Genomic DNA, 57,671 nt, shown 5'->3' with positions numbered 1-57,671 from the left:
AGTTTGACCAACAATTAGTCCACGAATAAGTTGATAGACTGGCCAAGTTGGGCGTTGATTTTCATTTGAATACGGGTGTTCAAGAAATTACCCAAGTGGGCGAGCAGTTTGTTTTATCCGGAGACAATTTTAAGCTGCCGACTGACATGGTCTTCTGCACGGCGGGGCGGATTCCCAACGTTGATACGATTGGAATCCAAAATGTTGGTGTCAAAACCGACCAACACGGTGTGATCGTGGACGACCACCTGCAGACGTCAAATCCAAAGATTTTTGCCATGGGAGATGTCGTCAGCACCAAACGTCCCAAGCTAACACCGGTTGCCGGTTTTGAAGCTGGCTACTTGGCCGGCTACTTTAACGGGTCAACGGATCCGATTCAATTCAAATCTATTCCCACAATTGTCTTTGGCCAACCCTCACTCGGTCAAGTGGGACTGCCATCGAATATCGCGACGGATGATAGTCGCTATATGCTGATTACCAATGACATGACCAAGTGGTACAGTTATCATCGACTCAATGAGCCACTCGCCAAGGCCAAAGTGGTCATCAATCGCGATACGGAAACTGTCGTTGGGGCCACCGTGTTGAGTAATCACGCTGATTATTTGATCAATATTTTGACGATGATGATTGATCAGCACATGAAAATCGGCGACTTCAACCGGGAAATTCTCGCTTATCCAACTCTGGCGAGTGATGTGCAGTATTTGATCTAGAGTGCGATTGAGCCGTTTAGCTTCTGAGCATTAGTGTAATCAAGAGAAAGCTGGCTCAAGGGGCACGTTTTTGCGAGATAAAAGTGAACAGTGTCTATCCCCATACAATCTAAGTGAAACTAAAAAACCCGGAGCGTGATCAATGACCACAGCTCCGGGTTTGCTTATAATCAGATGTTTTCACACCAATTACTTCCGAATCTTTTTTTCGATTTTAATCTTGCGATCAGTTAAACTCTCATCGGAAATCAGCGGGGTTACGTCGCCCAGACTGATCAAGGTTAAGTGGTGCATAGCCCGGGTGATAATCGTGTAGAGGGTTCCAAGCAAACTTTCATCGGAATAGTTCTTCTCAGAGGTATCCCAAGCGATCACGGAATCAAATTCCAAGCCCTTTGCCAAATAGATTGGCAGCACCAAAATGCCCTTTGGAAGTGTTCTGTCCGCATCCTGCAATAACGTAACATCTCCTAAGGCATGCAGTCGTTCATAGACCTGCTGGGCCTCGGTCATGTTTTTGGTTAAAACAGCAACGGTGGCGTATTGCTTGCGTTGGTCAGCGATTACTTTTTCAAGCTGCTTGATGCCGTCATTGAAGTCGGATGTCAAAACCAATTCCGGAATGTCGCCGGGGCGGGTGAAGGCCTCAATGTCATCTCCGTTAGGCAAAATGGATTTGGCAAAGTTGGTAATCGGCAGCGTTGAGCGATACGACCGCATCAAACTGATTAGTCGGGACCGGCGCACATGGAAAGCGGCGTTTAATTTATCAAGAATTTCTTTTGGCTGTTCAACGTCTTTGAACAGGGCCTGCTCACTGTCGCCCAATAGTGTCCACTTTGTCTTTGGAAAGGCGTAGCGCAGGTATTTGAGTTGAGCCACTGAATAATCCTGCATTTCATCGACAAACAGGTATTTCATAGTGTTGTTCTGTCCGCTGTTAGACATATAGTCGCGCATGTAAAGCAACGGCGCACAATCGTCCAATTTGATGGCATGAAATTCAATTGAATGATTAAACTCGTCAACGGACTGCAGCCACTGCGGCGTTTCAATGTTTTGCGGCAGATCGACTTTTTTCAAGAAGTCGGCGTACTGCAGGTAGGCATCGAAGAAGTTGTCGTTAAAGATCGCATCGTAGACCACCCGCAGGCGGGCACTGACAATTTTTCGGGCAATGAAGAAGCGCTCGGCATCTTCATTTTGGAACTCACCCAGCTCTTTGCCGGCCAAGAGATCGTGGTACTTCTCATTACTCATTTGATCGATTTCGTCGTTGACCCAATCAGCCTTGGTTTCGTCGTCGATCCGGCGTTTGAGTCGCTTGATCAATTCATTCTTGGTGTGTAAGAAGCGATCATAAACTTTGGCTGCTTTGGGAAAACTGTCGAAAATGTCTTGAATTTCCTGTTTGCTAAAGAAGGTTGATTCGTTAAAAATGATGTCACTGAAGAAGATTTGGGCTGGCTGGAGATTATCACAGTATTCCTGGAGTTCGTCCATAAATTTGGCAGATTCTTTGAAGCCGCGAACCAATCGCTGCTGTTCGGTCAAGTTACCATCAGTTTCGTATCGTTCAAATAAACTTTGAACGTTGAGGCCCTTTAGTCGGTTATCAATAAATTCATCAAAGGTGACTTGGCGCATATTGCGTTCACCCAAGCTGGGGAGCACTTCGGAAATATAGTGGCTGAATAATTTATTTGGAGAGAACAAAATAATTTGGTCGGCTTCAAGCGTATCGCGGCTATGATACAGCAAAAAGGCAATTCGCTGTAAAATGGCGGAGGTTTTCCCCGATCCGGCAACCCCTTGAACCACCAGCAGATTACTGGTGGTATCTCTAATAATATCGTTTTGTTCGTGCTGAATGGTGGCGACGATATTTTGCATGTATTCGTCGTTTTGTTCACCCAAAGCACTTTGAAGCATTTCATCGCCAACCGTTTCGTTGGTGTCAAACATGTTGCGGATTTGACCGTCGACAATTTGGAACTGACGCTTCTTTTTTAAATTGGTTTGCTGTCGGCCCATTGGGGTATCATAAGCGACTTCACCCAGGGTGCCGTTGTAGTAAACACTGGAGATAGGTGCCCGCCAGTCGTACACCAGAAACTCACCGTCTTCATTTTCAAATGAAGCAATGCCGATATACAATTTTTCGGTTTCGTCCTCGTCCTCGTCTTGGATATCGATCCGGCCAAAGTACGGGGATTTTTTGAGATCTTTCAAAGTTGAAAGCTGATTTTTTAAGATGCTTTCATTTTCGGTTAAACGAGAAACCAAACCCCGCTGCTGCTGGAGTTCGGCACTGGTTTCAATTCGATCATCCACCTCAAAATAGTTAACCGAGGTATTGTCGGAATAAGTCTGCTGAACCTTTTTGGTTTCTGCGTGGGCACGGTTAAGTTCGTCATCCGTGCTGATGATTTTCTGGTCAATTTTGGTCACCACTTTGTCCACACGTGACTGTTCGATTTGCTTTTCATTATTTTCCAAAAGGGTTCCTCCATTCGGATTCGACTCGACTGTGAATTAAGAATGCTTCGACAATTTTAGTTGGTATTAACCCCGTTGTCAATTGTGTTGCCCTTCAATGTGGGGTGGGGATTTTGCTTTGTTTGAACCAATTTCAAGCGTATACTTTTTATTGAGATCAAGACGAATGAAAGGGATGGGACCATGAAGATTCTGGATTTATTCAATTTAACGGCCGAACAGCAGGCCAAACTCACAGCGCTTGGCGATGTGCAGGTCATCGAACCGGCTGATTTGAATACCAGCAATGTCAAAAGTGTCGATGCAATCTATGGTTGGAATCAGCAAGCCCGCACCGTGCTGGGTGAATCGCCGAAGCTGAAATTTGTGCAGTCAAATTCTGCCGGGGTCGACTACATGCCATTGAACGACTTCGCGGATAAAGAAATTACCTTGGCCAACGTCAGCGGCATCCACGCCGAACCCATCAGTGAAATGGTGATCGCCTACGTTTTGGCATTTGCCAGGGGCATCGTCACCACTCAAGCGGCCCGCCGTGATCAAAAGTGGCTCGGTGACCAAGTTCGAATGCAGAACTACACAATCAAAAATCGAACCGCGGTGATTTTTGGAACGGGCCATATTGGTCGGGCAATCGCCGAAAAGCTCCAAGCTTTCGGTACCAAAACGGTTGGCGTCAGCCGGCATGGCAAACCCACGGCTCATTTTGACCAAGTGGTTGGAGACGATCAAGGAGTAGTGCAAGCTGCCAAGGCAGATTTTGTGATCAATATCATGCCATTAACCCCGGCAACTCATCATTTCTTCGACCAGGCGTTCTTTGATCAAATGCGCAACCAGCCAATCTTTATTAACGTCGGTCGGGGTCCATCGGTGGACACCGAGGCGTTGATTGCAGCACTGAACCAACACCAACTGGCTGGTGCCGGGCTGGACGTTTTTGAATCAGAGCCGTTACCGAGTGATTCACCACTCTGGGGGATGGATAACGTCATTTTAACGCCACATATTTCCGGTGGCTTTCAAGAATATGGTGATGAGGCATTTGGCATTTTGTATCAAAACCTGACCAGCTTCATCCAAACCGGCAAAGTTGCTGTGAACAAGGTTGATTTATCTGCAGGATACTAAGCCAAAACTTCCCGTATTTTACCCGCAAACGGGGTTTACTTTTTAGCGGTTTATCAGTAAAATTAGATTGTTATTAAAAACTGAGTAGAATCGTCAGCAACAGAGAGGTCGACTTGCTGAAAACGGCCACGACGAAACGAATTGGAGTATGTAAAGGGTGACGCCCATATCGTCTCGAGAGGTAACTTGATATAAGTTACAATTTAGGTGGTACCACGTATAAGCGTCCTATTGTTAAAGCAATAGGGCGTTTTTTGAAAGGATGGTTACAATGACGAAGAAAATTATTTTGACAGGTGACAGACCCACAGGCAAACTACATATTGGTCATTATGTGGGCTCATTAAAGAACCGAGTTGAGCTCCAAAACTCTGGGGACTACGAAACATTTATTATGATCGCCGATATGCAGGCATTAACAGACAATGCCCGTGATCCTGAAAAGATCCGCCACAGTTTGATTCAAGTGGCATTGGATTATTTGGCCGTTGGAATTGACCCCCAAAAATCAACTATCCTGGTTCAATCCCAGATTCCGGCTTTACCGGAATTGACGCAGCATTATTCTAATTTGGTGACCGTTTCCCGCCTGAATCGGAACCCAACCGTTAAGAATGAAATTAAACAAAAGAAGTTCGGCCAAAGTGTGCCGGTTGGCTTTGCCATGTATCCAATCAGCCAAGCCGCTGATATTACCGCTTTTAAGGCCACAACTGTTCCGGTCGGTGACGATCAAGAACCAATGTTGGAGCAAACCCGTGAAATCGTCAGAACTTTCAACTCCGTTTATAATGATGACATTTTAGTCGAGCCAGAGGGTTATTTCCCACCAAAGGGAATGGGCCGAATTCCCGGCTTGGACGGGAATGCCAAAATGAGCAAATCTTTGGGCAACGCGATTTATTTGGCCGACGATGAAGACACCATCCAAAAAAAGGTCATGTCCATGTACACCGATCCAAATCACATTCACGTTGAAGATCCCGGCCAAGTCGAGGGCAACACGGTCTTCACCTACTTGGATATTTTCGATCCTGACAAACGAAAAGTTCAGGAACTAAAAGATCAATACAGCCATGGTGGCCTTGGGGATGTTAAAATTAAACGTTACTTAAACGATGTCTTGCAAGCCGAACTCAAACCAATTCGTGAGCGCCGTCAGCGTTACGCTGAAGATGAGCAGGGTGTCTATCAAATTCTCAAAAAGGGCAGTGAACACGCTAACGAGGTTGCCAATCAAACCCTTAAAGAAGTTCGCGATGCCATTGGCATTAACTATTTTGACTAATATGTCCAGAAAGGGTGGCAGGGATGGAAAACCTTGTAATTTTGGATATTGGCTCAAATTCGGTCAGAATGGCAATCAATCAAATTTCTGATGATGGCAGTTATCGTGAAATCAAACGCATCAAAAGTGACAGTCGCCTTTCCGAAGGCATGGGCAGGGGCAAGATCCTCCAGCCGGCAGCCATGGAACGGACGATTAAGTCACTGTTAGATTTTAAACAAATCTATTCTCAATATGAAGCCAAACGGGTCATTGGAATTGCCACGGCCGCCGTTCGCCAAGCCAAAAACCAGGCGAAGTTTTTAAAGGCCGTTTCTGAGCGCATTGGTATTTCGCTTCAGGTCCTTTCGGGCAATCAAGAGGCCTATTACGATTATCTGGGCGTGATTAATCGATTAGGAATCAGGAATTGTCTGATCCTAGACATTGGCGGCGCCAGTTGTGAACTCATTCGGGTCAATGAGGGCAAAAGCTCAAATCTCACCAGCATTCCAATTGGTGCAGTGAATATCACTGAAAGATATCATTTAAATGATAATATTACCGGTGCGAATTTATTTAACGCCCAATTTAATATCAGGAAGATTTATTCAAGAATTGATTGGTTGAATCGTGCGGCCCATCAGCCGTTAGTTCTCTTGGGCGGTGCCAATCGGACCTTGGCGAGAATCAATCGCCGTCGCCAAAATATGGTTCGAATTGATGCAATTCACGGTTATCATTTAACTGCTGAACAAGTTAATCGAACCTATCTGAATTTATTGAAGGGCAACGTCAATCGGCGCCGGAAAATTCAGGGGCTTGAGCACGACCGGGCCGACATTATTGTCGGCGGCCTGTTGCCGTTGATTGTTTTAATGGACAAAATTGATGCCAAAAAAGTCTTATTTTCAGAAAGTGGTGTCAGAGAAGGCATCATTACCGAGTACATTCAAAAAGAATACGGCATCGAGTAAAGCTGGCAATTGTACCAGCTTTTTGTGCCTCTAACAGATGATGGTGATATCATGGAAAATAAACGGGATCATTTCTATAAAAAGTCTTACGAGCAGCGTCTTTCGCTGATCGCTGAAGCTGCCAATTTATCAAAGGCTCAACTCGATTTGCTTGGACGGTCCTTGAACCCAAGGTCCGGAGAATTAATTGAAAACAATCTGACGGATTATCCACTCCCTGAGGGAATCGCAGTTGGCCTGGTTGTCAACGGCCACGAACATTTGGTACCAATGGTGACTGAAGAACCGTCAGTGATTGCGGCTGCCAGCAATGGTGCCAAACTGTTATCGGCAGGAGCAGGCATTCATTGCAGTGTTCCTGATAACCTGGTGAGCGGCCAGATCATCGTCAAAGACGCAGATCCTCATCAGGTGACAAAGTTTGTTCATGATTATCAGCAGCAGCTGATTCAAATTGCAGACCAGAGTCATCCAAGCGTTTTAAAGTATGGTGGAGGTGCCAAAGGCCTAGATGTCCGGATTCTCTCTAAGCAGTTCCTGTCGGTCGACCTACTGGTTGATACCGGTGAGGCAATGGGCGCCAACATCATCAATACGATGTTGGAAGCTGTGTCGAATTGGCTTTCTGAGCAGTTGACGGTTGAAACCACGATGGCAATCTTAACGAATTTCGTTGATCAAGCGATCGTTGAAGTTTCCGGTAAGGTGGCGATGGCCAAACTAGGAACCAAGTCGTTATCTGGCCCTCAGGTGGCCCAAAAAATTGCCGATGCCAGTCAGGTCGCCCAGTTGGATATTCGGCGGGCGACGACGCATAACAAAGGAATTATGAATGGTGTTGACGCCGCCGTGATGGCCTTTGGTAATGATTGGCGGGCAGTTGAAAGCGCAGCTCATGCGTTTGCGGCTCGAAGTGGGTCGTATCAAGGCTTGAGTACATGGGAGATTGACGAAGATCAACTGGTGGGACGCATGTCGCTGCCAGTCCCAATCGGATTTGTCGGCGGTGCCAGCAAGGTTTTGCCGTTGGCCGGCATTAACAAGCAGATCGCTCAGATCGGCAATTCCCGTGAGGAAATGCAGGTGGTCGCCGCACTGGGGTTGGCTCAAAACTTGGCTGCCCTAAAAGCTTTGGTGACCGATGGTATTCAAAAGGGCCATATGAATCTTCAATTAAGGTCCTTAGCGCTTTCAAATGGAACCACAATGCAGGAGTTGCCAGTTGTTGTTCGAAAGCTTCAGGGGATGGATCATCCCAGTTCACAAACAGTTAAAGAAATTTTAAAAACACTTCGCAGATAGGAGAACATGATGGATAACAATATTGATATCGAGTTAAACAAAGACGTTCACGGCTTAATTGACGCCGTTAATAACTTCTTTCCCGGGACGGTAACGGTGACTTTTATCGGCAAGCTGCAATCAGGATATGTACGTCACGATCAGGCCCAAACGGTTCAGGACGGAAAAAATATCATCGTCCAAATCGCAGACTTAAGTGCTCCCGACTACACGGCTTCACATGAACTGCTGCACCTATTGATGGTCCTCCGCGGCTTTCCGCAGGTCTTTTATTCACTGACCACTGGCGATGATACCCTGGATGAACAATTAAAAATGATGGGAACGGAACTCTACGACATTGTCTCTCATTTTGTGGTTGTGTCCGAGCAGCGAAAGCACAATTTGATCAATGACGACATCGAAGAGATGTATCTCAAAGGCGTATATGCGACCATCAAACCTGAACCGGATCCACTGGACGATCAGATGATGTTACGGTTAACCACGTTATTGGATGCGCTGGTCTTTTACGGCGAGGGAATTGACAAGGTGGCTGACAAATTCAAACAGGATTTCCCGGTTTCCTTTGAGGCTGCCCAAAAGTTGTATCAAGTGATCACCGATAAGCCGACCGATTCACCATTTGGATTGCGGCGCAACGTCGTCAAGCTCTTTAAAGCCTTTGATGAACAGTTAAAGGACTGGGAACTGCCGGCTCTGCACAACACGGAGTTCACCACCCTTACCAGTGTTTTGTCTGAACGGCAACTGGGATTGAAAGTTAAACAGCTATTTGAAATTTATCATTCCGACTTGACCGAGGTTACCAGCAACACCAAGGGTTACGTCGGCTTTAACCGGGTAGATGATCAGAACTCATTTGTGCTGGCCAACCCCAAGGGCAACCAGGACGATCCGGAATTTTTCAAAGGGGTCTATGATAAAAGCGTCAAGCAGTTGTTCGACGATCTTAAAATGCCTTATATCGTTCGCAAGTAATGAACTTTTGAAGGAGGAATACGATGATTGATTCTAAGCTGCAAGCTGAATTTGATAACGCAAAAAGAATTGTCTTTTTGACTGGTGCCGGTGTCTCCACGGCATCAGGGATTCCTGACTATCGATCAAAGAACGGGCTGTACACCAATGACAAATCTGATAAACCCGCTGAGTATTATTTAAGTACCGATTGTCTTCGTGATGAACCCAAAGTTTTCTGGGAGTACGAAAAATCAAATATGTATTACCCGGATGCCAAGCCAAACGTGATTCATGAGCGCCAGGCTGAGTTTACCCAGAAACGCAATGCCGTTGTGGTGACCCAAAATATTGACAGCCTATACCGCAAGGCCAACACGCAGAATTTAGTCGAGTTTCACGGCAATCTGTACAAAGTGTATTGTCAGAAGTGCCACAAGACAGTCAATTACAAGGATTATTTAAAGAGTATGTATCACGAAAACTGTGGCGGCATTTTACGACCAGACATTGTGTTATATGGTGAAGGGCTTGATCCAGTTGCCATTTCCAAGAGTGTTGAGGCAGTGTCCCAAGCTGATCTGATCGTGATTGTCGGCACATCAATGCGGGTCTACCCGTTTGCCGGCTTGATTGATTATCGTTCTCAAAATGCCAAAGTTCTGGCGGTTAATGAAGAGCCGCTTCAATTTGGTTTTCCGTTTACGATGGTCAAAGAAAATGCCGTTGACTTCTTCAAAGATTTGACGGTGAATGTCTAAACAGCCGGGAGGTGGGCTGATTGATTACCATTGGGTTAATGACGTTTTCCGAGCATCCTTCACTGATCGACGGTGCTAAACGTAAAGTCCGCTTAACTGAATACAGTGGGTATTTTCCGGTCGTCGAACTGGACACGCCGTTTTATGCGATTCCCAAAGTTGAAGTGATCACCAACTGGCAAAAACAGGTACCGGATAACTTTCAATTTATTTTGAAGGCCAACCGGGTGATGACCATGCACGATCAGGGCAGCGCCGACCCGGTTGATAATGAGCAGCGGTTTGTGGCTTTCAACGAATACAAGCGGGCGGTTGCCCCATTAATGGACACCGGTCAGCTCAAGGCGATCCTGTTTCAGTTTCCGCCATACTTTGCCAGAAAGATTGCGACGATTCAGTACCTGCGTCGAATTAGCCAGTTGATGGCCGGATATCCTGTTGCAGTGGAGTTTCGCAACTCAACTTGGTATGGTGACGAGATTACCGATGACGTCGCCGGCTATCTCAGCGAACTGGGAATGACGTTGGTGGCGGTTGACGAACCGCATACCACCAATGCCGGCGTGCCTTTCGAACCGCTGGTGACAACGGAGAATCTGACGTTGTTGCGGCTTCACGGTCGAAACGTCAAAGGCTGGACGGAGCAGTCAGCAGATTGGCGCGGGAAAAGGACGTTGTACCGGTATTCGGAAGAAGAACTGGCAGCTTTTCGAAAAGTGGTCCTGGATCTGGACAAGCAGGCCAAAGAAGTTTGTGTCATCTTCAATAATAATAGCGGCGGGGACGCAGCAGACAACGCCCTGCAGTTAAAGAAGATGTTGGGGATTGAATTTGGCGGCTTGTCGCCGGTGCAGATGGATTTGTTTTAAATGACTGCGATCCGGAGCGCATAGCAACCGGAGCCTAAGTGTGGTTGGATGAAAATCATTTTGATTTTTGTCCGACCATACTTAGGTGCAGGTTGCTGCTCCGTTGAGCACGTTATCACTAGGTAAAAGCAAATCACCACCGATTCAAAGCGATATTGAACTTCGACTACGACCATCTCACCCAAATCCAATTCTCATCGCCATTCCAAAAAATATTTGCTATACTGGATTGTAATATCCTAAAGAATAATTAAGCATGAAAAGAGGTACTTTCATGGCAGAAAGTAAGCCAACATTTTATATCACAACACCAATTTATTATCCATCCGGGAAGTTACATATCGGCAATTCCTACACAACAATTGCCTGTGATGCCGAAGCACGTTTCAAGCGGGCAATGGGCTATGACGTCTTCTTCCTGACAGGGACGGATGAACACGGATTAAAGATTGAACAAAAAGCAGAACAGTTGGGGATGTCGCCTAAGGACTATGTTGATCAGATGGCTGCATCAATCAAACAACTTTGGAAAAAGCTGGAAATTTCCAACACCAAATTCATTCGAACAACCGATGATTACCATGAAAAAGCGGTCGCCGATATCTTCCAGAAACTACTGGACAATGGCGACATTTATTTGGGTGAATATACCGGCTGGTATTCGGTATCGGACGAAGAGTACTTTACTGAGAGTCAACTCGCCGAGGTTTACCGCGATAAAAACGGCAAGGTAACCGGTGGTAAAGCACCCAGCGGCCACGAAGTTCAATTGGTTCACGAGCAGTCATACTTCTTCAAAATGAGTAAGTATGCTGATTGGCTGCTGCGATATTACAAAGACAATCCTAACTTCATCCAGCCGGCAACCCGGATGAATGAAATGATCAAAAACTTCATCGAACCCGGTTTGGAAGACTTAGCGGTTTCGCGGACGACCTTTACTTGGGGTGTCCCGGTCAAGTCGGATCCAAAGCACGTGGTTTACGTTTGGATCGATGCTTTGACCAACTATATTACTGCTCTTGGCTATGACGGCAAAGATGACAGCAACTTTAAGAAATATTGGCCAGCCAATGTGCAAATGGTCGGTAAGGAAATTGTCCGGTTCCATACGATTTATTGGCCCATCATTTTACACGCCTTGGGACTGCCGCTTCCTAAAACGGTTTATGGGCATGGCTGGCTGCTGATGAAGGACGGTAAAATGTCCAAGTCTAAGGGAAATGTCATTTACCCGGAAACTTTAGTTGACCGTTATGGTTTGGATGCATTGCGGTATTACTTGCTCCGCGCAATGCCTTACGCCAATGATGGTCTGTTTACGCCAGAGGACTTCATTGACCGGTTGAACTTTGATTTGGCGAATGATCTCGGCAACTTGTTGAACCGAACAGTTTCTATGATCAACAAGTATGACGGCGGCATCTTACCTGCATACAAGGCCGGCGTTAACGAAGCTGACAAAGAATTGGAAGAGACTGCCGCCACCGTGATTGCCAATTACAAGCAATTAATGAATGATTTGCACTTCTCCGATGCCTTGGCGGAAACTTGGAAACTCGTTTCCCAAACCAACAAGTACATCGACCAGACCGAACCATGGAATCTGGCTAAAAATCCTGATGACAAAGATAAGCTTGACGCTGTCATGGCTCATCTCGCAGCCGGTCTTCGGGTCATCGCTGAATTAATCAGTCCGGTTATGACTCACGCCCCTAAAGAAATCTTTGCTCAATTAGGGATTACAGAAGACATTGACCTCGAAGATTTGAAGTTTGAAGACGTTCCTGCCGGTGTGAAAGCCGTTGCCAAGGGGACCCCAATCTTCCCAAGAGTCGAAGTTGACGATGAGGTGGATTACATCAAACAGCAAATGACCAAGACAGATAAGGCTAAGGGGCGTGCAGCCATGAAAGAAGCTGCCGAAGCTGATTTTAATCCTGAAGAAACCAATTTGAATTTAACCAAAAAAGAAGTTCGTTTTGAAGCCTTTGAAAAGATTGAACTCAAAGTAGCCGAAATCAAAGACGTTAACAAGGTTGAAGGCGCCGACAAGCTGCTTCAATTCCGCTTGGATGCCGGTGATGACGGCGATCGACAAATTTTGTCGGGAATTGCTGAATGGTATCCGGATTATAAGCAGTTAATTGGTAAAAAAGTGATTATCGTGTCGAACCTGAAACCAAGAAAGATGCGCGGTCAAGTCAGCCAAGGAATGTTACTGTCCGTGGAACATAAAGATGGCAACGTTGAGTTGGTAACCGTCGGATCTCACTTGGAAAATGGTGTCACACTGGAATAAATTGCCGATTTGTGGCAAAGTTAACATCGTGAAAGACTAGGGATTGGCAACAAGACGCGAGTTTTGTCACAATCCCTATTTCTATCTAAATAGTTTGGGAGCAAATAATGAAAATTTTTGATTCACATACCCATTTGAATGACGAACACCTTTATCCTGAAGCGGCTAAATATTTCAAGCACGCACAGAACTTGGGGGTCGTTAAGTTGGCCAACGTTGGTTCTAATCAACAGCTGAACGATCGATCATTGGAATTGGCAGCCCAATACCCTGACATGTATTCAATCATCGGTTGGCACCCGGAAGATTCTATCCATTATCATGAACAACAAGAACAGCTGTTGATTGAACAGCTCCAGAGCAAAAAGGTGGTTGCAGTTGGTGAAATTGGCTTGGACTACCATCAAACAACTTCTCCCAGAGACGTGCAAAAGCGGGTCTTTAAACGCCAAATTGATATTGCCAAACAACTGCATCTACCGATTTCGGTTCATAATCGGGATGCCTTTGAGGATACCTATGCCATTTTGAAGGAAATGGATGTCTCCGATATCCGCGGGGTGATGCACAGCTTTAATGGCGATCCGGAATGGCTCAAGAAGTTTCTTGACTTGGGGATGCTGGTCTCATACAGTGGCGTTGCCAGTTTTAAGAAAACCCATGAAGTCCATGACGCCGTCCGTCAAACACCGTTTGACAGTATGCTGGTTGAGACCGATGCGCCGTACCTATCACCCGAACCATTGCGGGGCAAGCAAAACGAGCCGGCTTATTCGCTTTACACGGTAGAGGCACTGGCAAGAATTTGTGATGTCAACCCGGATGTCATTGCGGCGCATACCTATGAAAATACGCTGCGTTTATTTGGAATCGAGGAATCATGAAAAAAATTAAAGAAGTCATTGTTGTCGAAGGCAAAGACGATACCAAACGCGTTCAAAGAGCAGTCGATGCCGACACCATTGAAACCCGCGGCTCGGCGATCCCGGAAGAGACCTTGGACCTGATCAAAAAGGTGGCCCAAACTCGGGGGATTATTGTGTTCACGGATCCTGATTTTTCTGGTGAAAAAATTCGGAAAACCATTTCTGCGGAAGTTCCCAACGCTAAGCATGCCTTTATCACCAAGAAGCAGGGAGTTCCGAATCGATCCGATGGGTCGTTAGGTGTCGAGCACGCCAGCGTTGAATCGATCCGCGAAGCCTTGAGTCAGGTTTATACTGAGGATGAATCAGCTGGTGAACTCATTTCAAAGGCTGAATTAATGAAGTACGGCCTCATGGGGAATCCCAGTGCTAAAAAACGGCGGGAGCGCCTCGGCGAAATTTTGCGAATCGGCTATGTTAACGGTAAACAGCTGCAGCATCGCCTTAGAATGTTTGGCATCAAACACGATGAATTTTTAGCCGCTGTTGAACAGATTAATCAGGAGGAAGCTCATGACTGAATATCCACAGATTGCCAGTCCCACACGAACTCAGGCAATCCTGAATCGTTACCACTTATCCGCCAAGAAAAGCTTGGGGCAGAATTTTTTAGTCGATCTCGGTGTGTTGGACAATATTGTTGCTGCCGCAAAGATTACCAAAGCCGACAACGTGATTGAAATTGGTCCCGGAATCGGTGGGTTGACGGAACAGTTGGCCAAGGCCGCCAATAAAGTCGTGGCCTTTGAAATTGACGCCAACCTACTGCCGGTTTTGGATGAAACTTTGGCGCCATACGATAATATCGAGATTATTAATCAGGATATTCTCAAGGCCAATTTGCCCAAAATCATTGATGACGTCTTTGACACTGAAAAGCCACTCAAGGTAGTGGCAAATTTGCCTTATTACATCACGACGCCAATTGTCATGGACTTGATTACCGGCGAAACCCAGTTTGATGCGATTGTTGTCATGATGCAAAAAGAGGTTGCTGAGCGGCTTAACGCTGAACCGTCAACAAAGCCCTATGGGTCGTTGTCTGTCATTGTTCAGGAATTAAATCAGGTCGAGATTTCATTCGTTGTTCCCAAAACCGCTTTTATTCCACAGCCCAAAGTTGATTCGGCCATTGTTAAATTGACACCGCGGGTTAAAAGGGCCGTTGAACCCTTTGATCAAAAGGCTTTTATCAGTTTCGTCCGTGGCTGTTTTATGCATCAGCGAAAAACCCTGTGGAATAATTTACAGGGGATATTTGGCAAAACACCGGAAGTGAAGGCCAACATTAAAGAAGTTTTAGCCAGTGTCAATATCGACGCGGGCGTTCGGCCCGAAAATTTGACTGTTGATCAGTTTGTGACCTTGGCGAATGCCTTTCACACTTTGAAAAATTTAATCTAAATCTTAGTGTTTTATTATTGCCAGATAGTGTGATTTGTGGTAAAAATTGCATTTCTATTACTTTTATGGTATAATTAAATATCGTGAGGTGAGTAGAATGCCAGTGACTTTATCTGTTATCAAGCATAAGATGGACGATCATATCGGCCAGCACGTCCTAGTAACTTCTCAAATTGGGCGAAGAAAGACAACCAAGCGCCGGGGAATTTTGAGGGAAACGTTTCCGGCTGTTTTTGTTGTCGAATTGGATCCGGGCAACGCGAATTTTGAACGGGTTTCGTACAGCTATACGGATATTTTGACCAAAAATATTGAGGTCGATTTTGATGCATCCCAAGCAGTTTAACTGCAGGGAGTCAAAGTCAGCGTGGGGCCATTGAGGCCTTTTTATTTTGGCCATTTTTTGCTCCGACTGCCTTTTATCAGCCAATAACTGACATTTTATTAATAATTTAGTATAATTTTGTTATTAATAAATGAAGGGGGTCGATCCAAGTGAAGCGAATAGTCAGAGCACCAGCAAAATTGAACCTGGGCTTGGATGCCCCCTTTGTCCATCCGGATGGCTCAATTGAATGGCGGATGGTCATGACCTCAATTGGGTTAAGTGATCATATCCAAATTGAAACCAAGAGCAGTCACTCGGCGATTCGGATTTTTTCGGATAGCAGTTTTCTGCCCAATGACCGGCGAAATTTGGCCTACCAGGCGGCCCGGTTATTCTTTGACAAGGTTGGCTTTAAGGTTGGCCTGGAGATTTCCATTGAGAAGAATATTCCGGTCGCTGCCGGACTGGGCGGGGGATCATCCGATGCTGCCGCCGTTTTACGTGCACTCAACGAAATGTTTGAGACCGGGCTGTCATTTGAAGAATTAGCCCAAATCGGCGTTCAGGTTGATTCTGACGTGCCTTATTGTGTCTACAGTCGCACAGCCTTGGTCAGCGGCCGGGGAGAAATTGTGACCCCGCTTCCCAAACTGCCTAAAATGTGGTTTGTCCTGGCCAAACCCCACGTGAGTGTGTCAACACCCAAAATTCTCAAACAGCTTGCGACAACGTCTGTCAGTCATCCGCCAATTGACGAATTATTAGCAGGCATTGAAAATCAGGATTATGACCGCATTGTGGCAAACATTGGCAACTCATTGGAAGAGATTACAACTGCTGGTCATCCCCAAATTAAAACGCTCAAATCGCGGTTGATTGAATATGGTGCCGACGGCTCCCAAATGAGCGGCAGCGGACCGACCGTTTTTGGCATCTGCCGAACTGAATCCCGCGCTCGCCGCGTTTACAATAGTATTTCCGGCTTCTGTAATGAAGCCTACATTTCCCAACCGGAATGCGATTCACATCCGGTCATTTAAAGAAATCAGAACGGGCTGCCGACAAAGCTTAAGTTTTGTTCAAGCAGTCCTTTTAATTTGCCAACAGCGATTGACAAAAATTCAATTTAATCTAAACTAAAATAGTAATAATTACTTTTTACAAAGTTGTGGAGGGATTTCCATTTGAGTGAAACATTAATTTCGGTTGAAGATTTATCATTAAGTTTCCCCAATCACCAAGTGCTTTCTGACTTAACCTTTGCGGTTCATCGGGGTGAGTTTCTTGGCGTGATTGGTGAAAATGGGGTGGGCAAGACCACCTTGGTCAGGGTTATCTTGAATCAGTTGAAGCCTTCAGCAGGCCGGATCAAGCTAAAAGCCGGTTTAAAAATTGGCTACGTGCCACAATTTCGTAACGTTGATGTCGAGTATCCATTGTCCATTGAAGACTTTATCTCGCTTAATTTCACCGGTATTAAATTGCCCTGGCTGTCGCGAAAAGAAAAGCAAAAAATTCAAATCGTTATCAAGCAGGTTAATCTTGAGCACATTTCCAAACGGCCATTAGGATTGGCGTCCGGGGGAGAAAAGCAGAAAGCTTATCTGGCACAGGCACTGATTAATGATCCCGACCTGTTGATTTTGGATGAATCTACGGCCAGCCTTGATCCCAACACTAAGCGGGAGTTACTTGATGTGGTTAAGCGGCTCAATCAAACTTTGGGACTGACGATTATCTTCGTCTCTCATGACATGCAGGTCATTCATGAATATCCGGATCATTTCCTGTGGCTGACTAAGAACGGATACACTGCTGGGCCAATCAGTGAGCTGCATAATGATTCTAAGGAGGGCGAATATGTTTAGTTTTGAATTTATGCGTAACGCGTACCTGGCCGGCACTTTAATCGCGATTGTCAGCGGGATTATGGGTGTCTTCGTTGTTGCCCGCAACATGCCCTTTATGACCCATACGCTGTCGGAGATTGGATTTGCCGGGGCAGCCTTTGGAATCTTCATTGGCTGGACACCATTAAACGGCATGCTAGCGTTTACCACAGTCAGTTCGATTTTGGTTGGCGAACTCAGCGGCGCGGTGGAATCCCGTCGAGAGTCGGTGATCAGTGCCATTTCGGGACTTTTCATTGGGCTGGGGATCTTGTTTTTATCGTTATCCAACAAAAATTCCAGTTACGCGACCAACATTTTATTTGGGAGTGTGATCGGCATCAGTCACCAAGAGGTTGTTCAAATGGCGGCCCTGTCTGTTATAGTACTGGTTGTGCTCTTTTTTATTTTTAGAAATCTTAAGGATGACTCTTTTGATGCGGTTGGTGCCAAAACCAACCACATTCACAGCTCTTTGATTTCAATTATTTTTCTGGTCTTATTGGCATTCAGCGTGAGTGTTGCCGCACAGATTGTCGGTTCGCTTTTGATCTTTGTTCTGTTGACATTACCGGCTGCCAGTTCGAAGTACTTTGCCCACACCGTAATCCAGATGATGCTTTTGGCAATTGGCTTTGCAATCTTTGGCGTTTGGTTTGGCCTTTATCTGGGTTACGTCACGAATTGGCCGGTCACGTTCTTTATTGCCAGCATCGAAGCGGCCATCTATGGATCGGCGTTGATTTATAATTCAATTGCCAACAAAAGCCGCTAAGTTTAAACTGTGATTATATTTTGCTATATCTTCCCCGAAAGACGAACATTTATGATAAAATCAAATAGATATTACATAAACTCGAGGTGGAATTTTTGAAAGTAAGAAGAAGTGATCGACTGATCGATATGACCCGTTATTTATTGGAGCGGCCACACACACTTGTGCCGTTGACCTTTTTTGCGGATCGTTACGATTCAGCCAAGTCCTCGATTAGTGAAGACTTAACAATTTTAAAACGAACATTTCAGAACCGGGGGACCGGTCTGCTTGAAACGATTCCTGGTGCCGCTGGTGGGACCAGGTTTTTGCCGTATATTCTTAAAGAAGAGGCCCAAGAGGTCGTCAACAAATTAATTGCGGAGATGTCTTCTGACACCCGTTATCTTCCGGGTGGGTATGTCTACATGTCCGACCTGCTGGGAAGTCCAGCGACTCTAAGAGAAATCGGTCGAATTTTTGCGACTCAGTACCTGAACCAAAATGTTGATGCCGTTATGACCATCGCCACTAAAGGGGTGCCAATCGCCCAGAGTGTTGCGGATTTTCTAAACGTGCCGTTTGTCATTGTCAGACACGATACTGAAATCACCGAAGGCTCAACCGTCAACGTCAACTATGTGTCCGGATCATCCACCCGAATTGAAAAGATGTCGCTATCCAAGCGAAGTCTGAAACCCGATTCAAACGTTTTAATCGTTGATGATTACATGCGTGGCGGCGGAACGGTCGGTGGCATGATTTCGATGGTCGAAGAGTTTGACGCCAATCTGATCGGTGTCGGCGTTGTGGCAGAAAGTACGGCACCAAACGGCCGGACGATCGGCGACTACACGTCATTGATGCGAGTTGACGCTGAGAATAACACGGTTGTTTCACAACCTGGAAACTATATCGAAAAAATATTTAATTAAGCATTGGGGAGAAATAGATAATGGCAACAAAAAACACAATCATATTGGCAGCCGGTAAGGGGACCCGGATGAAATCCAAACTTTACAAGGTCCTTCACCGCCTCTGCGGCAAAACGATGGTTGATCACGTTTTAACCGCCGTCGAAAAAGCTGATATGGATAACGTTGTAACGGTAGTTGGCTTTGGTGCCGACGCCGTCCGGGAAAACCTTGGTAAGCGAACGCAATATGTCGTTCAGGAAAAACAACTCGGGACCGGGCACGCCGTTTTGCAGGCGGAAAAACTATTAGGCAACTTGGATGGGATGACGATGGTCGTCAGTGGTGACACCCCGTTATTGACAACCAAGACTTTTGAAGATTTATTTACCTACCACCAAAACAAAAAAGCCAAAGCGACAATTTTGACGTCTCAAGCCCCTGATCCAACCGGGTATGGCCGGATTGTCCGCAATGATTTGGGGATTGTTGAAAAAATTGTCGAGCAAAAAGACGCTACTAGAGAAGAACAAGCAATTGATGAGATTAATACCGGTGTGTATGTTTTTGACAATCAGGCATTATTCGAGGCACTACATAAGCTCACCAATGACAATGCTCAGGGTGAATATTACCTCACCGATGTCATTGAAATTTTGAAGTCTGAGGGCGAAACCATCGCTGCCTACAAGATGGATGATTTTGACGAGTCAATGGGCGTTAATGACCGGATTGCCTTAGCCAGAGCTACCGAGATCATGCGGACACGGATTAACCGTCAACATATGATGGACGGCATTTCAATGATTGATCCGGAACACACGTATATTGATGCCGATGTCAAAATCGGTTCGGATACAATCATCGAACCCGGCGTCCAATTAAAGGGCCACACCGTCATTGGCAATGACTGCTACATTGGCGCCAACTCCGAAATTCGCGACTCAATCCTGCATGATCACGTCACGGTGACATCTTCACTAATTGAAGAATCTGAAATGATGGATCACTCAGACATCGGGCCAAACAGTCATTTACGTCCAGAAGCCAAAATCGGCAAGCACGTTCATTTGGGTAACTTTGTTGAAATCAAGAAGTCATCGATTGGCGAGGGAACCAAAGTCGGCCACTTAACCTACGTTGGTAATGCCAAACTTGGCAAGAATATCAATGTCGGCTGCGGGGTCATCTTCGCCAACTACGATGGTGCTCACAAACATGAAACAACCGTTGGTGACGACTCCTTCATCGGCAGCAACTCGAATTTGATTGCGCCGCTGGAAGTCGCTGACCATTCATTTATCGCTGCCGGATCCACCATTAATAAGACAGTTAATCAATACGACATGGCGATTGCCCGTGCCCGCCAGACAAATAAAGCCGGCTATTTCAAAAAATTGCCTTATCAGAAAGATTAACTCTGAATTTTAATTAAAACATTGTATAATTAAGTTATTGAGATGTGAGTTAACAAAAAACATATTGGAGGATCATATGGCTCAGCAATATTTTGATTCGAAACTAAAGATCTTTGCTTTGAATTCCAATCGGCCTTTGGCTGAGAAAATCGCGGAAACGGTTGGTGTTCCATTAGGCAAGACCTCGGTTGACCGATTTAGTGATGGTGAAATCCGCATCAATATTGACGAAAGTATCCGTGGCGACAATATTTTCATTATCCAGTCAACGTCCGCACCGGTGAATGACAATCTGATGGAATTGCTCATCATGGTGGATGCCTTGCGGCGAGCAAGTGCCGGCACGATTAACGTTGTCATTCCATACTATGGTTACGCTCGTCAAGATCGCAAAGCCCGTTCACGAGAACCAATTACCGCTAAATTAGTGGCAAACATGTTACAGACCGATGGTGTGGATCGGGTAGTTGCCCTTGATTTGCATGCTGCTCAGATTCAAGGTTTCTTCGATATTCCCGTTGATCATTTAATGGGTGCTCCATTACTAGCTGATCACTTTATTAAGCAAGGCTTTGGCAGTGATGATGTCGTAGTATCGCCTGACCATGGTGGTGTATCAAGAGCCAGAGCTCTGGCGGAATTCTTGAAGGCACCAATTGCCATTATTGACAAACGCCGTCCACGGGCCAACGTTGCCGAGATCATGAATATTATCGGGGATGTCAAAGGCAAGCGTTGTTTGATGATTGATGACATGATCGATACTGCCGGCACAATTACCTTAGGTGCTCAGGCATTAATGGATGCCGGTGCCAGCGAGGTTTACGCCTGCTGTACCCACCCGGTGCTTTCAGGCCCAGCCATTCAGCGGATTCAAGATTCTGCAATCAAACAACTGGTTGTGACTGATACGATTCAGTTACCCAAAGAAAAACAAATCGATAAGATTGAACAGGTCTCAGTTGGACCGTTAATTGGGGATGCAATTAAACGCATCAATGAAAACAAACCGGTTAGTCCGCTGTTCAACAATCGATTTCGTGGTGAAGAGAATTAATGGTCGATTTGGTTAAAAAATCGCCGGTTTGGTCTTCGATTATTGTTGTTGTGATCATCAATTTTTTGCTGATTCTTTTCCGAATGCCGGAAATGGTGCTTGGTAACCTTGATTTTTTGGTTGGATTGTTCCTGATTGTTTTGGGATCGGTCTTTATCGTCGGCTCGGGGCACCTATTTACCGGTTGGCGATTCCATATTCGCAAGAAAAGCGACTTGGAAGCTGAAAATGATCCCAAGCATCCCAAGGCAAAGGATGTCGGTTCAATTAAAAATCAGCCAATCAAAGTTAATAAATACGCCCGCTATTGCCTGGGCGTGGGTGGCTTTTTGATTGTGTTAGGGGTCATCCTCACCAGTTTGCCCCAATAAGCGGTGAACAATTTGATGCTGAGTTGTTGATTGTACTTGGCAAGGATAATAACAGATATTGATACAAATAAAGAGGCTATGGACAAAACCAACGTTTTGTTCATAGCCTCTATTCGTATACTCAGCCATTAATGGTTGATGTATTTGTTGATGGCAAATGCAACGCCATCTTCTGTATTTGGTTTGGTAATAAATTGGGCTGCATCTTTGACTTCATCAATTGCGTTTCCCATTGCAACTCCCAAGCCGGCAGCTTTTACCATGGTTAAATCATTCCCCTGATCGCCAATCGCCATCAGGTTATCTTTGGTTAAATGTAGCTGATCAGCTAATTCACCTAAGGTTTTTCCTTTGCTAGCCTGCTTATTCATCATTTCAATGAAGAACGGTTCCGTTTGAACCACGTACATCTCATCACGCAGCTTGGCGGGAATGAGGTCATTGGCTTTAGTGATATTTTCCGGGTAGTCCACAAACATTGCCTTTGACATCACCAGGTCACGCGGAATTTCTTCTGGTGATCTGAATTTGATGGGCAGGCGAACCAGGAAGCTTTCGGCGATTCCATAGGGGTTGGTGTCGCGGTTGGTGGTATAGATGCTGTCGGTTGTCTCAATTTGATAATTGACGTTCAATTTGCGGCTGAGCATCTCGGTCTCCAAGAAGTTATCATAGCTGATCGTGTGATTGACCATGACTTGACCGTCAAGCGATTGTGCCATTGCGCCGTTAAAGGTAATCGCAAATTCACTGGCACCCTTGATGGCTAGCTTATCTAAATAGGGCTGTACTCCGCTGAGCGGTCGGCCGGTACACAAGACGATTTTAACGCCGTTATTGCGGGCTTCAGTGATCGCGTCAATCGTTGGTTGCGCCAGTTCGTTTTTTTCGTTCAAAAGGGTGCCGTCAATATCGATGGCAATGAGTTTGATATCCATGGGAGAATCTCCTTTAGCTATTTAATTAATTTGTCGTTTCGAATATGGCGATTAAATTCATCGTATTCTGGCTGGAACAAATCGACGTTTTCATCCGGCTTCAAAATCTCTCTGGGGAAGAAGAAGCGGTTATCGCCGGTCTGTCGATCAGAAATTGCCCGAACCAATGGGCTAACGGATGACAAGGATACCAAGGTACCGTCATCCTGCATTAAATGAATTTGTTTTTTGTCCGCCTGATAGGCATCATAAGGCAAGTCAAAACTGTTGTCGGTCGCCGTGTAGTAGTCCGGGTTAAATCCAGATTGTTCGATAATCTCTCTGAGTCTTGGCAACAAGTCGGCGGTCGACTTGTCAAATTTGACTGACTTGAGTGGCTTTCGGTCGATAAAACGGCTGGCCAGGTTGCTTAAAATATCATCCGGGTACCGTTTCCAATGGATGAAGTAGGTGTTTAACACCCCGTCATCCAATTGGAGATAGTCGTCCAGGTTAAAATCACCCTTGAAAAACGGCAGTAATAGGTAGGGGGTCTGTGGATCGTGATGAACCTCCCCGCTAAAGATAACTTTTGCCCGTTGCAACAACCGGTTCAAAACCACTTCCATTGCCCGGGAAACCGGATGGAAATACACCTGTTGGTACATTTGAAAGCGACTGACAATGTAATCTTCAACGGCGTGCATCCCGCTCATTTCAAAGCAAATTCCATCTTTGTACGGCCGCATCACTTCCAGAATTCTGGAAAGGTCAAACGTGCCATATTTAACGCCGGTGTTATAAGCGTCTCGAAGCAGGTAATCCATCCGATCGGCATCCAATTGGCTGGAGATCATTTCGACGACTTGTTTGTTGGGATAGGTCTTGTTAATCACACTGGCGACTTTTTCGGGGAAGTCAGGAGAGACCCTTCGTAAAACCTGGTTAATTTCCGTTGTGGGCGATGTTATGATGGCTTGGGTAATCTGTTCATGATTGGTGCCAAAGATGTGCTCAAAGGTGTGTGAATAGGCACCATGGCCAACGTCGTGCAACAGGGCAGCACAGAGGGCGACTAATTTTTCTGAATCATCCCAGAGACCATCGCCAGGTTGTTGTGACATAAAGTTCTTTTGAAAAGATTCAATGATTCTTCGAGCAATTTCATAAACTCCCACCGAATGCGAAAAACGGGAATGCTCCGCACCATGGAAAATCAGTGACGTGGTTCCCAATTGATGTACCCGACGTAAGCGCTGGAATTCGGTGGTGTTAATCAAGTCTAAGATGACTTGATATTTGACGTAAACGTAATTATGAACCGGATCTCGAAAGACCTTTTCTCTTTTTAACTGTTGATGTGCGTAATCCAAAAAATTGCCTCCTTAGACAATTGGTAATTGGTCATTTCTCAGCTGAATTTTGCGTAACTGTTTGGCCCGCTCTTGAGTGAAAGCCGGTGAAAGCATAAAATCAGGACCGCTGGTTACGTCAACTTCGATATTTTGCTGGTTAACGCTCGCTAAAAATTTATGTTCGACGTCCTCGAGCGTGATATTTGGGAAGCCGAGATCTTGAACCGTGGTCATCGTGGCCTTGTCGACTTTTGGAAAGGTCCAACGAGACTGCGAATAAGCATCGGCAGTTTCATAAAATTCAGCAACCGTTTGGCTTCTGGCATCTTGATCGCCATTAACACTCAGATAAAGCATCAAAACCAGCGCATTGGTTGTCCGTCGTTGCGCGATGCCGGCAATCTTTTGCCCGTTGACCGACAAATCGTATTTCCCGGGACAATAGGAGTTTGTGACTTCAAAACTCTTGATGTCCAGTTGTGGAAACGACATACTGATCAACCCTTTAATGAGTTCATATGCCTGATCGATTGTGTAGACGGTATCCGGTTGGGGAATGAACAGGGAAATATTGAGGATTCCCGGATCACTGACGACAGCTAGGCCACCGGAATTGCGCAGAAAATAATCATAGTGGTTGGCCAGCAGACTTTTGAGCCCGTCGGCCAGCTTCGGCAGGTGGCGGTCATTGATCCCCAAGATCAAAGTTGCTTCGGAAGTCGTCCAAAAATGGATGAACGGCTTCAACGTTTGGTCACAGATTTCCAATAAGGCATTGGTGTCTGCAAAGGCATCCAGCTTGGTGCTTTTAGAATAAATTTGATTGATGACGGTAATCGGAACGTTTGTAAAAGACATATGCCAACTCTCCGTTTCATAAAATAAACAATCTTCTTAATTATAACAGACACTACCAAATAAATAGGTAAAGTTGCCGGAAATCGTCAGGGTAACATGAGTGCAAAATGTTGCCGTGGGATATATAATAAATTAGTTAGAACGAGATTTAAAAGAAGGTGTATTATGGACAATTTAACAACTGGCGTTCCAGTTCAAATTCATTTGGAAACCAACATTTTACAGGAAGGCCAGAAATCAAACTTTGTTTTTGATGTCACCGGCCAATTAGTTCGTGTAGGCAGCAGCCTGTATATTCGGTATGAAGAGGAAACTGAGGATGGCGGGGTTCCGGTCACCATTAAAATTTCAGATAACGGTAATGTCAAACTGACCCGCTCAGGTGAGAATCGACTGCAATTATTGTTTAGCGACGGCAAACGGATTGCTGCCCGCTATCGAACCCCATATGGCTTGATGGATATTCAAACCGTTACTTCTGCTTTGGACATGGAAATTTTAGATGCACCGCTTCGGGGCAACATCGGAATTGATTATTTGCTGTATGCCGGCGATGCATTATTAGGGAAATACAATATTCGATTGCAATTTACAATTTAATCGAGTATAGTAATTTTTAGACTGTTGTTAGACTGTTGAAAGGACGTGTACCAGTTTGGAGTTAGAAGTCTTTAAAGGCCAAAACAAAAATGAACTATCGATGATTGAGGTCGCACACGCAATCTTGGCACAACGTGGAGACACAATGCCATTTGCCGATTTAGCCAATGCGGTGCAGGCTTATTTAGGTGATAGTAACAAAGAAATTCGTGATCGTTTATCACAATTTTATACCGATTTGAACATTGATGGCAGCTTTATCTCACTTGGTGACAATCTTTGGGGCTTACGAACATGGTACCCTTATGAATCAATTGATGAAGCAACTGTCCATACAGAAGAAGACGAGGATCGTCCCAAGCGAAAGAAGCGTCGTAAGGTGAATGCCTTTCTTGCCGACGCTTCAGATGATGACGACGTGATCGATTACGATGACGATGATCCTGAAGATCAGGACGACGATGACTTTGATGACGATACCGACGATGACGACGATTCAGATGATGAATCAGAAGATCTTGGCAAGTACAACAAGGACTTGCAGGATATTGACGATGACTCAGACGATGAGGACTTGCCAGATGGTATCGAAGGTCAACTTAACGAATTGAATGATGATGACGATTCATTGGATGATGACGATGATGATTTCAATTCAAAAGACGACCATTAATTCTTGACTAATATTTAAAAAGTATGTATTATGTTTTTTGGGCTCCTTGAGTTTCAAGGACATCTGAACGATGATTGAATTGTTCCCTATTCACTTTTTTTGGATAGGGATTTTTTTATTTTTGAATTCCCCGGCTAACTATCAAGAGGAGAGGATTATATAATGACCAAATATATTTTTGTTACTGGTGGCGTTGTTTCTTCCTTAGGAAAAGGAATTGTTGCGGCATCACTAGGCCGATTGTTGAAAAATCGCGGGTTGAATGTGACTATCCAAAAGTTTGATCCCTATATCAACGTTGACCCAGGCACGATGAATCCCTACCAACACGGAGAGGTTTTCGTAACCAACGATGGCACGGAAACCGACCTGGATCTTGGCCATTATGAACGGTTTATTGACAACAACCTCAATAAATACTCCAACGTGACGACTGGTAAGATTTATGATGAAGTCCTAAGAAAAGAGCGTCATGGTGATTATCTTGGAGCAACCGTTCAGGTTATTCCTCACATTACCGGGATGATTAAAGAAAAGATTATGCGGGCTGCCAAGGTTTCGGATGCTGAAATTGTCATCACCGAAATTGGTGGGACGGTTGGTGATATTGAATCACTGCCATTCCTGGAAGCAATTCGCCAAATGAAGACTGAAGTTGGCGACGAAAACGTGTTCTACGTTCATACAACTTTGATTCCTTATCTGAGAGCGGCTGGTGAAATGAAGACCAAGCCGACACAACACAGTGTCAAGGAACTTCGTGGTTTGGGCATTCAACCTAATCTGTTGGTTGTTCGTTCCGAAAAGCCAATTACCGACTCAATGCGCAAAAAGATTTCACTGTTCTGTGATGTTAAGCCGCAGGCGGTGGTTGAATCACTTGATGTGCCAACCTTGTACACGATTCCGTTGAACCTGCAAAAGCAGGGGATGGATCAACAGATCCTCGATCACTTTGGCATTGATAAGCCAGCTGCTGACATGACTGAATGGAAGCAGCTTGAGCATCACGTTCAACATCTCAAACGGACGATTCATATCACCCTGGTTGGGAAGTATGTTGGCCTCCAAGATGCTTACATTTCTGTTGCCGAAGCACTGAAACATGCCGGCTACGTTGTCGACGCCGACATTGATTTGGAGATGCTTGATTCTGAAAAGATTACGCCGGATAACGTTGCCGACTTGCTGTCAGATGCCGATGGGGTGATTGTTCCCGGCGGGTTTGGCGATCGCGGAATTGAAGGCATGATTACGGCCATCAAATATGTGCGTGAACAAGACATTCCATATCTGGGTGTTTGCCTGGGGATGCAGATGGCCTGTGTTGAATTCGCCCGTGACGTTCTGTCCTACCCAGATGCCAACTCGACTGAAATGAATCCGCGGACCAAACACAATGTGATTGATCTGATGGCTGACCAGGAAGATGTTCACGATATGGGCGGCACTCAACGTTTAGGCGCTTATCCATGTAAATTAAAGCCGGGAACGGTTGCTGCCAAGGCTTACGATAATGCCGACGTCATCTCAGAACGTCACCGTCACCGTTACGAATTTAATAACGCCTACCGGGACGCAATGGAGAAAAATGGCATGGTCATTTCTGGGACTTCACCTGACAATCACTTGGTTGAAGTGGTGGAAATTCCAAAGAACCGGTTCTTTGTTGGTTCACAGTACCATCCAGAGTTTATTTCCCGTCCCAACCGTCCAGAAGGGCTCTTCAAGGACTTCGTTGCTGCGGCAAATGATCTGTATCTTGAAAAAAATAACTAAACCGTCTGTAACTGACGATGCACTTTTAGGGTGAATCTGATTGACGGTTAACAATTCAAGTGAAGCTCTGATCCCATGGTGGGTCGGGGCTTTTTTGTTGGCAGCAAATTTGTGAAAGTTGTCATTGGTTTCTTTAAGAATAGTTGGTTATGATGTATGCTTAATTTTATAATCTAAATTTTGAAAGGACTTTGATTATGGCCGACACCCAATCTCAACAGCGCACCAAGCGAGATATTTTGCAGGCAATGATGACGCTTCTTAGAAAAAAGAAATTTGATGATATTACGATCGGAGAAATCTGTGATGAAGCGATGATCCACCGCAGCACGTTCTACCGATATTTCCAAGATAAGGTTGATCTGGCAAATACAATTATCTATAACCTGTCTGAAGAATTGCTGGGGACCGACTTCAGGGAAACCGTTGTTTTAACCCAAGTTACCCATTTTATTTCCGACAACATTGATTTAATTCGTCACCTGATTCCCGAAAGCCAAAGTAAGTTCTATGATGAATTTCGGAACATTTTGGAGAACTTGTTTAACGAGCGGGCCAACAATCCAGCCTATCAAAATGATCCTGTCGTAACGTTAATTAAGCAATCGTCTTCACAACCGCTGATGATCAGTTTTTTAGCGAATACAATAATGGGCTTTTTAGAAGAGCAGCTTCTCAAGGCGAATATTGATTGGCCGCAGTTGGAGTCGTTTCTCATTTCGATCATCAATAAACTAAATGCCCAGTAATTAAGGCGGCTGATTGATGGCGCAAAGATGCCAAGAAACAGCGCAAAACACAAAAATGGCTTCCACAAATGAATCAATTTCATTTATGGAAGCCATTTTTTAGTTAGAAAAGGGTATTTCAATCGGTCAATTAATCCTTACTTTCAGTTGCCTGTTCGGATGAGGATTGAGTGGCTGCCGGCTTTCTTTTTCGCAGCAGATAAATGACTGCCGGCAAAATCGTCAATGCACAGATGAGTGAATAACCTGTGTCCAGCACAGTAATCAGCCCAAATGACTTCAGAACTGGGAAGCTGGAGAACATGATGGCCGAAAATCCGCCCATGACCGTGAAGCCGGAAACTGTAATTGCCTGACCGACAGACGCGGTTGCTGAAACAATCGCGTCCCGGGTACTAATTCCCCGTTGTAATTCCTCGCGGTAGCGTTCCAGAATTAAGATGGTAAATTCGGTTCCAATTCCAAGAACCAGCGAACTGAGGGCAATTGTGACCGGGTTATAGGAAATTCCCAACAGTTTTAAGGTTAATGGAGAAAGTCCTAATACAAGTAAAATTGGAATGACTGGGTACAGTGCGAGTCGCCAGTCCCGATAAATAAGGAATAGGACAATGAAAATGATCGAAAGACCGGCAATAATAATCAGATCATGATTAGCGGACATATTATTAATCCCCAATAGCATCATGACTTGGGCTCCTGCAGGAGAAATTTTTAAGCCATGATGGGTTCCTTTAATGTCATGATTAATCCGATTCATCAACTTAAGTTGTTCTTTTGAGGACAGACCGTTTCTAATTTTGAATTGGATTGTTGCATCGTGATGGTTGCTGCTAATCAAAGTTTGTTTTAAAGACGTTGCCAAATTGTCAACACCCACAGTTAACTGCTTTTGAGAAGTGTTCAATGAGCCGTTCGTCTGTTGATAGGCGGTCGATAAGCTGGTGACATCGGTGACGTCATGGTACTTATGGTCCACTTTTTGACCAACTTGATCGATTGTCTTCAAATTGTCCTGATCCCTGATATCTCGACCATTGCCCTCTACCAAATAGGTAAGGTAGGTTGTCGACCCAATTTTGCTCTGAAGATATTTGGTATTCTTCAGGGCCGTCATATTTTGGGGAATCATTTTGGTGAAGTCAGTTTCAATATTGATGGATTTTTCAAATGAAAAACCTAGTCCAGCCAACACCACGCCAATTGTCAGCAGAATACCTGCATGATGGGTTACCCATTCAGCATAGTGACTTAGGAACAGTGATAAACGCGACGGCTGAGATAGCTTCTTGGGTGCCAACTTAGCTGTTGAAGCGTGTTTATCCAAGAGTGAGAGGCTTGAAAACATCAGTCCAAACTCAACGACGTAGCTGCAGGCAACACCAATGGCCAACGTGAGGCCAAATTGCTGCATCAATGGCGCCTTTGAGAGATACATCGTCAAAAAGCTGAAGACCATGACGATTAAAGACACGCCAACTGCCGGTCCCATGCTCGAAATGGCAACTGAAATGGCCTCCTGGGAATTTTGTCGTTTCCTGACTTCTTCTTCATATCGGTTTTGAAATTGAACACCAAAGTCAGTCCCCAAACCAATGATAATCGGCAACGTTGCCATGGTTGCCAAGGTCAACGGAATGTGAAGCCAACCCATCAAACCAAATGTCCATACGAGGCAGGCCAGGACAAATATGAGTGGCAACAAACGCTTTCGTACCGGGAATATCAATAGGAGGATGATCACCATTAAGACTACTGCGAATGCCAACATGGTTGCCATACTGGTAATGACTTTACTGCGGACCTGACCAAGAACTGCAGGTTGGCCGCCCAATCGGGTCTTAATGCTTGAGGAAAAGTTGGTTTGCTTAATTGCCTGATTAGCGTCGTGATTAATCTGAACCGCGGTGTTCATATCCGACGATTTCTTATTGGTGTTGATAATGATTAATAGATGCTTGCCGTCCTTAGGTAATAATTGCTTCATCGCACTTGGAACATGACCGTTATCGCTGAGAAAAATATCCCGCAGCAGTTTGGTTGACATGTCTTGAACTTTCGGCAGCATCGGGATGACCGTGTCAGCCAATTGTGATTGCTGCTGATGGTTAAGCAGCGACATGGTGTAGGACTGGACTGCAGCTTGCTGTTTGGTGGTCAATTGCTTTTGAAGCATTGCTTGCTGCTGTTGCTTGGAACCCTGCGCCTGGGCACCAGCTGCTGCCATCAGCTTCTTTTGGGCGGGCGTGAGTTGTTTCAGCAAATATGTTTGAACCTGATTTTGTTGCGTACTTGTTAACGAGTGTTGCATTTTCGACTGAATGTTTTGTTTTTGTTTGGAACTCAGTTCAGCCATCAGATCTTGTTGAAGCTTTTTGCTATTGAAGTTGAACTGGGCACTGGAGTTTCCAGTTCCGGCATGGGATAGCTGATCATTTAAACTACTGACGATGTCGGTCGTATTTCTGACGTTATCAACTTGGCTGACTTTACTGTCAAATTTGGCCACCTGCTGCATTGTCTTGTGGGATAACAATGTCGACTGGTTACCGTCGAGCAACAGATAAAGGGAGTCACCACCAAACTTTTTCTGATAGGTTTGGGAATCCTGATAGGTTTTTGAACTGGAACTAACGAAGACGTCGTTGCCCATTTTCATTTGAATCTTTGGCAATCCAAATGCAAAACCGATGGTCATGATCAAGATGACCGTGATCCAAAGTTTGTGGTGCCGATGAATATTTTCGCCAATTGTCGTAAATAGTCGTTTCATTTCTAACCGCTCCTTTTTTCTGTATGCCTGAATAGTCTAAGGACTTTCAGGGATAGTTAAAGAAGTAGATCTGACCATTTGTTGAGTGATGAAACAAACCGACTGAATTGTTGGATTTTAAAAGCGCTTTCGGGTTCGCTGGTTATCGATTACTGCAAACAGGTGCTCATTTTGTCTTGTAATAATTCGCTGAAAACGGCGTCAAATTAGCCCGACTAGCACTCATTAAATGAAAACGTTTGTACGGAACAATTGTTTTAATTGTTACAGATTGTATAATTCAAGTATAGGTATTGTTTTTTGTGTGGATATTGGATAATATATTTCTTGACATGAAAAATGTGCGAATACAAAAAGTGAGGAATTTTTGATGAGTAAACTAATCATAAATGGAGGGAAACGGCTGTCCGGAGAGATATCGATCGGCGGTGCTAAAAACAGCACGGTTGCGCTTATCCCTGCTGCCATATTAGCGGATACCCCCGTTAGGTTCGACTCGGTCCCAGACATTTTAGATGTTCACAACTTAATGTTAATTTTAAAATCGATGAACGTTTCGTCTGAGTTCAAAGGCGATGTCCTAACAATTGATCCGACCAATATTGTCGAGGCACCACTGCCAAGCAAGGCGATTAAAAGCTTGCGGGCCTCCTACTACTTTATGGGCGCTCTGTTAGGTCGTTTTCAGCGTGCTACCGTTAGTTTTCCCGGTGGCGATAATATCGGGCCGCGGCCAATTGACCAGCATATCAAGGCATTTAAGGCTTTAGGAGCTGAAGTCAGTGAACACGATGGGACAGTGACCATTAAGACCGGCCCGGATGGCCTGCATGGTGCCCAGATTTTCTTAGACATCGTTTCTGTGGGTGCGACTATCAATACAATTTTGGCGTCGGTCAAGGCGCCTGGAACCACCGTTATTGGCAACGCGGCTAAGGAACCTGAAATTATTGACATTGCGACATTCTTGAACAACATGGGTGCCAATATTCGTGGTGCCGGGACCGATGTCATTCGAATTGAAGGCGTGCCAACCCTTCAGGCTCGTAATACTCATACAATTATTCCTGATCGAATCGAAGCCGGCACTTATTTGTCACTCGCTGCAGCTGTGGGGGATGGGATTTTAATCACCAACATCATCCCCGAACATTTGGAAGCTTTTGTCGCCAAATTAGAAGAGATGGGCTGCGACTTAACGGTTTATGAGGACAGCATTTATGTCGGACCATCACATGACTTGAAGCCAATCCGAATTAAGGTGATGCCTTATCCTGGGTTTGCCACTGATCTTCAGCAGCCATTGACGCCGCTATTATTTAAGGCAAAGGGGCGCAGTGTGATCATTGACACCATTTATCCCAAACGGATTAAGCACATTACAGAACTGAATAAATTGGGCGGTAAAGTCAAATCAGAGGATACCGATGAAGGCATCATTGTAGTTGATAACTCCCCCAAGCTAATGGGTGCCAAAGTTCAGGCAGGTGAAATCCGTGCCGGCGCGTCGTTAGTGATTGCCGGGCTGATGGCGGATGGCACCACGGAAATCTGCCATGCCGACAACATCCTCCGCGGCTATGGAAACATCGTTGATAAGCTGCGGGGTGTGGGTGCCGACGTTAAATTAGAAGTTGAAGAAAGAGTCAATTGATGATTGATTGACGATTTTATTTATGGTACACTAACAAAGTTGACTAATCGATAATCTCTGGGTCATCGGATTGATTCAGGGCAAAGGAGCGATATATAATGAAAAAAGGAATTCATCCAGCATATCAACAAGTTGTATTTCAAGATTCATCTACAGGTTTCAAGTTCATCTCAGGATCAACTAAAACCTCTGACGAAACGATCAAGATGGACGATGGCAAGACTTACCCATTGATCCGTGTTGAAATTTCATCAGATTCACACCCATTCTACACTGGTAAGCAAAAGTTCAATCAAGTAGATGGTGCCGTAGATCGTTTCAACAAGAAATACGGTCTTACAGACAACAAATAAGCATGACGAAGACGAGGAGCTTAACGGTTCCCCGTTTTTTATGCAAACAAATAGGGGTTGGACAAGCGATACTGACTGTCCAACTCCTATTTTTCGTTCTCATACTAATTGGTAAACGGGTTTATTCAATCCGTTGTTTGCGTGCTCGGCGCATTCCCCGCGTATTGTTGAATACTAAGGTGAGGTTAATGACTACCAGGACGGCAGTTGAAATGAAAACACCTGCGTAATCAAATGAGGTCGAGACGACTGATCCAATCATTGGACCAGCCACGTTGCCCATCGCTTGGAAAGACTGGTTCCAGCTAAACACACGGCCGGTAACGTGAGGTGGGGTGTTCTTAGCCAGAATCGACTGGACAGCGGGTAACATTGACGCGTTGGCGACGCCGATCAGGAACCGAAGACCAATCAATTGCCAGACGTTAGTGACAAATGCCATTGGAACGTAGACAACGATTGCCAGCAGAAAACCGACCAGCAAGACGCGATCAGCACCAATCCGATCGCCCAGCCGTCCCAACATCGGAGCAGCTGCCAAGGTGGCAATGCCGGGGACCGCAGCGACAATTCCGCTATAGAAGGTGGTCGCCGGGCTATTATTCATGATTTGGCGGACATATAATGCTAAAATTGGAACGATGGAGTTGTTAGCCGCTTGAATAATCATGGTGGTAACAAACATCCCAAGTACCAGCTTTGAATTGGCCAGTTCACCAATTACGCCACGCGTGTTGAGCATTTTCGACTTGGCGACTGGTTTGAAATCTTCGTGGACCATCAACGTCGTTACCAGGAAGACACCGACAAACAGGGCGCCGGTAATAAAGAATGTGACCCGATAGCTGAAGAATGAGGCCAAAGTTCCGCCTAACAGCGGGCCGAGCAGGGCACCGGACACGTTACCGGTTACCAAAGTGCCGAGGGCCTGGCCGCTTTTGCGTTTCGGCACCTGGGTGGCAATCAGGGCGTTGGCATTGCTGATGTATCCGGAAAAGACACCCTGCAGGAGCCGAAGGCCAATTAATTGCCAGACGTTGGTGACCAATCCCATCAAAATGAAGACAATGGCCATTCCGGCGGATGCTCGGACCAACATCAATTTTCGGCCGGTTCGATCAGCCAATTTTCCCCACAGTGGCGAAGCAATCGCGGTCACTAGGTAACTGGCCGCAAAGGCCAATCCACTGTAGAGGCTCAATTCGTTATGGGTGAAATGCCCCAGCGAATCAACGTATAGAGACAGAAATGGCATCACTTCGCTGAAGCCGATTCCGGCCATGAAGGTTCCAAACCAGAGAACGGCTAAATTGCGCCGCCAGGAGTTTGGACCAACTTGTTTTGTTAACAATGAGGTTCCTCCTTTATTATTTTGTACATATTATAATTCGTTGTTGAGTGGAGGTAGTTATGAGAAAAGGACTTCTCAAGAAAATATTGATTAACGTGGTTTTTGTGTTGTTGATAATTGTCGCTTTGGGGATGATTTTTAATCGGCCAATCAAAAATGAATTGATCAAATCTTATCAGCCAAAAATCACCCGCCAGACCGTTGCCAAAACTGAACGGCGGCAAAAAGCACAAACTAAGCGTCACAAGCAAAATGTCAGTTATGATTTTAAAAAAGTCAAATCCCTTGATTTTCAAACTGCTGCTCGGGCGCGGATGAACACCAACGCCATTGAAGTTATCGGCGAAATTCTCCTGCCCAAATCACATATTCATTTGCCAATTGGGTTGGGAGTGGCTAATAATACCTTGGCGCTAGCTGCCGGGACCATGCGGCCTGACCAGCAGATGGGCAAGGGCAACTATCCGTTGGCAGGGCACCACATGGTTAACCGCCACGTTTTATTTGGCCCGCTGTACTTCAAAACCCAAGTTGGTGATCGGATCTATCTCAGTAATATGACCAAAGTCTATCAATACAAGGTTTACCAGCGCAAGTTTATCGCAGCGACCCGGGTTGACGTTGTCCGCCAAACCAAGCGGCCGATTGTCACGTTGATCACCTGTGACGCGACCGGCGCGGGACGCTTGATGATTCGCGGTAAACTCCAAAAAAGTTATCGAATCAGTCATGCGACACCAAAATTAAAACGAGCCTTATTGGGACCCGTCAATAATTAAGCCAATTGGCTTTTCATTTTATCCAACCATTCGTGCAGGGTTTCTGATAACTGACGGTAAGTTCGGCCAAATTTGTGGTCAAACCAGGGGTCCGGGATATCTTTTCCCTGCTTGTCGGGAATAATGTTGTAGCAAAGGAAAATCTTTTTCCGATCAGCAATTGGGGCCATTTGATTGAGATAAAAGATATTTTGATTATCCATGGCAATAATGTAATCAGCCTGATCAAAGTCTTCTTTGGTGATGGGCGTCGACGTTTTATTGCCGACGGACAAGCCGTGTTTGGCTAATTCGGCAATCGCACCTGGATGAGGCGGATTGCCATGCTCTTCGGTACTAATCGCTGCAGAAGCAACGGTAATTTGATTTTCCAAATGGGCATCCTTCACCATTTGACGGAACATGACCTCAGCCATGGGCGAACGGCAGATATTTCCCAGACAAACAAATAATACGTTAGTCATATTAATAACCTCACACTAATATTGCGTTAACCACCATGTTACCAATGAATTAAGAAAAGGGCAAATTACGACATTTCTGTCTTAATTATAAGACAACTAAACGTGAGGGTAGTACAATTAGTTTAGATATAAATACGGGGTAATGAAACGATGAAGGGCAATTTGATTTTTATAAATACGAATCCAATCTCCAACATGATTTTATCATCAGGGATCACTGCGGCCGATTTTATTAATGGACTGGATGAATTGCCTCAAAATATCATTTTGTTAAATAATGATGATCAGGCTGCTAACGGGTACAACTCTCATTCCAAGTTCAATCTGATCAATGGCACAGGTGAAATTCGGACCTATCTCCTCCGTAATCCCGACCAAAAGAAGAAGTTTATTGATTTTGACGTGGAAGACAGTGTTAACAACTTGTCACCATTTGAAATTGCGGAACTGTTGTATCTGGCCCACATGGGAACGCCAATGGGTCGGCCTTTTTCTTCCAAATTGAACAATCATTACATTTATTTGAGTCAAGACAACGGAACGATTCGTTCATATTACCGGCGTTTCTCAGACTTTAACCACGTCTTGGAAATCGCCATTAAGCGCAATTTGCGAGAGACCCATAACACTTTGAGAGTCTTCCTGCGTCCATTGGCGATCAAAGACATTGACCGCTCGATTCTCTTGGATTTGATTACCAAAGCTAACGACGGCCTGTTTATTTCCTTTGATTCCTTGCGGGAACGTTCCCGGACTTATCATATTCCATTACGGATTTTGAAGGACCCGGATCAGGTTTCAATTATTTTGCCAACCGGTAAAGTCGATGAAAATACCGTCTATGCCGGGGACTTGACCTATAATTTACAAACATCAAAATGGCATTTAGAATGGCAGGATCAAACGGTGGGTGTTTAGCCGTTTGATTTTTTGTTATAATTGAACATAACTATTTAACAATTGGAGCGTTCAATAATGAAAATGACGATTGGCGAAGTTGCTCAAGCAATTAATGCCAACACTGAAAATTTTGACAAAGCAATGCTGGACGAATCTTTGACCGGGGTGTGCTTTGACAGCCGGAAGATTCAAGCTGGTCAACTGTTTGTTCCGCTGGTTGCAGAACATGACGGCCACGATTACATCGACAATGCAATTGCGGGCGGCGCCTCAGCTACCCTTTGGGCCAGTGACCACGCGGATCGCTTACCACTAACAATTCCGGCACTGGTTGTTGACGATCCACTGACAGCATTTCAACAGCTCAGCAAATATTATCTTGATAAGATTAATCCACGCGTCATTGCCGTCACCGGAAGCAACGGCAAGACGACCACCAAAGATATGATCGCCGCAATTTTATCCAGTACGTTTAATGTCACCAAAACCCAGGACAATTTTAATAATGAGATTGGCCTGCCTTATACGATTCTGCAGATGGAATCCAATACCGAGTTTTTAGTGGCGGAAATGGGGATGGATCGACCCGGGCAACTAGATTTTCTATCCAAACTGGCTCGGCCCGATGTAGCCGTTATTACCATGATTGGTGAAGCCCATATTGAGTTCTTTGGCACCCGTGATAAGATTGCCGACGCCAAAATGGAGATCACTCATGGTCTGAAAGCTGACGGCTTCTTCGTCTATGACGGCGACGAGCCGCTGCTCACAGAGCGTGCCCAACAAGTGGATGAGAGTGTGATCAAAGCGACTTTTGGCAGAAAAGACAGCAATGATGTTTTTGCCATCGACTCCAAAGATGGTCAGTATCAGACGCAATTTCACGTCAATTTGTGGCCGGAGATTGATTTTACGATTCCGATGATCGGTGATTATAACGTCAACAATGCCCTGGCGGCCATTTCGGTTGGCCGAATTTTCCGAATCCATCCGCAGATGATGGCTGACAAGTTGGCTAAATTTGATCTGACTAAGAATCGGACCCAGTGGTTGAGTGGTTCAAAGGGCGAGCGAATTTTAAGTGACGTCTATAATTCTAACCCCACCGCCGCTAAAGAAGTGTTGACCGCTTTTAAGAACACGACAACCAAGGGGCGACGGATTGCTGTTTTAGGCGACATGTTGGAGCTTGGGACTCAATCAAAAGCGATGCACGCTTCGCTAGCGGATGCCCTGGATCCGGCCTCCATTCCGGTGGTGTACCTGATTGGCGCCGATATGGACGCCTTATATGAGAAACTCAAGCCGGTCTATGCCCCAGAGAATCTCCACTATTACCAAGCTGATCAGCTTGATGAATTGACCTCTGATCTTCAAGCCGAATTGAGCGCTGACGATGAGGTCTTGTTGAAGGCCAGTCACGGTCTGCATTTGGAAAATGTTGTTGCCAAACTGGTTAAATAAGCACGGTCAACAGACGAGTTGGCCTGTATTGCTTGCTTAATGTTATGTGACGGTGTAAACTAAAAAGGTTATTTTGTAATAAATGATTGTAGGTCAAGTGGTCAACGCATTCCGGGAAACGGATTTTTCCCCAGTCGGCCGCGGAACCTTGATTGTTTCAATATTAGGAGGAAACATATTTGAAGTTTAGTGAATTAGGATTATCAGACCACTTATTAACTGCGATTAATAACAGTGGGTTTGAAGAAGCTACGCCAATCCAGGGCGAAACCATCCCAATGGTTCTTAAAGGTGAGGATGTTATCGGTCAAGCTCAAACTGGAACTGGAAAAACTGCCGCATTTGGTTTACCAATCTTACAGAAGATTGATTTTGACAATCCAAATGTCCAAGCTCTGATCATTTCACCAACTCGGGAGCTGGCAATCCAGACACAAGAAGAAATCTATCGATTAGGAAAAGATGAAAAAGCTAAGGTTCAAGTTGTTTATGGTGGTGCAGATATTCGCCGTCAAATCAACGCCTTAAAGGGTCATCCACAGATTGTGGTTGGAACTCCGGGCCGAATTCTTGATCATATTAGACGCCATACTTTAAAGTTAGAGCACGTTAAGACATTAGTGTTGGATGAAGCTGATGAGATGTTGAACATGGGATTTTTAGACGATATTGAAGATATCATCACACAAACCCCAAAGGAACGTCAAACTTTGCTTTTCTCAGCAACGATGCCTGCCCAAATCAAACGGGTTGGGGTTCAGTTTATGCGTGACCCTCATCAAGTAACGATTAAGGCTAAAGAATTAACCACTGATTTAATTGATCAGTACTATGTTCGGGTAAAAGAATACGAAAAATTTGACACCATGACCCGTTTCTTTGACGTTCAGGATCCAGAAGTCACCATTGTCTTCTGTCGGACTAAGCGTCGGGTTGATGAAGTCTCCAAAGGACTCCAGGCCCGTGGCTACAAGGCTGCCGGTCTTCACGGAGATCTGACTCAGGCTCGTCGGACTCAGATCATGCAGGAATTCAAAGCTGCCAAGATTGATATCTTAGTTGCCACTGATGTTGCTGCCCGTGGAATTGATATTTCAGGTGTGACCCACGTTTATAACTACGATATTCCTCAAGATCCTGATGGCTACGTCCATCGTGTTGGTCGTACCGGCCGTGCCGGTAAGCATGGGGTTTCAATTACCTTTGCAACGCCTAATGAAATGGATTATCTTCGAGAAATCGAAAAGTTGACCAAGGTGCGTATGCTGCCTTTGAAGCCACCAACAATTCAAGAAGCCTTTGTTGGTCAATTGAATTCTGCTGAATCAGATATTGCCGACTTAATTAAGAAGACGAATACTGACAAGTATGAGAAGATGGCTGACAAGCTGCTCGACGAGTATGAAGCAACTGATTTGGTTGCTGCTCTGCTCAACGACGTTACTCGCGACAACGTTAAGGTTAAGATTACCCCTGAACGCCCATTACCACATCATGGTCATGGACACGGTGGTCATCGCAACGATCGTCGTGGTGGCGGTCATGGTGGTCATTACAAGGGCTCAAAGAGTCATCGTAATGGCGACCGGAATAATGGCAGCCGAAATCGGGGCCATTATGAAGGCAGTAACGACCGTAAGCATTCTGACAGACGGTCATCAAGCAATAAGAAACGCCGTTTTACCATTAAAAATAGTTAATTAAGATTTTTAACGAAGTGATCATTCGATGATGAATGGTCACTTTTTTGATTGAGTTGATGAGGGTTCTTGTATGCACCAACTTGTAATGCAAGCATGTCGTTAATCGTCATTGACTTCGTGACAAGTCTTTCAAATCTGCCCCGACGAGGCCGTTTTTATGTTAAACTTATCCTATCTTTTTGGTTTGCGAGGGATTTAGAAAATGATTGCAGGAATTGGGATTGATGTTACCGATATTAGAAGAATTGTCGCTGCCGTGGAACGGAATCAGCATTTCACAGAGCGTATTTTAACAGCAGATGAAATGAAACAATTGGCTGAATTGTCTGATAAGCGCCGTTATGAATATATCTCCGGTCGTTTTTCGGCCAAAGAAGCCTATTCGAAGGCCTTTGGTTCCGGCCTTGGATCGAAAGTGAGATTTCAGGATCTTTGTATTGTTAATAACGAGGAGGGCAAACCCTTCTTTTCGAAACAACCATTTGATGGGAACGCCTTTGTGTCGATTTCTCACACCGATGACATTGTCGTTACTCAAGTTATTTTAGAGAATCGGGGTTAGGTAATGACAGTTGGAAATTTACGAAATGCCCAGGTAACTGTTGACCTGGCGGCAATTTATTCAAATATTCACCATGCCAAGCAGCGTTTGGATGACGGAGACGACTTGTTCCAAGTGGTTAAAGCTGACGGTTATGGGCATGGGGCAGTTCAAGTGGCCGAGATTGCTGAAAAAGCGGGCGCCACTGGTTTTTGTGTCGCTATTTTAGATGAAGCTCTCCAACTTCGCCAGGCAGGAATTAGGCTGCCGGTACTGGTATTAGGGATTACTGATCCTGAATGTGCCCAATTAGCGGCTTCCGAAAACATTTCCCTGACTGTCGGTTCGATCGACTGGCTTAATCAAGCTGCCAAATTACTCGACACCAGCGCATTTAAAGGCCGGCTAAACATTCATTTGGCACTGGATACCGGCATGGGTCGAATTGGCTTTCAAACTGCGGATGAGCTTAAAGCTGCCGTTGGGGTTCTCAACGCCCATTCCGATCGGATGAGTTTTGAAGGAATCTTTACCCATTTTGCCACTGCTGACAGTCCTGACGATACCTATTTCAAATTCCAGTACCAGAATTTTCAGGACTTTATGGCAGTTCTTGATAAACGCCCGAAGTATGTTCACGTGGCCAATTCCGCTACCAGCTTGTGGCACAAAGTTTGCGGCGGCAACATGATTCGCTTTGGGATTGCGGCTTATGGCTTGAACCCGTCCGGAAGAGATATTACCCAGCTTCCATATCAGTTGAAACCAGGTTTATCAGTAACCTCCGAAATTGATTTTTCAAAATTAGTTAAAAAGGGCCGCTCAATCGGGTATGGTGCAACCTACACCACTGATAGCGACCAATGGATTGGGACCGTTCCGGTTGGCTATGCCGACGGAATTCCCCGGGCAATGCAGGGCTTTTCAGTCTTGGTTGATGGCCACAAGTGTCCGATCGTTGGTCGAGTTTGCATGGATCAGTTTATGATTCGATTGCCTCATGATTATCCTTACGGCACGACAGTCACCATCATCGGTCAATCGGGTGATGCTCAGATTACTGCCGATGATGTTGCGGATTATCTGCATACCATCAGTTATGAGGTTATTTGTGGCTTGAGTCCGCGATTGCGTCGAAAATATGTATGATTTTTCTGTAATTTCATGGTATATTAGACAGTACAGTAATCTGGAACATATAGGGGAAAATACCAATGGAAAAAGCAACTAATTCAAAGCATTTTTCAGTTATGATCAATGATCAAATTGCAGACCGTTTGGAACAGTTTAGCGCAACGGTTGGAATATCCGAAAGTGCAGCGGTTGAGATTGCAATCAACTACTTTTTTGATGACCCGAAAGTCATTGATGGCTTAATGAGGGGATATCGCGAAATGGGTAGTTTGAACCGTGAGATCAGTAAGGACTTTTCCTGCTGTGAAGAAGACGCTGATATCCATTTAACTCAGTATCGTCAAAGATTACGGAATTTACAGTAATGTAAGTTACGATGATGGGAGGTATGAGGGTGACTGACGTTATTTTTAAACGTGGAGACATTTTTTATGCTGATCTATCACCAGTTATCGGTTCCGAGCAGGGCGGGATGCGACCGGTCTTGATTGTCCAAAATGATATTGGCAATCATTACAGTCCCACCGTCATTGTTGCCGCAATTACCGCCAGAATTTCCAAACCCAAAATGCCCACACACGTGGGGATCTTGGCTGGAAATGGGATAGAAAGAGATTCAGTTATTTTACTCGAGCAGATCAGAACCATTGATAAGCAGCGATTGAAGGATAAAGTAACCCATCTCGATCCGCCTATTATGAGTAAGGTCGATAAAGCGATAAAGATAAGCTTGGGATTAGCTAAAGGCTAGTGACGGACCGCAATACATAAAACATCACACAACGCTTAGATCAATTGAATACAATTATAATCAAAAGGGAGTGCGACGCGAGGCGTCTTGATCCCAGAATTTAAGCCAAGAAGCGAGTTATTCCTGTCATGGAATGACTCGCTTCTTGGCTTAAACGGCCGGGATCAGCCGATAGTTCCATGTTTGAACTAGATAACATTGGAACGCAAGCGAGGCCAAGACACAACCTCCAATTAGTTGTGTCCCAGCCTCTTCTTTTGATATGCACGTACAATGTGCCTAATTTTTTTCTTCTTGCAGATTTTCAACTTCAGGCACTCTGAATTCCTTGCGTTCCAAAGCAGCAATAATTCTGTTTAAACGATCCTGATCCACTTCGGCAGGCAGGGTGAACATAATGCGATGAACCAATTCACCTTCTTGAGCGTCCAAGGAAATGACGCTGGCAATGTTGGTGTACTTGGTGATAATTTTGGCAATTTCTTCAAGATCACCACGCTCGCCGCTTGCAACGACGGTTAACACGTAACTGCCAATATTCACGTTCCAAGACTGTGACAGCATGTCCAAGAGACGGGTATGGGTTAAGATCCCATAAAAGTTATTTCGTTCGTCCAAAACCGCGATGTAGGGGAGATCCTTAATTGAAAAGAATACTTGAAAGAACGCAGAATTCACGTTGATGAACTTGGTTGCGTTCTTTAAAAGTGTGGTAACGGGAAGTGACATGTCACCACCCCGTGATTTATGACGATAAATGTGCATTTTGTAGATATTGCCACGGAAAATCTTGCCGGTTTCATCTAAGATTGGCACACAACGATAACCGGAATCTTCGAGAGTCTGTAAAGCCTCTTCCAAGGTGGCGTCTTCTTTGACGGTCACCAGTCGTTCCTTAGGCTTTACTAATGTTTTTAATAGCATGTTTAATTCCTCCAAATTAACCTGTATACAACCATGATAACATAGAGAAATTTAGAAAAGAACATTTAAACTTGAATTATTCTCATTAATCTCTAAATAAATTAGAATAGCTATTGAAAATCCGGCTTGAATCAGCTGACAAGCTGGACACAAGGAAATGTTCCATATGTTGACTTGCTAGGACTTCCTAAAAAAACGGGCAATTATTCCTATGGGATAGAAATAATTGCCCGTTTTGATTCATTATTGAGGCTGAGGATGCTGATTCATCATCCCTTTATCGTTAGTACAAACAGCGGAATTAAAGTTCTGCCATGCCATCAGCAGTCGTCTTTTGAAGGGTCTCAGCAGAAGCCTTCATTGCGGCAGCTTCATCGGCGTTAAGTGGAACTTCAACAACTTTTTGAATGCCGGATGCATTGACCACGGCAGGTGAACCGATGTAGACATCATGAAGTCCGTATTCGCCATCCATTGGCGCACCAACGGGCAGAACTGCATTTTCATCACGCAAAATAGCTCGTGAAATTCTCATCAAACAGGTGGCAACTCCATAGAATGTGGCACCTTTTCGGTTGATGATCTCGTATGCCTTATGACGAACCTGGTCTTCAATCTCTTTTAAGTCATCCATTGATAAACCGGCTTCTTTGGCAACGTCTAAGAATGGACGGCCGCCGATTTGAGCTGCAGAATAGGCAGCAAATTCGGAATCACCGTGTTCACCTAAAATGTAAGCACTGATTGATTGTGGGCTAACTTGCAACTTTTTGCCCAAAGCGACCTGCAATCTGGAAGTATCCAGAGAAGTTCCGCTTCCAAAGACACGGTTCTTTGGGAAGCCGGAGAATTTTTGAGCTGCATAAGTTAAAATGTCAACCGGGTTGGCAGCAACAACAATGACGCCGTTGAATCCAGAGCCAACAAGTGGATCAATGATAGATTTCATGATCTTGAGGTTCTTATTAACCAGATCCAAGCGAGTTTCGCCAGGCTTTTGTGGAGCGCCGGCAGTGATGACTGCCAAGTCGGCATCCTTACAATCTGCATAATCACCTGAGTAAACGTGTTTTGGGGAGGTGAAGGCTTGGGCATCTTCAAGGTCGAGTGCGTCTCCTTCAGTTCGTTCCTTAATCACATCTACGATCACAAACTCTTCAGCGAGGCCTTGTTGCATCATTGCATAGGCATATGATGAACCTACGGCACCGTCACCAATTAAAGCTACTTTTTGGCGTTGTAAAGTCAAAAAAATCATCTCCAAATCATTAATATATAATTCCTAGAACACGCTAATTATAGCATGATTTTGAAGGCGTCTTCACTGATAAACATCTTTTAATTTTCCGGTTTTTCCAGGACTTAAAAGCTTGTCTGATATGATATAATCTTTATGTTAATTAATTTTTCGACAGCTGAACAGTCTTTGTTCAGCATTTTGTGTTGGAAGAAACGTGAGGAAGAATTTAAACAATGAAAATGATCGTTGGACTAGGAAATATTGGCCCGCAATATGATGGGACCAGACATAATACCGGCTTTATGGTAGTGGAACAATTTGCCAAAAGCCATGACATTTCAATTAAGACGCGTAAAATGAACGCCAAGTATGGCTCTGGGTTTGTCAACAACACCAAAGTGATGGTGGTCGAGCCGACAACATTCATGAATGACTCCGGCTTGGCTGTCCGCCCCTTAATGGACTACTTTGACGTTTCAATCGAAGATCTCATCATTGTGCATGATGACATGGATCTGCCGGTTGGCAAGATTCGCATTAAGGATAAAGGTTCAGCTGGCGGTCATAATGGGATTAAAAGCATTATTGCCAGTGTCGGCACCCAAAATTTCGATCGGATTCGGGTTGGAATTGATCACCCGGATCATGGCAATACGGTCGTTAATTACGTGCTGGGCCGATTCAGCAAAGATCAAGCCCCAATGTTTAAGCAGGCTGCTGATCACGCCGTGAATGCCTTGGATGATTGGATTGACGGGATGTCGATTCCGGATTTGGAAAATCAGTATAATTAACGAAAGGACATTATTTTGAAGTTAGATCAATTACTAACAACAATTCCTCAGTATCAGGAGTTGGTCGCAACCTTGAAACCGGGCACGCGTCAATTGGTGACCGGAGTCGGCGGTTCCGCCCGGACACTTTTAATCGATAATTTAATTCATTCGACTGACAAACCAACTGTTGTGGTAGTTGACTCGTTATTTCATGCTGACCAGTTGGTGAATGACTTATCTAACTTGATTGATGACGATCAGTTGTTTGAGTTCCCGGTGGAAGAAATGGGAGCAGCTGAGCTGGCCACCAGTTCACCGGAATACAAAGCCCAACGGGTATTAGCGTTGGACAAGCTTGCCAGCGGCGATCCGGCGGTCATTGTGACCTCTGTTTCCGGTATTAGAAGACTGGTGCCGGAGAAAAAGCAGTTTCAAGCCGCTAAGTTAACGCTTGAAATGGACGGCACCTATGACCTGGAGCAATTAAAGCTTCAGCTTCATCAAATGGGGTACGTTTTTCAAAAAATGGTTGCGGCTCCGGGAGATTTTTCAATTCGGGGGTCGATTCTCGATATTTTCCCATTAAACCATCAAGACCCGGTTCGAATTGACTTTTTTGACACGGATGTCGACTCAATGCGGACATTCGATGTTTCCAATCAGCGAAGCATCAAAAACATCAAGTCAATCACGGTACTACCAGCCACGGACTTATTAATGACCGATGACCAGCGAAAAGCCGTCAGCAAGCAGCTGTCCAAACGGTTAATTGCTGAACAAAGTCAACTGGATGACAAGGCGGCCAAAAAGCTTCAGGGCAACTTGGAACCGCAAATCATGGATCTGCAAAATGGGTTGAGTGATCCACGCTGGTTGTTATTTGCGGATATGATTTATAAAAAACAGTCTTCCCTGCTGGATTACCTGGCTGCCGATGGCGTTGTTATTTTCGACGATTATGCCAGAATTACTGAAACTGCCAGACAGCTTGAGAGCGATGACGATGAGTGGTTGAACGACAAGATTAAGCACTATGAGGTTTTGAAGTCGACCACATACACCAATGATTTCAAGAAAGCCTTCAGCGCTAATCATCACGCCACCTTAATTCTGTCACTGTTCCAAAAAGGGATGGGCCGGATGCGACTGGATGCCATTGAAGACATTACCGTACGGCCGATGCAGCAGTTCTTCTCCCAAATTCCAATGCTTCGAACCGAGATTTTGCGCTGGCAGAAAATGAAGCAGACAGTCATCATTATGGTTCAAGATGAGAAACGACTGGCAAAGGTCGCTTCAACGCTGAACGATTTTGAAATTACGGCGACTCAGACTGATAAGGATCATCTTTTAAAACAAGAAGTCCAGCTCATTTCCAGCAACTTGGACAACGGATTTGAGCTGCCGTTGGCCAGTTGTGTGGTGATCACTGAAAAAGAAATGTTTGGCACGGTGACTAAAAAACGCCCCCGCCAAACCACCTTTAACAACGCTGAAAGAATCAAGAGTTATACCGATTTGAAGCCCGGCGATTATGTCGTCCACGTCAACCATGGAATCGGCCGTTATGAAGGCATGAAGACCATGGAAGTCGACGGTAAGCACCAGGATTATTTGACGATTTCCTATAAAGATAACGCCAAATTGTTCATCCCGGTCACCCAGTTAAATTTAATTCAAAAATATGTTTCCTCCGAAGATAAGCACCCGCGGATCAATAAACTAGGCGGCAGCGAGTGGGCAAAGACCAAGGCCAAAGTTGCTTCCAAGATTGAAGACATCGCTGATGAACTAATCGATTTATACGCCAAAAGAAGCGCAGAAAAGGGTTACGCCTATCCTCAAGACGATTCGTTGCAGGCAGAATTCGAAGCTGCCTTTCCTTACAGTGAAACACCCGATCAACTGCGGAGTGCGACTGAAATTAAGCGGGATATGGAAACCCAGCATCCAATGGATCGTTTACTGGTTGGAGATGTTGGTTACGGTAAGACCGAGGTTGCTTTGAGAGCTGCTTTCAAAGCAATTGAAGTTGGTAAACAGGTCGCTTTTTTGGTGCCAACCACAATTTTAGCCCAGCAGCATTATGAAACCATGCTGGACCGTTTTCGAGAGTACCCGATTACAGTCAGAGTGCTTTCCAGATTTCAGACCGCCAAACAAGTCAAGGAGACCCTCCAAGGCTTAAAAGACGGTAAGGTCGATGTGGTTGTCGGCACTCATCGACTGCTTTCAAAAGACGTTAAGTTTAATGATTTGGGCCTGTTAATCATTGATGAAGAGCAGCGGTTTGGCGTTAAACACAAGGAACGCATCAAGGAAATGCGTTCTGACGTTGATGTCTTGACACTGACGGCAACACCAATTCCACGGACGCTGAACATGTCGATGATGGGGGTTCGTGATTTGTCTGTGATTGAGACGCCGCCATCCAACCGTTATCCCATTCAGACTTATGTGATCGAACAAAATGCCGGCACGATTCGGGAGGCGATTGAACGGGAAATGTCGCGTGGCGGCCAGGTCTTTTACCTCCACAATCGGGTTTCTGATATTGAAAAGACGGTTGAACAAATCAGTGCCTTGGTCCCTTCAGCCAGAGTCGGTTACATTCACGGACAAATGTCCGAAAACCAGATGGAAGACATTTTGTATGATTTCATAAATGGTGAATATGATGTTTTGGTAACTACCACGATTATTGAAACCGGGGTGGATATTCCAAACGTTAATACGCTATTTGTTGAGAATGCTGATCGAATGGGCCTCTCTCAGCTTTATCAACTGCGGGGGCGGATTGGCCGCAGCAGCCGAGTGGCCTATGCTTATTTTATGTACAAACCAAATAAGGTCCTCACAGAAATTGGTGAGAAACGGTTGGAGGCAATTCGTGACTTTACCGAATTGGGATCCGGATTCAAGATTGCGATGCGGGACCTATCAATCCGTGGAGCAGGTAACCTGCTCGGTAAGCAGCAGCACGGGTTTGTTGATTCGGTTGGGTACGACCTGTATACCCAGATGTTGTCGGATGCCGTTGCCAAAAAACGCGGCAAGAACTTTGAGTATCGAACTGATGCAACTATTGAGCTTGACCTGGAAGCCTATCTGCCGAGTGATTATATTCAGGACAATCAACAAAAGATTGAATTGTATAAACGGATCCGCCAAATTGAAAATGAAGATCAGCTCCACGAAGTTGAAGATGATCTAATCGATCGATTTGGGGACTATGGTGAACCCGTCGCCAACCTGTTAAAGATCTCTCAGCTGAAGATGTTCTCCGATTATGCGTTGGTTGATAAAATCCATCAAAATCAGCCCAAAATTACCATCACGTTTTCACCTCGGGCAGGGACAGAGTTCTCCAGCAAGGAATTGTTGGAAGCGATTGCCCAAACCAAGTTCCGGGCAACCATTAACACCGAAAATGACAGGTATCAAATTCAATTAACTGTTCAGCCCAACATGACAAAGTGGTTGGACGGGCTGATTGCATTAGTCAAACAACTATCAAAAACCCGGCATCATCATGGTGCTGCCGGTAAGGTAAAGTCTGATGAAAAATAGGTCAAGAAGACAACTCGTTCTTAAAGGAACCTTACTGCTGACGGTCGCGTCATTTGTTGCCAAATTGTTAAGTGCCGTGTATCGAATTCCCTTCCAAAACATGGTTGGTAACATCGGCTTTTATGTTTATCAACAGATTTATCCAATTTATGGTATTGGGATGACCTTTGCTTTGACGGGGCTACCGGTTTTTATTTCCAAATTAGTGGTCGACACCAAAGATCCAAGAGATCAGGTCGGGTTGGCCATTCGAATTCAAAACATCCTAATCGTGGTTTGCCTGGTGGCTTTTTGTATATTGCAATTTGCTGCCGGATTCATTGCCGGGAAAATGGATGATCCCCAATTGGCACCGGTGGTTCAATCAGTCAGCTGGATGTTCCTGTTTGTCCCATTTCTGTCAACCTGGCGGGGATACTTTCAAGGCAAAATGGAAATGCGGCCGACGGCGTATTCGCAAGTGATTGAACAGGTTGTTCGAGTATCGAGTATTCTTTTGGTTGGTTACTGGGCCTTCAAATCGACGGTCAGTCCGTATCGAATGGGTCAGTTGGCCATGCTGTCCGCACCAATTGCCGGCCTGATTGCCCTGTTGTTCATCCTGATTTGGATGAAATCAAGATCATTGCCAACAAACTGGCGAAATCGACGTCCGACTATTGAAACACGGCTGTTAATTAAGCGCATTTTGCTGGAGGGCGGCACACTGTGCTTGGTATCGGCAGTGATGCTATTGCTTCAGTTGGCTGATTCATTTTCCGTTGTGTCTGGATTGCGATCGTTTGGCTATTCGCTGGTTGCTGCCCAGAATATCAAGGGAATTTACGATCGTTCTCAGACCCTTGTTCAACTGGGACAAGTTTTGAGCATTGCGTCTGCAACCGCCGTTTTGCCTGGTTTGGTGTTGGCAAATAAACACCGTCAAGATGTCACGTTTCAACACGTTGCGGCCACGAACCTGAGAACTAATTTGGCTGTTTCCCTTGCCATGAGTGTCGGGTTGGCCGCTCTAATGCCCCAAATTAACCGGTTGTTATTTGCTTCGTCCGAGTTAAATTTGACGATTAGCTTGTACTGCATCAGCATCGTTTTAACCAGCGTGTTGATGACCTATAACGTGATTTTACAGAGCAAGGATAATTATTTGAGGACAATGATCGCCATTCTTGCTGGCTTTTTGATCAAGGTGTTGGTTAATCAATTGTTCGTGGCACACTTTGGAATCATTGGCGCTAGTCTTGCAACCCTGTTAAGCTTAATGGTAATGGTGTTATTAATGAACCTGCTCAGTCGAAAAGAGTTGGCCAAATTGATTTCTTTTAAGCAGCTTGGCAAGCTTGTGATTGTGCTGGTGACCATGTTCATTGCGGTTCGGGCAACGGTATTTGGGATTAACCTGGCTGACTTGGCTGATAATCCAAGAATCGCTGCTTTGCTGGTTGTCTGCATCGCCATTCCGATTGGCGTGATCATATTTTTTGCGGGGTGTCGACTGTTGGACGTATTTACTGTCCGTGAATGGTTGGCCATTCCGTTTGTTGGTAAGTTCTTAAAAATTAAAGGAGTCACAACTCATGAGAATCGATAAGTTTTTAAAAGTTTCCAGAATTATTAAGCGCCGTTCTGTTGCCAAAGAGATTGCCGACAAGGGCCGGATCTTTATCAACGGGCGGGCCGCCAAATCTTCAACCGAAGTTAAACCCAACGATGAGGTTGTCATCAAATTTGGTAACAAGACTCTGACTATCTTGGTCAAGGAACTGTTGGATACAACCAAAAAGGATGATGCAGAACGGATGTATGAGATTACCTCCGAGGACTATGAACGCGACTTTCGCAACGAATAAATAAATATCCATAAAAATCCCGAAAACATGTGGAATCACCTAGACAAATGCCCATAGATTGGTATAATTTATCTAGAACGTGCGAATGATCGGGGGATTTAGCATGACGCAGCAAAGTGGGAAAGTACGGAAGCTCGACAACGATTTTACTCGTCGCCGAGAGATTGAATTGAATAACTCAAGGGTGACTGCTGTTTTGTCTAATCGACGAAAAAAGCGGGCCTTAGTTATTAGTGCCATTTTCCTATTCTTTGCGTCAATTTTTCTTATCCAAATTGTTCGTGCCAAAGTGAATTACGCTGACGTGCATGTTCGAATTGCCCGTGAGCAAAAGACCTTAAAACAGCAAAAGGCGGACCAGAAACAACTCAAAACGCAAGTCGCCCAGTTGAATGACAAGAATTACGTGGAACAAATTATTCGTGATCGTTATTACTATACAAAACCTGGCGAAACAGTCTATAGTTTCCCTAATAAGGCACCAAAAGATGTTAATGATTACGATGTCAAATAAGATGAGTCAAGGAGGCCGAGGCCAAAAGTATTTGTACTTTTGTCTTCGCCTTTTATTTTGACAATCGCTAGTCGAGATAAAATAAAATATGATATACTGGTAACACTATTACATGGGAGGAACATTTTTTTAGATGGCAATTGAAGTTGGAGAAAAAGTTAACGGTAAAGTTTCCGGAATTACGAATTTTGGTGCATTTATTGATTTAGGTGATCATCGAACCGGTTTGGTTCATATCAGCGAAGTTTCTGACGGATTTGTTAAAGATATTCATGATGTTTTGAAGGTCGGCGATGATGTCACGGTAAAGGTCCTCAAGATTGAGGGCAACAACAAGATTAGTCTTTCGATCCGCAAAGCTTCTGACAATCATGAACATGAAGATTCTAAGAATGAAAATCATTCTCACAGAAATTTCCACGAGAATAACCACGAAATTCATGAGAACCACGGGAATCATCAAAGTCACGGTTATCATTCCCGTGGCGGCAGTTCTGCTCACAACAATCACTCGAATAATCATGAAGAGAGTTTTGATGACATGATGTCCGGCTTTTTGAAAGAAAGTGAAGATCGCTTGTCCACACTGCGTAAGAACACCGAAGGCAAACGTGGTGGTCGCGGCGGCCGGCGTAGTTAATCGATTAGAATTTGACAATTAATAAGTTTGTGGCTGGGGCAATCATTTGCTGCCGGCCATATTTGTTTTATACCTGCAAGTCATAAGCGGAGGCCACAGTGGATTTACAGAAACAATTTAATTTCATTGTTAAGCAAAAAGCGTGGTGGCAGGCTGGAGATGCAGTGGTGGTTGCCGTTTCCACCGGAGTGGATTCGATGACGTTACTATATATGCTGCAGCACCTGCCGCGAGCTGTTCGGCCCAAAATTATTGTCGCCTATGTGGATCATCAGCTCCGAGATCAAAGCGTTGAAGAGACCCGCTATATATCGAATTATTGCAGTGAACACGGGCTTTTACTCAAACAAGCTGTCTGGCCGAAAGACGACCACCCAAAGGTCGGGATTGAGGCGGCAGCCCGGACCTTTCGGTATCGCTTTTTTGAGCGTGTTTTGAAGGAAACCGGTAGTACCTGCCTGTTGACGGCTCATCATGGCGATGATCTGGTTGAAACCGTCATTATGAAGCTGGTCCGCGGCGGTCAATTAGCTTCTCTGACCGGCATTCGCGAAACCCGATCGTTTGCAGATGCCAACATGATTAGACCACTTTTGTCGTTTAGTAAGCAGCAGTTGGAATCATTTGCTCAAACAACTGGAATCAGGTGGTTTGAAGACGAAACCAATCAGCAGCTGGCTGTTGAACGTAATCGAATTCGCCATGGCGTGATGCCATTACTCAAAGCAGAGAATCCGCAGCTGCTGCCTCATGTGCTCAGTTATACCAACCAGTTGGCCGACAACTTGGCCGCCATTGAATTCTTGATTCAGCCGCTGATTCATTCCGCAGTTGGTTTTCCAGAAAAGCAACGGGCAGAAATTGATCTCGATTCACTCAAAGATTTTCCCGACAGTGTCGTCAAGTGTTTGCTTGAGGAAGTGTTCGAACATTATCTTCGAATCCCCAACGTTTCAGTTGATCAACTTGACGAAGTTTTGGGCCTGATCCAGCAGACCGCCAGACCACAAGCCAAAATGGATTTAGAGGCTGGATGGCAGGTCAGGCGGGTGTATCAATCACTAATAATTTGTAAGGAACCACAAAAAATCGTTGGTAAACCTGAAAAAGATCGAACTTTTATGGTAATATTAGACAGATGGTATTCTCTGAGTCCGTCCACCAAATTTGGTGTGTTCACTGCACACAAAACGGTTGCTAACAGTAAACTGACAACTTTTTACCTGCAGGATACAGATTTACCGTTGCAGGTTCGCTCTCCAAAAGCAGGGGATCGATTATCAATCGGTCACGGACAACACCAAAAGGTCAGCCGGGTGCTGATCAATGCCAAAGTTCCCAACGACCAACGTGAGCGGACCTTGTTGCTGGTCGATGCCAGAGGTACCGTATTATCAGTGTTGGGTCTGAAAAATGCCGTTGTTTCTCGGGATTCCGAGGACACGAGGCCTTATTTTTTAATTGAAGTCCGACAAAAATAATGATTGGAAAGAAAAGGAATTTGTAATGAATAACGACATCTTAAAGGTACTTTACAGCAAGGAAGAAATTCAAGCAGCCGTTGAAAGGCTGGGAAAAGAAATAGCTCAGACTTATGCAGGCAAGACGCCGGTGGTAGTGGGTGTCTTAAAGGGCGCTATTTTCTTCATGACCGACATTGCCCGAGCAGTTGATTCATACATGCAAATCGACTTTATCGACGTTTCCAGTTATCATGGTGCGACTGAATCTTCCGGGACGGTGGAATTGCTGCAGGATATCAACACCGACATTGATGGGCGTGATGTCTTAATTGTTGAAGACATCGTCGATACTGGCCGGACGTTGAAGTTCCTGCTGGACACGTTCGCCGATCGTGGTGCCAGTTCAATTAAGGTTTGTACCCTGTTGGACAAACCCGCTGGAAGAGCCGTTGATGCCGAGTCGGATTTCATTGGTTTTAAGGTTCCCAACGAATTTGTCGTCGGCTACGGTTTGGATTACGACGAAAAGTATCGTAACCTGCCGTACATTGGTGTCTTGAAGCCTGAAATTTATACAAACAATTAATAGTCAAAAAAGGTCAAGTGTGTTAGTATTTTGACTATCAACATGAAAATATTTAGTTTTGAGGAGGACGTTGATGAACTCGAATAGAAATGGGCTTTTTAAAAATAGTCTGTTTTACATTGTCATATTTCTGCTGATAATGGGGGTTATCTATTTCTTTAACGGAAATACCAACCAGACCACATCGCAGGAAATCCAATCAAGCCAGTTTGTTAAGAACTTGAAGGATGACAAAGTAAAAAGCTTTTCAGTACAGCCAAGTGGCGGTGTCTATAAGGTAACTGGAACTTATAGACAGGGTCAGAAGGTACAGGTGCAATCCGGACTCATTGGTGGAAACCAGACTCAGTCTAAGAATGTTACCAAATTTACCGCAACTGTCCTCGAGAATAACTCCTCAATTGCTGAAATCACCAAGGCAGCTCAATCTAACAATGTTAAGATGAATGCCAAGCCTGAAGAGTCAAGCGGTTTTTGGGTAAATCTATTGGTTTACGTCTTGCCGCTGTTATTGTTTGTTTGGTTCTTCTACATGATGATGGGCCGTGCTGGCGGTCAAGGCGGCGGAAACGGCAAAGTGATGAGCTTTGGCAAATCCAAGGCCAAACCAGCCGACAGTAAGCAAAATAAGGTTCGTTTCTCAGATGTTGCTGGTGAAGAGGAAGAAAAACAAGAGCTGGTCGAAGTTGTTGAATTCCTGAAAGATCCAAGGAAATTTACAACTTTGGGGGCTACCATCCCACATGGGGTGTTACTTGAGGGACCTCCTGGTACTGGTAAAACTTTGCTTGCCAAAGCGGTGGCCGGTGAAGCCGGAGTGCCGTTCTACTCAATTTCCGGTTCTGATTTCGTTGAAATGTTCGTAGGTGTTGGTGCCAGCCGTGTTCGTGACTTGTTTGATCAAGCCAAGAAGGCTGCTCCCGCCATCATCTTCATCGATGAAATTGATGCCGTCGGTCGTCGTCGTGGCGCCGGCATGGGTGGGGGCCATGATGAACGTGAGCAGACCCTTAACCAATTACTGGTTGAAATGGATGGATTCAGTGGCAATGAAGGCGTGATTGTCATTGCCGCAACCAACCGTGCCGATGTTTTGGATCCCGCCTTGACTCGTCCAGGTCGTTTTGACCGGAAGATCTTGGTTGGACGTCCAGATATTAACGGTCGTGAAGCAATTCTGAAAGTCCATTCTAAAAACAAGCCATTGGCAAACGACGTTGATCTGCACGAGATTGCCAAGCAAACGCCAGGATTCGTTGGTGCCGATTTGGCCAACCTGCTGAATGAAGCGGCCTTGCTGGCTGCTCGTCGCAACAAGACGCAAATCGACGCGAGTGACTTGGACGAGGCCGAAGATCGTGTGATCGCCGGTCCTGCCAAACGGAATCGGGTTATTTCAAAAGAGGAACGGGAAACCGTTGCTTATCACGAAGCCGGCCATACTGTGGTTGGGTTGGTCTTGAATGATGCCCGAGTTGTCCACAAGGTTACCATTGTACCCCGTGGCCGTGCCGGTGGTTATGCGATTATGCTGCCGCGTGAAGACCAGCAGTTGATGTCTAAGAAGGACGCGATGGAACAGATTGCCGGTTTGATGGGTGGTCGTGCTGCCGAAGAAATTGTCTTTGACTCACAATCCTCTGGTGCTTCCAATGACTTTGAACAGGCAACCAACATCGCTCGAGCCATGGTTACTCAGTATGGAATGAGCAAACGACTTGGTCCGGTACAGCTTGAAAATCCTGCCCAAGACACTTATGGTCCAAGATATTCTCAAGAAACCGGTGCTGCTGTTGATGAAGAGGTTCGTCGTTTAACCAACGAAGCTCACGACACTGCTAAGAAGATTATCGAGGAGCATCGTGATAAGCACAAGCTGATTGCGGAAGCCTTGTTGAAGTATGAAACCCTTGATGAGAAGCAGATTCTTTCACTTTGGCACACAGGTAAAATGCCTGAAAGTTCCGATACAAGTGAATTTCCAAGTGAGCGTGCGGCAACCTTTGAAGAAGCCAAACGTGAATTGGAACGTAAGGAAGCTGAACGTCAAGCTGAATTGGAAAAGGGTCATACAACTGGGGATCAAACTCAAGACACTGACCAAAACAATTCGGATGATCAAAGCACGGATGACTCTGAAAAACCAGATGACGTCTCTAACAATGGTCAACCAAAAGATAACAATCATGACAATGACGATAACAATTAGTTGAATATTTCAAAAATGAGTTTAGGGTAGAATTATCTCTAAACTCGTTTTTATTTTTTAGAAGAGGTGCAAGATATGGATGATTATTTAGTTAAAGCAACAACGACCGATGGCATGTTTCGGGCATACGCTGTGAATGCCAAGCAACTTGTAACGACTGCCCAGCAAGACCACGATACCTGGAGTGCATCATCTGCAGCTTTGGGACGGACATTAGTCGGCACAGTTATGCTTGCTGAATCGGTTGAAAAAAATGGTGAAGCTGTGACGGTTAAAATCAATGGTCAAGGACCAGTTGGCCAAATCGTCGCTGATAGTGATTCGAACGGCCATGTCAAAGGCTATATTCAAAACCCTCATGTGCATTTACCACTTAATGCCCATCATAAAATTGATGTTGGCAAGGCGGTTGGTGTCAACGGCTTAATTGAGGTGAGTCGTGCTGCCGAAGGTGAGGATCCCTATACTGGAAGCGTGCCGCTGGCTTCAGGTGAGATTGGCGACGATTTCACGTACTACCTCGCCCAATCTGAACAGATTCCATCAGCGGTGGGGGTCTCTGTGTTTGTCAACGATGATAATTCAATCGGCGCAGCCGGCGGCTACCTCGTGCAGGTATTGCCGGATGCAACTGATGACACGATTAATCAAGTCATCGACCGAATTAAACAGATGCCGATGATTTCTGAGCTTTTATTGGACAATCAAAGTCCTGAAGATATTTTGGAACTCATTTTTGGCAAAGGTCAGTTGCATTTTTTGGAAACTGTTCCGGTGGAATTCTTCTGCAACTGCTCGAAGAATCGGTTTGGCCGAGATCTTGAGGGCCTCCCCGTCCCCCAATTGGAAACGATGCTCAAAGAGGATAAAGGAATTGACGTGACTTGCAACTTCTGCGAAAGCAAGTACCATTTTAATGAAGAAGAGCTGGGGAAAATCATCAAAGTCGCTAAAGCTGAGGGACACCATTAAAGTTGGCTGTCGTTTTTCACAAATATGTGATAATATAGCAAGCGGAATTTCACAATTGCAAACGAATTTTGAGGTGAAAGTATGAAATGGAATATTGGTAATGTCACAATCCCTAATCAGGTGGTTGTTGCACCAATGGCAGGGGTTACAAATTCTGCCTTTAGAATTATCTGTAAAGAATATGGGGCAGGCCTAGTTGTTTGTGAAATGATTTCTGACCGCGGGATTATGTACAAAAACAAAAAAACGTTGGATATGATGTTTGTTGATCCCCGCGAACA

Annotated in this window: 54 protein-coding genes and 1 pseudogene (2 of these 55 running past the window's edge); 46 read left to right on the top strand and 9 right to left on the bottom strand. The window is 45.0% G+C overall.

What is annotated here, in order from left to right; all coding sequences use genetic code 11:
* A pseudogene (locus KE627_RS02105) lies at positions 1-323 on the top strand (dihydrolipoyl dehydrogenase family protein); its annotated part reaches 607 nt to the left of the window's first position; the annotation flags it as partial.
* Positions 324-344: 21 nt separating this feature from the next.
* Entirely contained in the window at positions 345-722 is a 378-nt protein-coding gene (locus KE627_RS12245) for a hypothetical protein (RefSeq protein ID WP_225427164.1), read from the top strand.
* Between the two features lie 189 nt (positions 723-911).
* Here the strand turns inward: KE627_RS12245 and helD are convergent, their stop codons facing one another.
* A complete protein-coding gene (gene helD, locus KE627_RS02100; RefSeq protein WP_136861145.1) occupies positions 912-3,221 on the bottom strand; it encodes an RNA polymerase recycling motor HelD in 2,310 nt (769 codons plus the stop codon).
* Positions 3,222-3,404: 183 nt separating this feature from the next.
* Here helD and KE627_RS02095 point away from each other — a divergent pair, with 183 nt between their 5' ends.
* From KE627_RS02095 to KE627_RS02005, 19 genes are all read left to right on the top strand, one after another.
* Positions 3,405-4,352, top strand: coding sequence for a phosphoglycerate dehydrogenase (locus KE627_RS02095; protein WP_013728390.1), 948 nt, complete (start codon positions 3,405-3,407; stop codon positions 4,350-4,352).
* 271 nt (positions 4,353-4,623) lie between these two features.
* Positions 4,624-5,640: a tryptophan--tRNA ligase gene (gene trpS, locus KE627_RS02090; RefSeq protein ID WP_013728389.1), complete on the top strand. Its 1,017-nt coding sequence runs from the start codon at positions 4,624-4,626 to the stop codon at positions 5,638-5,640.
* A gap of 23 nt (positions 5,641-5,663) precedes the next feature.
* Complete coding sequence (locus tag KE627_RS02085) at positions 5,664-6,596, top strand: Ppx/GppA phosphatase family protein (RefSeq protein WP_013728388.1); 933 nt, start codon at positions 5,664-5,666, stop codon at positions 6,594-6,596.
* Between the two features lie 51 nt (positions 6,597-6,647).
* Entirely contained in the window at positions 6,648-7,898 is a 1,251-nt protein-coding gene (locus KE627_RS02080; protein ID WP_041805707.1) for a hydroxymethylglutaryl-CoA reductase, degradative, read from the top strand.
* Between the two features lie 9 nt (positions 7,899-7,907).
* The gene (locus KE627_RS02075; protein WP_013728386.1) at positions 7,908-8,879 is read left to right on the top strand and encodes a hypothetical protein; all 972 of its coding nucleotides are present in this window, start codon (positions 7,908-7,910) and stop codon (positions 8,877-8,879) included.
* Positions 8,880-8,902: 23 nt separating this feature from the next.
* A complete protein-coding gene (locus KE627_RS02070) occupies positions 8,903-9,619 on the top strand; it encodes an NAD-dependent protein deacylase (protein WP_013728385.1) in 717 nt (238 codons plus the stop codon).
* Positions 9,620-9,639: 20 nt separating this feature from the next.
* A complete protein-coding gene (locus tag KE627_RS02065) occupies positions 9,640-10,488 on the top strand; it encodes a DUF72 domain-containing protein (protein WP_056938773.1) in 849 nt (282 codons plus the stop codon).
* A 274-nt stretch (positions 10,489-10,762) separates the two neighbouring features.
* Positions 10,763-12,790 (top strand): methionine--tRNA ligase, encoded by a 2,028-nt coding sequence (gene metG / locus KE627_RS02060; RefSeq protein ID WP_013728383.1) that lies wholly within the window; start codon positions 10,763-10,765, stop codon positions 12,788-12,790.
* A gap of 107 nt (positions 12,791-12,897) precedes the next feature.
* A complete protein-coding gene (locus tag KE627_RS02055) occupies positions 12,898-13,674 on the top strand; it encodes a TatD family hydrolase (RefSeq protein WP_013728382.1) in 777 nt (258 codons plus the stop codon).
* Complete coding sequence (rnmV, locus tag KE627_RS02050; RefSeq protein ID WP_013728381.1) at positions 13,671-14,237, top strand: ribonuclease M5; 567 nt, start codon at positions 13,671-13,673, stop codon at positions 14,235-14,237. Before KE627_RS02055 ends, rnmV begins: the two co-directional genes overlap by 4 nt.
* Positions 14,230-15,120 (top strand): 16S rRNA (adenine(1518)-N(6)/adenine(1519)-N(6))-dimethyltransferase RsmA, encoded by an 891-nt coding sequence (rsmA, locus tag KE627_RS02045; protein WP_014940256.1) that lies wholly within the window; start codon positions 14,230-14,232, stop codon positions 15,118-15,120. Before rnmV ends, rsmA begins: the two co-directional genes overlap by 8 nt.
* 97 nt (positions 15,121-15,217) lie before the next feature.
* The gene (locus KE627_RS02040; protein ID WP_013728379.1) at positions 15,218-15,466 is read left to right on the top strand and encodes a Veg family protein; all 249 of its coding nucleotides are present in this window, start codon (positions 15,218-15,220) and stop codon (positions 15,464-15,466) included.
* Between the two features lie 149 nt (positions 15,467-15,615).
* Positions 15,616-16,488, top strand: a complete 873-nt coding sequence (ispE, locus tag KE627_RS02035; protein WP_056938774.1) for a 4-(cytidine 5'-diphospho)-2-C-methyl-D-erythritol kinase — start codon at positions 15,616-15,618, stop codon at positions 16,486-16,488.
* A 144-nt stretch (positions 16,489-16,632) separates the two neighbouring features.
* A complete protein-coding gene (locus KE627_RS02030) occupies positions 16,633-17,316 on the top strand; it encodes a metal ABC transporter ATP-binding protein (protein WP_013728377.1) in 684 nt (227 codons plus the stop codon).
* Positions 17,309-18,112: a metal ABC transporter permease gene (locus KE627_RS02025; protein WP_056938775.1), complete on the top strand. Its 804-nt coding sequence runs from the start codon at positions 17,309-17,311 to the stop codon at positions 18,110-18,112. Before KE627_RS02030 ends, KE627_RS02025 begins: the two co-directional genes overlap by 8 nt.
* A 95-nt stretch (positions 18,113-18,207) precedes the next feature.
* Positions 18,208-19,026, top strand: coding sequence for a pur operon repressor (purR, locus tag KE627_RS02020; RefSeq protein ID WP_013728375.1), 819 nt, complete (start codon positions 18,208-18,210; stop codon positions 19,024-19,026).
* A 20-nt stretch (positions 19,027-19,046) separates the two neighbouring features.
* Positions 19,047-20,423 (top strand): bifunctional UDP-N-acetylglucosamine diphosphorylase/glucosamine-1-phosphate N-acetyltransferase GlmU, encoded by a 1,377-nt coding sequence (glmU, locus tag KE627_RS02015; RefSeq protein ID WP_013728374.1) that lies wholly within the window; start codon positions 19,047-19,049, stop codon positions 20,421-20,423.
* Positions 20,424-20,499: 76 nt separating this feature from the next.
* Positions 20,500-21,480, top strand: a complete 981-nt coding sequence (locus tag KE627_RS02010; RefSeq protein WP_013728373.1) for a ribose-phosphate diphosphokinase — start codon at positions 20,500-20,502, stop codon at positions 21,478-21,480.
* On the top strand, positions 21,480-21,851 hold the full coding sequence (locus KE627_RS02005; protein ID WP_013728372.1) for a DUF3899 domain-containing protein: 372 nt from the start codon (positions 21,480-21,482) through the stop codon (positions 21,849-21,851). Before KE627_RS02010 ends, KE627_RS02005 begins: the two co-directional genes overlap by 1 nt.
* Positions 21,852-21,979: 128 nt before the next feature.
* Here the strand turns inward: KE627_RS02005 and yidA are convergent, their stop codons facing one another.
* From yidA to KE627_RS01990, 3 genes are read right to left on the bottom strand one after another with little or no spacing between them, the layout of a single operon-like run.
* Entirely contained in the window at positions 21,980-22,789 is an 810-nt protein-coding gene (gene yidA, locus KE627_RS02000) for a sugar-phosphatase (protein WP_013728371.1), read from the bottom strand.
* A 17-nt stretch (positions 22,790-22,806) separates the two neighbouring features.
* Positions 22,807-24,141 carry an HD domain-containing protein gene (locus KE627_RS01995; protein ID WP_013728370.1) on the bottom strand — a complete coding sequence of 445 codons (1,335 nt, stop codon included), beginning with the start codon at positions 24,139-24,141 and terminating at the stop codon, positions 22,807-22,809.
* Positions 24,142-24,153: 12 nt separating this feature from the next.
* Positions 24,154-24,981 carry a lipoate--protein ligase family protein gene (locus tag KE627_RS01990; RefSeq protein WP_013728369.1) on the bottom strand — a complete coding sequence of 276 codons (828 nt, stop codon included), beginning with the start codon at positions 24,979-24,981 and terminating at the stop codon, positions 24,154-24,156.
* A 165-nt stretch (positions 24,982-25,146) separates the two neighbouring features.
* Here KE627_RS01990 and KE627_RS01985 point away from each other — a divergent pair, with 165 nt between their 5' ends.
* From KE627_RS01985 to KE627_RS01970, 4 genes are all read left to right on the top strand, one after another.
* Positions 25,147-25,581 (top strand): YwiB family protein, encoded by a 435-nt coding sequence (locus KE627_RS01985; protein WP_013728368.1) that lies wholly within the window; start codon positions 25,147-25,149, stop codon positions 25,579-25,581.
* Between the two features lie 55 nt (positions 25,582-25,636).
* On the top strand, positions 25,637-26,254 hold the full coding sequence (gene rpoE, locus KE627_RS01980) for a DNA-directed RNA polymerase subunit delta (RefSeq protein ID WP_013728367.1): 618 nt from the start codon (positions 25,637-25,639) through the stop codon (positions 26,252-26,254).
* A gap of 162 nt (positions 26,255-26,416) precedes the next feature.
* Positions 26,417-28,033, top strand: coding sequence for a CTP synthase (gene pyrG / locus KE627_RS01975; protein ID WP_013728366.1), 1,617 nt, complete (start codon positions 26,417-26,419; stop codon positions 28,031-28,033).
* Between the two features lie 197 nt (positions 28,034-28,230).
* Positions 28,231-28,782: a TetR/AcrR family transcriptional regulator gene (locus KE627_RS01970; protein ID WP_014940247.1), complete on the top strand. Its 552-nt coding sequence runs from the start codon at positions 28,231-28,233 to the stop codon at positions 28,780-28,782.
* A 130-nt stretch (positions 28,783-28,912) separates the two neighbouring features.
* Here KE627_RS01970 and KE627_RS01965 read toward each other — a convergent pair whose 3' ends face one another.
* On the bottom strand, positions 28,913-31,555 hold the full coding sequence (locus tag KE627_RS01965) for an efflux RND transporter permease subunit (protein ID WP_056938776.1): 2,643 nt from the start codon (positions 31,553-31,555) through the stop codon (positions 28,913-28,915).
* 370 nt (positions 31,556-31,925) lie between these two features.
* On the opposite strand from KE627_RS01965, the gene murA reads away from it, so the two are divergent.
* Both murA and KE627_RS01955 read left to right on the top strand, forming a co-directional pair.
* Complete coding sequence (gene murA / locus KE627_RS01960; protein WP_013728364.1) at positions 31,926-33,209, top strand: UDP-N-acetylglucosamine 1-carboxyvinyltransferase; 1,284 nt, start codon at positions 31,926-31,928, stop codon at positions 33,207-33,209.
* A 98-nt stretch (positions 33,210-33,307) separates the two neighbouring features.
* Positions 33,308-33,562: a type B 50S ribosomal protein L31 gene (locus KE627_RS01955; RefSeq protein ID WP_014940245.1), complete on the top strand. Its 255-nt coding sequence runs from the start codon at positions 33,308-33,310 to the stop codon at positions 33,560-33,562.
* Positions 33,563-33,683: 121 nt separating this feature from the next.
* On the opposite strand, the gene KE627_RS01950 is transcribed toward KE627_RS01955, so the two are convergent.
* Positions 33,684-34,913: a multidrug efflux MFS transporter gene (locus tag KE627_RS01950; RefSeq protein WP_013728362.1), complete on the bottom strand. Its 1,230-nt coding sequence runs from the start codon at positions 34,911-34,913 to the stop codon at positions 33,684-33,686.
* A gap of 59 nt (positions 34,914-34,972) precedes the next feature.
* Between KE627_RS01950 and KE627_RS01945 the strand changes: the two genes are divergently transcribed.
* A complete protein-coding gene (locus tag KE627_RS01945) occupies positions 34,973-35,692 on the top strand; it encodes a class A sortase (protein WP_013728361.1) in 720 nt (239 codons plus the stop codon).
* Here the strand turns inward: KE627_RS01945 and KE627_RS01940 are convergent.
* Positions 35,689-36,156 carry a low molecular weight protein-tyrosine-phosphatase gene (locus KE627_RS01940; RefSeq protein ID WP_056938777.1) on the bottom strand — a complete coding sequence of 156 codons (468 nt, stop codon included), beginning with the start codon at positions 36,154-36,156 and terminating at the stop codon, positions 35,689-35,691. The genes KE627_RS01945 and KE627_RS01940 overlap by 4 nt on opposite strands.
* 150 nt (positions 36,157-36,306) lie before the next feature.
* On the opposite strand from KE627_RS01940, the gene KE627_RS01935 reads away from it, so the two are divergent.
* The 7 genes from KE627_RS01935 (at position 36,307) to KE627_RS01905 (ending at position 42,649) form a co-directional block, all read left to right on the top strand.
* A complete protein-coding gene (locus KE627_RS01935) occupies positions 36,307-37,074 on the top strand; it encodes a hypothetical protein (protein WP_056938778.1) in 768 nt (255 codons plus the stop codon).
* A 57-nt stretch (positions 37,075-37,131) separates the two neighbouring features.
* Positions 37,132-38,520 (top strand): UDP-N-acetylmuramoyl-tripeptide--D-alanyl-D-alanine ligase, encoded by a 1,389-nt coding sequence (locus KE627_RS01930; protein ID WP_056938779.1) that lies wholly within the window; start codon positions 37,132-37,134, stop codon positions 38,518-38,520.
* 179 nt (positions 38,521-38,699) lie between these two features.
* Entirely contained in the window at positions 38,700-40,220 is a 1,521-nt protein-coding gene (gene cshA, locus KE627_RS01925) for a degradosome RNA helicase CshA (RefSeq protein ID WP_056938780.1), read from the top strand.
* A gap of 205 nt (positions 40,221-40,425) precedes the next feature.
* The gene (gene acpS, locus KE627_RS01920; protein WP_013728356.1) at positions 40,426-40,785 is read left to right on the top strand and encodes a holo-ACP synthase; all 360 of its coding nucleotides are present in this window, start codon (positions 40,426-40,428) and stop codon (positions 40,783-40,785) included.
* 3 nt (positions 40,786-40,788) lie between these two features.
* On the top strand, positions 40,789-41,913 hold the full coding sequence (gene alr, locus KE627_RS01915; protein ID WP_013728355.1) for an alanine racemase: 1,125 nt from the start codon (positions 40,789-40,791) through the stop codon (positions 41,911-41,913).
* A 65-nt stretch (positions 41,914-41,978) separates the two neighbouring features.
* Positions 41,979-42,263, top strand: a complete 285-nt coding sequence (locus KE627_RS01910; protein WP_014940238.1) for a hypothetical protein — start codon at positions 41,979-41,981, stop codon at positions 42,261-42,263.
* Between the two features lie 11 nt (positions 42,264-42,274).
* Positions 42,275-42,649: a type II toxin-antitoxin system PemK/MazF family toxin gene (locus KE627_RS01905; RefSeq protein WP_041805701.1), complete on the top strand. Its 375-nt coding sequence runs from the start codon at positions 42,275-42,277 to the stop codon at positions 42,647-42,649.
* Between the two features lie 279 nt (positions 42,650-42,928).
* Here the strand turns inward: KE627_RS01905 and cbpA are convergent, their stop codons facing one another.
* Both cbpA and KE627_RS01895 read right to left on the bottom strand, forming a co-directional pair.
* Positions 42,929-43,573 (bottom strand): cyclic di-AMP binding protein CbpA, encoded by a 645-nt coding sequence (gene cbpA / locus KE627_RS01900; RefSeq protein ID WP_014940237.1) that lies wholly within the window; start codon positions 43,571-43,573, stop codon positions 42,929-42,931.
* A 301-nt stretch (positions 43,574-43,874) separates the two neighbouring features.
* Positions 43,875-44,831: an L-lactate dehydrogenase gene (locus KE627_RS01895; RefSeq protein WP_041805699.1), complete on the bottom strand. Its 957-nt coding sequence runs from the start codon at positions 44,829-44,831 to the stop codon at positions 43,875-43,877.
* Positions 44,832-45,046: 215 nt separating this feature from the next.
* Here KE627_RS01895 and pth point away from each other — a divergent pair, with 215 nt between their 5' ends.
* The 11 genes from pth to dusB form a co-directional block, all read left to right on the top strand.
* A complete protein-coding gene (gene pth, locus KE627_RS01890; RefSeq protein ID WP_013728350.1) occupies positions 45,047-45,607 on the top strand; it encodes an aminoacyl-tRNA hydrolase in 561 nt (186 codons plus the stop codon).
* Between the two features lie 15 nt (positions 45,608-45,622).
* Positions 45,623-49,159, top strand: coding sequence for a transcription-repair coupling factor (gene mfd / locus KE627_RS01885; protein ID WP_153152554.1), 3,537 nt, complete (start codon positions 45,623-45,625; stop codon positions 49,157-49,159).
* Complete coding sequence (locus KE627_RS01880; protein WP_056938781.1) at positions 49,149-50,747, top strand: oligosaccharide flippase family protein; 1,599 nt, start codon at positions 49,149-49,151, stop codon at positions 50,745-50,747. Before mfd ends, KE627_RS01880 begins: the two co-directional genes overlap by 11 nt.
* On the top strand, positions 50,734-51,006 hold the full coding sequence (locus KE627_RS01875) for an RNA-binding S4 domain-containing protein (protein WP_013728347.1): 273 nt from the start codon (positions 50,734-50,736) through the stop codon (positions 51,004-51,006). Before KE627_RS01880 ends, KE627_RS01875 begins: the two co-directional genes overlap by 14 nt.
* 103 nt (positions 51,007-51,109) lie before the next feature.
* Positions 51,110-51,520 (top strand): FtsB family cell division protein, encoded by a 411-nt coding sequence (locus tag KE627_RS01870; protein ID WP_013728346.1) that lies wholly within the window; start codon positions 51,110-51,112, stop codon positions 51,518-51,520.
* Positions 51,521-51,653: 133 nt separating this feature from the next.
* Positions 51,654-52,160 (top strand): S1 domain-containing RNA-binding protein, encoded by a 507-nt coding sequence (locus KE627_RS01865; RefSeq protein ID WP_013728345.1) that lies wholly within the window; start codon positions 51,654-51,656, stop codon positions 52,158-52,160.
* Between the two features lie 98 nt (positions 52,161-52,258).
* Complete coding sequence (tilS, locus tag KE627_RS01860) at positions 52,259-53,641, top strand: tRNA lysidine(34) synthetase TilS (protein WP_013728344.1); 1,383 nt, start codon at positions 52,259-52,261, stop codon at positions 53,639-53,641.
* A 25-nt stretch (positions 53,642-53,666) separates the two neighbouring features.
* Positions 53,667-54,209, top strand: coding sequence for a hypoxanthine phosphoribosyltransferase (gene hpt / locus KE627_RS01855; RefSeq protein ID WP_013728343.1), 543 nt, complete (start codon positions 53,667-53,669; stop codon positions 54,207-54,209).
* 73 nt (positions 54,210-54,282) lie between these two features.
* Positions 54,283-56,418 carry an ATP-dependent zinc metalloprotease FtsH gene (gene ftsH / locus KE627_RS01850; protein ID WP_013728342.1) on the top strand — a complete coding sequence of 712 codons (2,136 nt, stop codon included), beginning with the start codon at positions 54,283-54,285 and terminating at the stop codon, positions 56,416-56,418.
* 75 nt (positions 56,419-56,493) lie between these two features.
* Positions 56,494-57,390, top strand: a complete 897-nt coding sequence (gene hslO / locus KE627_RS01845; RefSeq protein ID WP_013728341.1) for an Hsp33 family molecular chaperone HslO — start codon at positions 56,494-56,496, stop codon at positions 57,388-57,390.
* 81 nt (positions 57,391-57,471) lie between these two features.
* On the top strand, positions 57,472-57,671 hold the 5' end (the start) of the coding sequence (gene dusB, locus KE627_RS01840) for a tRNA dihydrouridine synthase DusB (RefSeq protein ID WP_014940228.1). 808 nt of this gene lie beyond the right edge of the window; 200 of the gene's 1,008 nt are visible here — the first part of the coding sequence; the start codon lies at positions 57,472-57,474; its stop codon lies off the right edge, out of view.

Source organism: Lentilactobacillus buchneri (genome assembly GCF_018314255.1).
GTDB classification, from domain to species: domain Bacteria; phylum Bacillota; class Bacilli; order Lactobacillales; family Lactobacillaceae; genus Lentilactobacillus; species Lentilactobacillus buchneri.
Note: the sequence above shows the minus strand (reverse complement) of the source record. Positions and strands in the feature narration are given on the sequence as shown.

Excerpts from the sequence above, each read along its gene's own strand:
- KE627_RS01985 (WP_013728368.1), top strand. The coding sequence starts at position 25,147 with ATGGACAATTTAACAACTGGCGTTCCAGTTCAAATTCATTTGGAAACC.
- hslO (WP_013728341.1), top strand. The coding sequence starts at position 56,494 with ATGGATGATTATTTAGTTAAAGCAACAACGACCGATGGCATGTTTCGG.
- KE627_RS01935 (WP_056938778.1), top strand. The coding sequence starts at position 36,307 with ATGAAGGGCAATTTGATTTTTATAAATACGAATCCAATCTCCAACATG.
- KE627_RS01990 (WP_013728369.1), bottom strand. The coding sequence starts at position 24,981 with ATGTCTTTTACAAACGTTCCGATTACCGTCATCAATCAAATTTATTCT.
- KE627_RS02005 (WP_013728372.1), top strand. The coding sequence starts at position 21,480 with ATGGTCGATTTGGTTAAAAAATCGCCGGTTTGGTCTTCGATTATTGTT.
- hpt (WP_013728343.1), top strand. The coding sequence starts at position 53,667 with ATGAATAACGACATCTTAAAGGTACTTTACAGCAAGGAAGAAATTCAA.
- pth (WP_013728350.1), top strand. The coding sequence starts at position 45,047 with ATGAAAATGATCGTTGGACTAGGAAATATTGGCCCGCAATATGATGGG.
- KE627_RS02040 (WP_013728379.1), top strand. The coding sequence starts at position 15,218 with ATGCCAGTGACTTTATCTGTTATCAAGCATAAGATGGACGATCATATC.
- rnmV (WP_013728381.1), top strand. The coding sequence starts at position 13,671 with ATGAAAAAAATTAAAGAAGTCATTGTTGTCGAAGGCAAAGACGATACC.
- KE627_RS01875 (WP_013728347.1), top strand. The coding sequence starts at position 50,734 with ATGAGAATCGATAAGTTTTTAAAAGTTTCCAGAATTATTAAGCGCCGT.
- metG (WP_013728383.1), top strand. The coding sequence starts at position 10,763 with ATGGCAGAAAGTAAGCCAACATTTTATATCACAACACCAATTTATTAT.
- KE627_RS01865 (WP_013728345.1), top strand. The coding sequence starts at position 51,654 with ATGGCAATTGAAGTTGGAGAAAAAGTTAACGGTAAAGTTTCCGGAATT.
- KE627_RS02055 (WP_013728382.1), top strand. The coding sequence starts at position 12,898 with ATGAAAATTTTTGATTCACATACCCATTTGAATGACGAACACCTTTAT.
- KE627_RS01895 (WP_041805699.1), bottom strand. The coding sequence starts at position 44,831 with ATGATTTTTTTGACTTTACAACGCCAAAAAGTAGCTTTAATTGGTGAC.
- KE627_RS01970 (WP_014940247.1), top strand. The coding sequence starts at position 28,231 with ATGGCCGACACCCAATCTCAACAGCGCACCAAGCGAGATATTTTGCAG.
- KE627_RS01940 (WP_056938777.1), bottom strand. The coding sequence starts at position 36,156 with ATGACTAACGTATTATTTGTTTGTCTGGGAAATATCTGCCGTTCGCCC.
- KE627_RS02025 (WP_056938775.1), top strand. The coding sequence starts at position 17,309 with ATGTTTAGTTTTGAATTTATGCGTAACGCGTACCTGGCCGGCACTTTA.
- KE627_RS01945 (WP_013728361.1), top strand. The coding sequence starts at position 34,973 with ATGAGAAAAGGACTTCTCAAGAAAATATTGATTAACGTGGTTTTTGTG.
- KE627_RS01930 (WP_056938779.1), top strand. The coding sequence starts at position 37,132 with ATGAAAATGACGATTGGCGAAGTTGCTCAAGCAATTAATGCCAACACT.
- KE627_RS01910 (WP_014940238.1), top strand. The coding sequence starts at position 41,979 with ATGGAAAAAGCAACTAATTCAAAGCATTTTTCAGTTATGATCAATGAT.
- pyrG (WP_013728366.1), top strand. The coding sequence starts at position 26,417 with ATGACCAAATATATTTTTGTTACTGGTGGCGTTGTTTCTTCCTTAGGA.
- KE627_RS01965 (WP_056938776.1), bottom strand. The coding sequence starts at position 31,555 with ATGAAACGACTATTTACGACAATTGGCGAAAATATTCATCGGCACCAC.
- KE627_RS02080 (WP_041805707.1), top strand. The coding sequence starts at position 6,648 with ATGGAAAATAAACGGGATCATTTCTATAAAAAGTCTTACGAGCAGCGT.
- KE627_RS01880 (WP_056938781.1), top strand. The coding sequence starts at position 49,149 with ATGAAAAATAGGTCAAGAAGACAACTCGTTCTTAAAGGAACCTTACTG.
- KE627_RS02075 (WP_013728386.1), top strand. The coding sequence starts at position 7,908 with ATGGATAACAATATTGATATCGAGTTAAACAAAGACGTTCACGGCTTA.
- KE627_RS02085 (WP_013728388.1), top strand. The coding sequence starts at position 5,664 with ATGGAAAACCTTGTAATTTTGGATATTGGCTCAAATTCGGTCAGAATG.
- KE627_RS01870 (WP_013728346.1), top strand. The coding sequence starts at position 51,110 with ATGACGCAGCAAAGTGGGAAAGTACGGAAGCTCGACAACGATTTTACT.
- trpS (WP_013728389.1), top strand. The coding sequence starts at position 4,624 with ATGACGAAGAAAATTATTTTGACAGGTGACAGACCCACAGGCAAACTA.
- KE627_RS01905 (WP_041805701.1), top strand. The coding sequence starts at position 42,275 with ATGATGGGAGGTATGAGGGTGACTGACGTTATTTTTAAACGTGGAGAC.
- yidA (WP_013728371.1), bottom strand. The coding sequence starts at position 22,789 with ATGGATATCAAACTCATTGCCATCGATATTGACGGCACCCTTTTGAAC.
- KE627_RS02095 (WP_013728390.1), top strand. The coding sequence starts at position 3,405 with ATGAAGATTCTGGATTTATTCAATTTAACGGCCGAACAGCAGGCCAAA.
- murA (WP_013728364.1), top strand. The coding sequence starts at position 31,926 with ATGAGTAAACTAATCATAAATGGAGGGAAACGGCTGTCCGGAGAGATA.
- KE627_RS02010 (WP_013728373.1), top strand. The coding sequence starts at position 20,500 with ATGGCTCAGCAATATTTTGATTCGAAACTAAAGATCTTTGCTTTGAAT.
- KE627_RS02070 (WP_013728385.1), top strand. The coding sequence starts at position 8,903 with ATGATTGATTCTAAGCTGCAAGCTGAATTTGATAACGCAAAAAGAATT.
- glmU (WP_013728374.1), top strand. The coding sequence starts at position 19,047 with ATGGCAACAAAAAACACAATCATATTGGCAGCCGGTAAGGGGACCCGG.
- acpS (WP_013728356.1), top strand. The coding sequence starts at position 40,426 with ATGATTGCAGGAATTGGGATTGATGTTACCGATATTAGAAGAATTGTC.
- ftsH (WP_013728342.1), top strand. The coding sequence starts at position 54,283 with ATGAACTCGAATAGAAATGGGCTTTTTAAAAATAGTCTGTTTTACATT.
- KE627_RS01955 (WP_014940245.1), top strand. The coding sequence starts at position 33,308 with ATGAAAAAAGGAATTCATCCAGCATATCAACAAGTTGTATTTCAAGAT.
- rsmA (WP_014940256.1), top strand. The coding sequence starts at position 14,230 with ATGACTGAATATCCACAGATTGCCAGTCCCACACGAACTCAGGCAATC.
- alr (WP_013728355.1), top strand. The coding sequence starts at position 40,789 with ATGACAGTTGGAAATTTACGAAATGCCCAGGTAACTGTTGACCTGGCG.
- cbpA (WP_014940237.1), bottom strand. The coding sequence starts at position 43,573 with ATGCTATTAAAAACATTAGTAAAGCCTAAGGAACGACTGGTGACCGTC.